Origin of the sequence: Haloactinopolyspora sp. (assembly GCF_027324685.1) — a bacterium.
Classification (GTDB): Bacteria; Actinomycetota; Actinomycetes; order Jiangellales; family Jiangellaceae; genus Haloactinopolyspora.
This window is the reverse complement of record NZ_DAHVSH010000003.1, coordinates 1-57,270: the sequence shown is the minus strand read 5'-3', so window position 1 is coordinate 57,270 and position 57,270 is coordinate 1. Positions and strand designations below refer to the sequence as shown.

At 69.2% G+C, this 57,270-nt stretch carries 56 protein-coding genes and 1 pseudogene (1 of these 57 only partly in view); 41 read left to right on the top strand and 16 right to left on the bottom strand.

Translation table 11 applies throughout. The annotated features are described in order from the left end of the window. Both M6444_RS00700 and M6444_RS00695 read left to right on the top strand, forming a co-directional pair. Positions 1-99 carry the final stretch of a DUF2786 domain-containing protein gene (locus M6444_RS00700; RefSeq protein WP_298321885.1) on the top strand. Its footprint begins 1,299 nt before the window's first position, so 99 of the gene's 1,398 nt are visible here — the last part of the coding sequence; its start codon lies off the left edge, out of view; its stop codon occupies positions 97-99. Between the two features lie 82 nt (positions 100-181). After that, positions 182-907, top strand: a complete 726-nt coding sequence (locus tag M6444_RS00695) for a hypothetical protein (protein ID WP_298321883.1) — start codon at positions 182-184, stop codon at positions 905-907. Positions 908-928: 21 nt separating this feature from the next. Here the strand turns inward: M6444_RS00695 and M6444_RS00690 are convergent, their stop codons facing one another. Then, positions 929-2,557: a metallophosphoesterase gene (locus M6444_RS00690; RefSeq protein WP_298321880.1), complete on the bottom strand. Its 1,629-nt coding sequence runs from the start codon at positions 2,555-2,557 to the stop codon at positions 929-931. 215 nt (positions 2,558-2,772) lie between these two features. Here M6444_RS00690 and M6444_RS00685 point away from each other — a divergent pair, with 215 nt between their 5' ends. Together M6444_RS00685 and M6444_RS00680 are read left to right on the top strand one after the other, a co-directional pair. Further along, positions 2,773-4,980 carry an MMPL family transporter gene (locus tag M6444_RS00685; protein WP_298321877.1) on the top strand — a complete coding sequence of 736 codons (2,208 nt, stop codon included), beginning with the start codon at positions 2,773-2,775 and terminating at the stop codon, positions 4,978-4,980. 175 nt (positions 4,981-5,155) lie between these two features. Further along, complete coding sequence (locus M6444_RS00680) at positions 5,156-5,590, top strand: nuclear transport factor 2 family protein (protein ID WP_298321875.1); 435 nt, start codon at positions 5,156-5,158, stop codon at positions 5,588-5,590. Between the two features lie 85 nt (positions 5,591-5,675). Here the strand turns inward: M6444_RS00680 and M6444_RS00675 are convergent, their stop codons facing one another. From M6444_RS00675 to M6444_RS00655, 5 genes are read right to left on the bottom strand one after another with little or no spacing between them, the layout of a single operon-like run. Then, positions 5,676-6,668, bottom strand: a complete 993-nt coding sequence (locus tag M6444_RS00675; protein WP_298321873.1) for an ABC transporter ATP-binding protein — start codon at positions 6,666-6,668, stop codon at positions 5,676-5,678. After that, entirely contained in the window at positions 6,665-7,675 is a 1,011-nt protein-coding gene (locus M6444_RS00670; protein ID WP_298321871.1) for an ABC transporter ATP-binding protein, read from the bottom strand. Before M6444_RS00670 ends, M6444_RS00675 begins: the two co-directional genes overlap by 4 nt. Further along, positions 7,672-8,589, bottom strand: a complete 918-nt coding sequence (locus M6444_RS00665) for an ABC transporter permease (protein ID WP_298321869.1) — start codon at positions 8,587-8,589, stop codon at positions 7,672-7,674. Before M6444_RS00665 ends, M6444_RS00670 begins: the two co-directional genes overlap by 4 nt. Beyond that, positions 8,586-9,620 carry an ABC transporter permease gene (locus M6444_RS00660; RefSeq protein ID WP_298321867.1) on the bottom strand — a complete coding sequence of 345 codons (1,035 nt, stop codon included), beginning with the start codon at positions 9,618-9,620 and terminating at the stop codon, positions 8,586-8,588. Before M6444_RS00660 ends, M6444_RS00665 begins: the two co-directional genes overlap by 4 nt. A 7-nt stretch (positions 9,621-9,627) precedes the next feature. After that, positions 9,628-11,487 carry an ABC transporter substrate-binding protein gene (locus tag M6444_RS00655; protein ID WP_298321865.1) on the bottom strand — a complete coding sequence of 620 codons (1,860 nt, stop codon included), beginning with the start codon at positions 11,485-11,487 and terminating at the stop codon, positions 9,628-9,630. 453 nt (positions 11,488-11,940) lie between these two features. Between M6444_RS00655 and dxr the strand changes: the two genes are divergently transcribed. The 8 genes from dxr to sthA all read left to right on the top strand — a co-directional run bounded on the left by dxr (position 11,941) and on the right by sthA (position 22,109). Next, positions 11,941-13,140 carry a 1-deoxy-D-xylulose-5-phosphate reductoisomerase gene (dxr, locus tag M6444_RS00650; RefSeq protein WP_298321862.1) on the top strand — a complete coding sequence of 400 codons (1,200 nt, stop codon included), beginning with the start codon at positions 11,941-11,943 and terminating at the stop codon, positions 13,138-13,140. Beyond that, positions 13,141-14,457, top strand: coding sequence for a site-2 protease family protein (locus M6444_RS00645; protein WP_298321860.1), 1,317 nt, complete (start codon positions 13,141-13,143; stop codon positions 14,455-14,457). Positions 14,458-14,477: 20 nt separating this feature from the next. Continuing rightward, on the top strand, positions 14,478-15,629 hold the full coding sequence (gene ispG / locus M6444_RS00640) for a flavodoxin-dependent (E)-4-hydroxy-3-methylbut-2-enyl-diphosphate synthase (RefSeq protein ID WP_298321858.1): 1,152 nt from the start codon (positions 14,478-14,480) through the stop codon (positions 15,627-15,629). Positions 15,630-15,647: 18 nt separating this feature from the next. After that, positions 15,648-16,490 carry a GNAT family N-acetyltransferase gene (locus M6444_RS00635; protein WP_363326189.1) on the top strand — a complete coding sequence of 281 codons (843 nt, stop codon included), beginning with the start codon at positions 15,648-15,650 and terminating at the stop codon, positions 16,488-16,490. A gap of 131 nt (positions 16,491-16,621) precedes the next feature. Continuing rightward, positions 16,622-17,842 (top strand): CapA family protein, encoded by a 1,221-nt coding sequence (locus M6444_RS00630; RefSeq protein ID WP_298321854.1) that lies wholly within the window; start codon positions 16,622-16,624, stop codon positions 17,840-17,842. Positions 17,843-17,960: 118 nt separating this feature from the next. Continuing rightward, complete coding sequence (locus M6444_RS00625) at positions 17,961-19,724, top strand: proline--tRNA ligase (protein WP_363326185.1); 1,764 nt, start codon at positions 17,961-17,963, stop codon at positions 19,722-19,724. After that, the gene (locus M6444_RS00620) at positions 19,725-20,570 is read left to right on the top strand and encodes a helix-turn-helix domain-containing protein (RefSeq protein WP_298321850.1); all 846 of its coding nucleotides are present in this window, start codon (positions 19,725-19,727) and stop codon (positions 20,568-20,570) included. A gap of 126 nt (positions 20,571-20,696) precedes the next feature. Next, positions 20,697-22,109, top strand: a complete 1,413-nt coding sequence (gene sthA, locus M6444_RS00615; RefSeq protein WP_298321848.1) for a Si-specific NAD(P)(+) transhydrogenase — start codon at positions 20,697-20,699, stop codon at positions 22,107-22,109. 18 nt (positions 22,110-22,127) lie between these two features. Here sthA and M6444_RS00610 read toward each other — a convergent pair whose 3' ends face one another. Beyond that, complete coding sequence (locus M6444_RS00610; protein ID WP_298321846.1) at positions 22,128-22,625, bottom strand: ferritin-like domain-containing protein; 498 nt, start codon at positions 22,623-22,625, stop codon at positions 22,128-22,130. Between the two features lie 7 nt (positions 22,626-22,632). After that, on the bottom strand, positions 22,633-23,154 hold the full coding sequence (locus tag M6444_RS00605) for a hypothetical protein (RefSeq protein WP_298321843.1): 522 nt from the start codon (positions 23,152-23,154) through the stop codon (positions 22,633-22,635). A 215-nt stretch (positions 23,155-23,369) separates the two neighbouring features. On the opposite strand from M6444_RS00605, the gene rimP reads away from it, so the two are divergent. The 15 genes and pseudogenes from rimP (at position 23,370) to M6444_RS00530 (ending at position 38,610) form a co-directional block, all read left to right on the top strand. After that, complete coding sequence (rimP, locus tag M6444_RS00600; RefSeq protein ID WP_298321841.1) at positions 23,370-23,849, top strand: ribosome maturation factor RimP; 480 nt, start codon at positions 23,370-23,372, stop codon at positions 23,847-23,849. Between the two features lie 7 nt (positions 23,850-23,856). After that, positions 23,857-24,858: a transcription termination factor NusA gene (gene nusA / locus M6444_RS00595; protein WP_298321839.1), complete on the top strand. Its 1,002-nt coding sequence runs from the start codon at positions 23,857-23,859 to the stop codon at positions 24,856-24,858. A gap of 34 nt (positions 24,859-24,892) precedes the next feature. Further along, positions 24,893-25,240 carry a YlxR family protein gene (locus M6444_RS00590; protein WP_363326184.1) on the top strand — a complete coding sequence of 116 codons (348 nt, stop codon included), beginning with the start codon at positions 24,893-24,895 and terminating at the stop codon, positions 25,238-25,240. Positions 25,241-25,331: 91 nt separating this feature from the next. Continuing rightward, a complete protein-coding gene (gene infB / locus M6444_RS00585; RefSeq protein ID WP_298321837.1) occupies positions 25,332-28,217 on the top strand; it encodes a translation initiation factor IF-2 in 2,886 nt (961 codons plus the stop codon). Between the two features lie 194 nt (positions 28,218-28,411). Then, positions 28,412-28,705: pseudogene (locus M6444_RS00580) on the top strand (DUF503 domain-containing protein); the annotation flags it as partial. 67 nt (positions 28,706-28,772) lie between these two features. After that, a complete protein-coding gene (rbfA, locus tag M6444_RS00575) occupies positions 28,773-29,255 on the top strand; it encodes a 30S ribosome-binding factor RbfA (protein WP_298321833.1) in 483 nt (160 codons plus the stop codon). Then, positions 29,248-30,123 carry a tRNA pseudouridine(55) synthase TruB gene (gene truB, locus M6444_RS00570; RefSeq protein ID WP_298321831.1) on the top strand — a complete coding sequence of 292 codons (876 nt, stop codon included), beginning with the start codon at positions 29,248-29,250 and terminating at the stop codon, positions 30,121-30,123. The genes rbfA and truB overlap by 8 nt, the downstream gene beginning before the upstream one ends. Before the next feature lie 10 nt (positions 30,124-30,133). Further along, positions 30,134-30,589 (top strand): MarR family winged helix-turn-helix transcriptional regulator, encoded by a 456-nt coding sequence (locus M6444_RS00565; RefSeq protein WP_298321829.1) that lies wholly within the window; start codon positions 30,134-30,136, stop codon positions 30,587-30,589. Between the two features lie 117 nt (positions 30,590-30,706). Then, positions 30,707-31,204: a MarR family transcriptional regulator gene (locus M6444_RS00560; RefSeq protein WP_298321827.1), complete on the top strand. Its 498-nt coding sequence runs from the start codon at positions 30,707-30,709 to the stop codon at positions 31,202-31,204. Beyond that, complete coding sequence (locus M6444_RS00555) at positions 31,201-32,802, top strand: MDR family MFS transporter (RefSeq protein ID WP_298321825.1); 1,602 nt, start codon at positions 31,201-31,203, stop codon at positions 32,800-32,802. The genes M6444_RS00560 and M6444_RS00555 overlap by 4 nt, the downstream gene beginning before the upstream one ends. 118 nt (positions 32,803-32,920) lie before the next feature. Then, positions 32,921-33,886: a bifunctional riboflavin kinase/FAD synthetase gene (locus M6444_RS00550; protein ID WP_298321823.1), complete on the top strand. Its 966-nt coding sequence runs from the start codon at positions 32,921-32,923 to the stop codon at positions 33,884-33,886. A gap of 292 nt (positions 33,887-34,178) precedes the next feature. Beyond that, entirely contained in the window at positions 34,179-34,490 is a 312-nt protein-coding gene (gene rpsO, locus M6444_RS00545) for a 30S ribosomal protein S15 (RefSeq protein ID WP_363326188.1), read from the top strand. 226 nt (positions 34,491-34,716) lie between these two features. Next, positions 34,717-36,945 (top strand): polyribonucleotide nucleotidyltransferase, encoded by a 2,229-nt coding sequence (locus tag M6444_RS00540; RefSeq protein WP_298321819.1) that lies wholly within the window; start codon positions 34,717-34,719, stop codon positions 36,943-36,945. Positions 36,946-36,953: 8 nt separating this feature from the next. After that, positions 36,954-38,270 carry a pitrilysin family protein gene (locus M6444_RS00535; protein WP_298321817.1) on the top strand — a complete coding sequence of 439 codons (1,317 nt, stop codon included), beginning with the start codon at positions 36,954-36,956 and terminating at the stop codon, positions 38,268-38,270. A gap of 211 nt (positions 38,271-38,481) precedes the next feature. Continuing rightward, positions 38,482-38,610, top strand: a complete 129-nt coding sequence (locus M6444_RS00530; protein WP_298321815.1) for a hypothetical protein — start codon at positions 38,482-38,484, stop codon at positions 38,608-38,610. A gap of 16 nt (positions 38,611-38,626) precedes the next feature. Here M6444_RS00530 and M6444_RS00525 read toward each other — a convergent pair whose 3' ends face one another. Together M6444_RS00525 and M6444_RS00520 are read right to left on the bottom strand one after the other, a co-directional pair. Continuing rightward, complete coding sequence (locus M6444_RS00525) at positions 38,627-39,088, bottom strand: tRNA (cytidine(34)-2'-O)-methyltransferase (RefSeq protein WP_363326187.1); 462 nt, start codon at positions 39,086-39,088, stop codon at positions 38,627-38,629. A gap of 234 nt (positions 39,089-39,322) precedes the next feature. After that, on the bottom strand, positions 39,323-40,120 hold the full coding sequence (locus M6444_RS00520; protein ID WP_298321811.1) for a hypothetical protein: 798 nt from the start codon (positions 40,118-40,120) through the stop codon (positions 39,323-39,325). Between the two features lie 213 nt (positions 40,121-40,333). Between M6444_RS00520 and M6444_RS00515 the strand changes: the two genes are divergently transcribed. From M6444_RS00515 to ggt, 3 genes are all read left to right on the top strand, one after another. Beyond that, positions 40,334-41,236 (top strand): hypothetical protein, encoded by a 903-nt coding sequence (locus tag M6444_RS00515; protein ID WP_298321809.1) that lies wholly within the window; start codon positions 40,334-40,336, stop codon positions 41,234-41,236. A gap of 166 nt (positions 41,237-41,402) precedes the next feature. Then, entirely contained in the window at positions 41,403-42,143 is a 741-nt protein-coding gene (gene dapB / locus M6444_RS00510) for a 4-hydroxy-tetrahydrodipicolinate reductase (RefSeq protein WP_298321807.1), read from the top strand. Between the two features lie 133 nt (positions 42,144-42,276). Next, positions 42,277-44,112 (top strand): gamma-glutamyltransferase, encoded by a 1,836-nt coding sequence (ggt, locus tag M6444_RS00505; RefSeq protein WP_298321805.1) that lies wholly within the window; start codon positions 42,277-42,279, stop codon positions 44,110-44,112. 17 nt (positions 44,113-44,129) lie between these two features. On the opposite strand, the gene M6444_RS00500 is transcribed toward ggt, so the two are convergent. Both M6444_RS00500 and M6444_RS00495 read right to left on the bottom strand, forming a co-directional pair. After that, positions 44,130-44,435, bottom strand: a complete 306-nt coding sequence (locus tag M6444_RS00500) for an AzlD domain-containing protein (protein ID WP_138977886.1) — start codon at positions 44,433-44,435, stop codon at positions 44,130-44,132. Beyond that, positions 44,432-45,079, bottom strand: a complete 648-nt coding sequence (locus tag M6444_RS00495) for an AzlC family ABC transporter permease (protein WP_298321801.1) — start codon at positions 45,077-45,079, stop codon at positions 44,432-44,434. The genes M6444_RS00500 and M6444_RS00495 overlap by 4 nt, the downstream gene beginning before the upstream one ends. A gap of 153 nt (positions 45,080-45,232) precedes the next feature. Between M6444_RS00495 and M6444_RS00490 the strand changes: the two genes are divergently transcribed. Then, a complete protein-coding gene (locus M6444_RS00490) occupies positions 45,233-45,820 on the top strand; it encodes a hypothetical protein (protein WP_298321799.1) in 588 nt (195 codons plus the stop codon). Positions 45,821-45,830: 10 nt separating this feature from the next. On the opposite strand, the gene M6444_RS00485 is transcribed toward M6444_RS00490, so the two are convergent. Together M6444_RS00485 and M6444_RS00480 are read right to left on the bottom strand one after the other, a co-directional pair. Further along, a complete protein-coding gene (locus M6444_RS00485) occupies positions 45,831-46,466 on the bottom strand; it encodes a DUF2461 domain-containing protein (protein WP_298321797.1) in 636 nt (211 codons plus the stop codon). After that, positions 46,463-47,023, bottom strand: a complete 561-nt coding sequence (locus M6444_RS00480) for a GNAT family N-acetyltransferase (RefSeq protein WP_298321795.1) — start codon at positions 47,021-47,023, stop codon at positions 46,463-46,465. The genes M6444_RS00485 and M6444_RS00480 overlap by 4 nt, the downstream gene beginning before the upstream one ends. A 261-nt stretch (positions 47,024-47,284) precedes the next feature. Between M6444_RS00480 and paaA the strand changes: the two genes are divergently transcribed. The 9 genes from paaA (at position 47,285) to M6444_RS00435 (ending at position 55,474) form a co-directional block, all read left to right on the top strand. Next, entirely contained in the window at positions 47,285-48,250 is a 966-nt protein-coding gene (gene paaA, locus M6444_RS00475; protein ID WP_298321793.1) for a 1,2-phenylacetyl-CoA epoxidase subunit PaaA, read from the top strand. Continuing rightward, entirely contained in the window at positions 48,247-48,531 is a 285-nt protein-coding gene (gene paaB, locus M6444_RS00470) for a 1,2-phenylacetyl-CoA epoxidase subunit PaaB (RefSeq protein WP_298321792.1), read from the top strand. Before paaA ends, paaB begins: the two co-directional genes overlap by 4 nt. A gap of 79 nt (positions 48,532-48,610) precedes the next feature. Continuing rightward, a complete protein-coding gene (gene paaC, locus M6444_RS00465; protein WP_363326186.1) occupies positions 48,611-49,345 on the top strand; it encodes a 1,2-phenylacetyl-CoA epoxidase subunit PaaC in 735 nt (244 codons plus the stop codon). Then, positions 49,339-49,821, top strand: coding sequence for a 1,2-phenylacetyl-CoA epoxidase subunit PaaD (paaD, locus tag M6444_RS00460; protein ID WP_298321789.1), 483 nt, complete (start codon positions 49,339-49,341; stop codon positions 49,819-49,821). Before paaC ends, paaD begins: the two co-directional genes overlap by 7 nt. Further along, complete coding sequence (gene paaE / locus M6444_RS00455) at positions 49,818-50,915, top strand: 1,2-phenylacetyl-CoA epoxidase subunit PaaE (protein WP_298321787.1); 1,098 nt, start codon at positions 49,818-49,820, stop codon at positions 50,913-50,915. Before paaD ends, paaE begins: the two co-directional genes overlap by 4 nt. A gap of 114 nt (positions 50,916-51,029) precedes the next feature. Further along, positions 51,030-51,668 carry an HAD-IA family hydrolase gene (locus M6444_RS00450; RefSeq protein WP_298321889.1) on the top strand — a complete coding sequence of 213 codons (639 nt, stop codon included), beginning with the start codon at positions 51,030-51,032 and terminating at the stop codon, positions 51,666-51,668. After that, positions 51,665-52,798 (top strand): PrsW family intramembrane metalloprotease, encoded by a 1,134-nt coding sequence (locus tag M6444_RS00445; protein ID WP_298321785.1) that lies wholly within the window; start codon positions 51,665-51,667, stop codon positions 52,796-52,798. Before M6444_RS00450 ends, M6444_RS00445 begins: the two co-directional genes overlap by 4 nt. A gap of 58 nt (positions 52,799-52,856) precedes the next feature. Beyond that, positions 52,857-53,789 (top strand): 4-hydroxy-tetrahydrodipicolinate synthase, encoded by a 933-nt coding sequence (gene dapA, locus M6444_RS00440; protein WP_298321783.1) that lies wholly within the window; start codon positions 52,857-52,859, stop codon positions 53,787-53,789. Next, on the top strand, positions 53,786-55,474 hold the full coding sequence (locus M6444_RS00435; protein ID WP_298321781.1) for a ribonuclease J: 1,689 nt from the start codon (positions 53,786-53,788) through the stop codon (positions 55,472-55,474). The genes dapA and M6444_RS00435 overlap by 4 nt, the downstream gene beginning before the upstream one ends. A gap of 9 nt (positions 55,475-55,483) precedes the next feature. Here the strand turns inward: M6444_RS00435 and ligD are convergent, their stop codons facing one another. Both ligD and M6444_RS00425 read right to left on the bottom strand, forming a co-directional pair. After that, positions 55,484-56,452: a non-homologous end-joining DNA ligase gene (gene ligD / locus M6444_RS00430; RefSeq protein ID WP_298321779.1), complete on the bottom strand. Its 969-nt coding sequence runs from the start codon at positions 56,450-56,452 to the stop codon at positions 55,484-55,486. Positions 56,453-56,590: 138 nt separating this feature from the next. Continuing rightward, the gene (locus M6444_RS00425; RefSeq protein ID WP_298321777.1) at positions 56,591-57,004 is read right to left on the bottom strand and encodes a VOC family protein; all 414 of its coding nucleotides are present in this window, start codon (positions 57,002-57,004) and stop codon (positions 56,591-56,593) included. Between the two features lie 85 nt (positions 57,005-57,089). On the opposite strand from M6444_RS00425, the gene M6444_RS00420 reads away from it, so the two are divergent. Then, positions 57,090-57,260, top strand: a complete 171-nt coding sequence (locus tag M6444_RS00420; protein ID WP_298321775.1) for a hypothetical protein — start codon at positions 57,090-57,092, stop codon at positions 57,258-57,260. Positions 57,261-57,270 lie beyond the last annotated feature (10 nt).

The window sequence follows — 57,270 nt, the reverse complement described above, 5'->3', positions numbered from 1 at the left end:
ACCGTCTCCAACGGTGCGGGGTGGGACGCGGGGCGCGCGGCCGCCGACCGCGCTGACCTCGGCGTCGAGCGTCAGCAGATTCGCGGCGGAGGCAGCTGAGAAGCTGGCGCGACTGGTCACCGCGGGCCACCAGTCGCGCTAGCCTGCTCGGATATTCCGATGGTGAGGCAAGGGAGCGACGTTGATCGCGTTCCTGTGGGGGTTGGCGGCCAGCTCGTCGCTGCTGATCGGCGCGCTCCTGGTCTTCGTTCGGCCGTTGTCGCAGCGCGCGGTCGCCTTGGTCATGGCCTTCGGCGCCGGCGTCCTGCTCTCCGCGGTGGCTTACGACCTCGTCGAAGACGCGTTCGAACGCAGCGACGCGACGACGTTGCTCATCGGGTTGGGTGCAGGCGCCGTCACGTTCTATGCCGGCGACCTGCTCATCGACCGGATGGGCGGCGCCGATCGCAAACGGTCCACCGGCGCGCAGGCCACCGGCGGTGGCGCGGCGATCGCTTTCGGAACCGTGCTGGACGGCGTACCGGAGTCAGTCGTGCTCGGGACCACGTTGCTCCACAGTGGTGGCATCAGTGTCGCGATGCTCGCGGCGGTGTTCTTGTCGAACCTGCCGGAGGCCATGGCCGCGACCACGGGTCTGACGTCGTCGGGCCGGAGCAGACTCTCGGTGATGGTGCTCTGGCTGACCACGACGCTGGTCTCGGCGCTGGCCGCGGCGGTCGGGTTCACGGTGCTCGCGGACGCGTCCGGCGGGTCGGTGGCGTTCGTCCAGGCCTTCGCTGCCGGCGCCTTGCTGACGATGCTCACTGACACGATGGTGCCCGAGGCGTACGAGTTCGGCGGCCCGTCGACCGGGCTGGTCACGGTGCTCGGCTTCAGCGTCGCCTTTGGCCTGAGCACGCTGACCTGACGCGCTCGGCCGATGCTGCTGTCACTGCCACCGGCCGGGGACCAACGGGTTGGGGATCTCGATCGCACGAACGACCTCGTTGATCTCGTTGCCCCCGTCCGGCCCAGCGACGCCGAAATCGCGTGCCTGGACGACGACCCGGTCGGGATGGACGTCGAGGACGAGGCCGCGGTTGATGTCCCGGGTCACGACCTCGGAGATATCGTCGGTGTTCTCACCGCGGGCGTCCCACTCGACATGCATGGCGCCGGTGTTCACCGCGACGAATCCGTCCGGGTGACCGCCTGGCACCCGACGGCGTACTGCCCAGTCACCCAGCTCGACCGGGTAATGCGTGTGCCCGGTGAGCACGATCGCATTCGGGTGATCACCCAGAATCGCGGTGAGCTCGTCGTTGCGTTCATGGTGCTCGTGGTACCAGGGGATCCACGACGCCGACACCGTGTCGCCGAGCGGGAAGTGGGTGATGACGATCACCTGCTTGTTCAGTCGAGTCCAGTGATCCAGCCGCTCGTTGAACCACGCCACCTGCTCGTCGGACATGCTCACCTCGGGCGGGCGCGGATACTCCTGGCCGAGGACGAGCACTGGTACCGAACCGCCGGGCCCGTCGACGACGGATTCGCCCCACACCCGCTCGCGTTCGGCGAAGGTGAGGAAACGATCAAGCAGCACGTCCCAACCGTCGTCGGCGTAGCTCTCGTGATTGCCGATGGCGGCGATGACCGGGTCCGGCGTGATCTTCTGCGCGTTGGTCATGACGTCGTGGATGTCGGCCCACTCGCCGGCGGCGCCGCTGTGCACGAGGTCGCCGACCATCAACAGGGCCGAGGCGTCCGGGCGCACGTCGGCGAGATCGGCCAGCCCGTGCGCCAGATCGTGCGGGTGGCCCTGGATGTCGCTGACCGCCCACAACGATGTCGCTTCAGCATCGGCCGCCGGGAGCACAGGGCGTACCGCGACGCTGTCGATGGCCCAGTACCAGGAGTTGCGCGGGGCCGTGAGACGCCAGCGGAACACCGCTTGCCGGACACCGTCGGGGACGTCGAAGGCCAGTTGTTCGGTGCTGTTCGTCCGGGCCGGGTCGTAGCCGCCAGTCGTGTTCGTGTCGTCGTAGCGCAGCAGGGTTGTCTCGTCGCCGCTGTCGTCGAACTCGACGGTGACAGTGGCGACCTGTCCGGTCCACGGGCGTAGGTGGGAGTCGAACGTCAACTCCACCCGGTCGTGGCCCCGGACACGCACGGGCGCCGAGGTGAGCGTGGTGTCGAACTCGTTCGGCACATCGTTGTTGTCGGCGTACTCGTCGGAGTCGGCGACCGCGATGACGCCGTCGGAGCGGCCGAACCGATGGCGCATTTGATCTTCGGCCTCGACCCAGAACTCACGCGTGGTGAACGTCCAGCCGCGCCATGCTTCGACGCCGGCACCCCGCATCGCCGGGTCGATCTCTACGGTCCACCCGGGCGGTGCTTCATGCGTGTAGCCGGAGCCGTCGACGTCGACGCCGTTGAAGCTCTCGCGCCACAGGGCGGCGTGGTCACGGCGCGAAGCGTCGGCGGTCTCAGCGGCCGGATCGGCCACGACCAGCGGGGCGGTGGCGAGTGTCGCGAGGACCATGATCGGTACGGAGCGACGGCGGAGGCGAATCATGATCGGGAATGTACGCCGCGCCGGTGACCAACATGGTCGAATCGGGCAACTGGCCGACCACGGCCACGTGCCGAATTCGTGAACGGTGATGGGCGCGACCACACCGCGCTTCACTACCAGCGATGTGGGGCACGTCTCACCCGGGCGTTTCTCAGCCAGCTCACAGCTGCGCTGTGTTGTTCTCATCGCCTTGCACACAGAACGGGGAGACTCACGTGGCGACCTTTCTCTACCGGCTCGGCCGGTTCTCCTACCGACGCCGCAAGATCGTCGGAGCGATCTGGCTGGCCCTGGTCGTGTTGTTCGGTGTCGGCGCCTCGGCGCTGTCGGGTCCGACGCAGGACTCCTTCGAGATTCCCGGCACGGAATCACAGGAGGCGTTCGACCTGCTCGAGGAGCGCTTCCCTGCGGCGAATGCCGAGGCGACATCGGCACGGGTGGTGTTCGCCGCACCTGAGGGCGAGACCCTGGCCGATCCGGGCCATCAGGCCGCGGTCAGCGACGTCGTGGCCGAACTGTCCGCCGCTCCACAAGTGGCCCAGGTCGCGGACCCGTTCCAGGCCGGCACGGTCTCTGACGACGGGACCATCGCTTACGCCCAGGTCAACTACACCGTCGGATTCGTCGACCTCACCGACGAAGCGCAGCAAGCCCTGTTCGACGCTGCGGACTCCGGGCGTGAGGCCGGGTTGCGGGTCGAGATCGGCGGCGAGGCCGCGACGGACGCCGAATTCGGGGGCGGCACCGAGTTCGTCGGCGTGGCCGTGGCAGCGGTCGTGCTCATCATCACGTTCGGGTCACTCGTCGCCGCAGGTCTTCCGCTCTTGACCGCGATTCTCGGCATCACGATCGGGATTTCCGCGATCACCGCGGCCACCGGATTCATCGACATCGGGTCCGAGACGTCCACCCTGGCGCTGATGATCGGCCTGGCCGTCGGCATCGACTACGCATTGTTCATCGTCTCGCGCTATCGCCACGAACTCAGCGCCGGCCGTGACGGCGAGGAGGCTGCCGGCCGGGCTCTGGGGACCGCGGGGTCAGCTGTGATCTTCGCGGGCTTGACGGTCATGATCGCGATGGCCGGGCTGTCGGTGGTGAACATCCCCATGCTCACTGAGATGGGGCTCGCGGCCGCGCTGACGGTGGGCATGGCGGTCGTCATCGCGTTGAGCCTGCTGCCCGCCCTGCTGGGATTCGCCAAGCACCGCATTCTGGGCGGCAAGATCCCGGGGCTGAAGGTGCGCGATCCCGAAGCCGACGACGGCACCGTGACCATGGGGCGGCGCTGGGCGCGGTTCATCGCCCGTCGCCCGGTGCCCGTGCTGATTCTCGCCGCGCTCGGCATGCTCGTCCTGGCCGCGCCGGTGACCGACCTGCGCCTCGGGCTTCCCGGCGAGGGCAGCCTGTCGCCGGAGACCACCCAGCGCCAGGCCCACGACCTCGTGGTCGAGGGGTTCGGCGAAGGTTTCAACGGGCCGCTCACGGTGGTGGTCGACGGCGCCGGCTCCGCCGACGCCCAAGCTGCGATGGACACGGCCGTGGCGACCCTGCGTTCGATGGACGGTGTCGCGCAAGTCTCGCCGCCCATGGTCAACGAGACCGGCGACACCGCGATCGTGAACGTCGTTCCCGACACCGGACCGGTCAGCTCCGAGACCGAGGACCTCGTGCATCAGATCCGTGAACAGGGCCAGGTGCTGACCGAGCAGACCGGGGCGAGCGTCGCCGTCACCGGGACGACGGCGATCAACATCGACTTCTCGGAGAAGATGAGCGACGCGCTCGTGCCGTATCTGTCGCTGGTCGTGGGCTTGTCGCTGGTGCTGCTGATGGTGGTGTTCCGGTCGTTGCTCGTCCCGGTCAAGGCCGCCCTGGGCTTCCTGTTCACCATGGGCGCCACGTTCGGTGCCATCGTGGCGGTCTTCCAATGGGGTTGGCTGAACGGCCTGCTGGGTATCGAGCAGACCGGACCGATCATCAGCATGCTGCCGATCTTCCTCATCGGCGTGGTGTTCGGCCTGGCGATGGACTACGAGGTGTTCCTCGTCACCCGGATGCGCGAGGAGCACGTGCACGGCAGCGGGCCGACCGAGTCGGTCGTCACCGGGTTCCAACACGGCGCCAGGGTGGTCACCGCCGCGGCGGTGATCATGATCAGCGTCTTCTCCGGCTTCATCTTCAGCGGGGAGGACGTCATCATGCAGATCGGGCTCGCTCTGGCCGCAGCGGTCGCCTTCGACGCCTTCGTGGTGCGCATGACCATCGTTCCGGCGGTGATGGCGTTGGTGGGCAGCCGGGCGTGGTACCTGCCGCGCTGGCTCGACCGCGTGCTGCCGAACGTCGACGTCGAGGGGGAGAAGCTCACACGTTTTCTCGCTGACGAGGCGGAACAGCACGAGCTCGAACCTGTCCGTGGTTGAGCTGACACGGCAGTGACCTGCGAGAGCGGCGGCCGGCCGGACAGGTTCGGCCGCCGCTGTGGTGTGCAGGTGCTCGCGCGTGGACGTCGCCGGTATACGAACTCATCTGATGCAGAATGTGCACGACACGCAACGCTGCGCGCGCAAGCTGTCCCCGATACGGAGTGAGGCCGCGATGAGCGACGACGACCTGGCCACGGCCTACCGAGCGTGGATCGACGAGTTGTGGAACGGTGACCTCGATGCGCTCGACGACGTCGTCGCGCGACTCGTCAGTGACGACTTCGTCGGCAGCTGGCCGGGCGCTGCGGGGATGGTGCGCGGCCGGACGGCGCTGGCCGAGGTCGTGCGGGCCGGACGCCTGCCCTTCGACGGGCTGATCTTCGACATCGAGGTGGGGCCCATCGTCTCCGGCGACTTGGTCGCAGGCCGGTGGGTCGGCCGGGGCGAGTACGCGGGCGGTGCGCACGCGCTGCCGGGAGCTACGGCGCCTGCGGGGACGGCCGTCGAGTTCCGCGGCCACGACATCATGCGGTTCAGCGATGGGGTGTTCGTGGAGTACTGGGTGATCTCCGAGGGAGAGCACCTCATGGCGCAGCTGACGGGTTGAGTGGGCCATCGGCCGCGGCGGAGGTACACCACGAGGCGTTGTGTCGCATCACGAGGCGTGCACGGGTGGTGTGGCAGGGAATTGCCTAGTGAACATGATCATTCAAGGCGAGAGCGTAGTGGCAGGCGGCCTGAGTGTCGGTGCCGCCGGACAGGATGGCCGGGTCGACGCGCCGGCAATGATCGTCGACTCCGGCTGACTCCGCGGCACCGGAGGCCAGGACCTGGCAACGCACGTGAAACCGGCAGCCGGGCGGGATCCGGGTCGGGTCCGGCGGCTCGCCTTGCAACACGATCGGCTCACCGGCGCCGGCCTCCGGCAGGACCGAGAGCAGCGCCTGGGTGTACGGGTGTTCCGGGGCGGTGAGGATCTTCTCGACCGGCCCGGTCTCGACGATCCGGCCGAGATACATCACCGCAACCCGATCGGCGATGTTCCACGCCAGCCCGAGGTCGTGCGTCACGACCAGCGCTGCCAGCCCCAGCTCGTCGCGGAGTCTCAGCAACAGAGCGAGGATCTCGCCGCGCACGGAGGCGTCGAGAGAGGCCACCGGCTCGTCGGCGATGATGACTTTCGGATTGAGCACGAGCGCGCCGGCGATCACCACCCGCTGGCGTTGCCCGCCGGACAACTCGTGCGGATAGCGCAGGAAGAACCGCTCCGGCGGGCGCAGGCCGGCGCGTGCCAACGCCTGGGCCACTCGGTCGCGTTCGTCGACGACGTCGCCGTGCACGCGTAGCCCTTCGGCGACGGCCTCGTAGACCGTGTGCCGTGGGTTCAGCGAGCCGCTCGGGTCTTGCAGCACGAGCTGCACCAGGCGCCGGTACGCCTTGAGGGCGCGGGAGGTGTAGCTCAGCGGCACGCCGTGGTGGCTGATCGTTCCCGCGGTCGGGCGCTCCAGGCCGAGCAGGGTGCGAGCGAGCGTGGTCTTGCCACACCCCGACTCGCCCACGAGCGCGACGATCTCGCCCTCACCGATGTCGATGTTCACGCCGTCCACCGCGCGGGCACGATCCGGGCCGCGCCGGGCTTGGAACTCCACCCGCAGGTCGCTGGCCGACAGGATCGCGTTGTTCACACCGTCTCCTTCGTACTCGCGGCCAGGGACCGACCCTGATCGGGCAACGTCAGTACGCACGCCGCACGCGTGTCGTTGCCGACCGGCCACAGCTGCGGATCGACACTCGAGCAATGCGTGAGCCGGGAGGGACAGCGCGGATGGAACGTACAGCCGCTCGGCAACTCCGACGGATCGGGCGGATCGCCGGCCAGGCCTTGCGGGTTCCGCCGCGACGACGGGTCGCCGATCTTCGGGAACGCTGTGGACAACGCTGTGCTGTAGGGATGGCTCGGCGAACCGAACACCCGAGCGGCCGGCCCGTGCTCCACGATGCGTCCGGCGTACATGATCGCCAGCCGATCGCAGGTCTCGGCCAGGACGGACAGATCGTGACTGATCATCATCAAGGCGATGCCGTGCTCGGCGACCAATGACTCGATCAGCTTCAGGATCTGGGCCTGGATCATCACGTCCAAAGCGGTGGTCGGCTCATCGGCGATGATCAGCGCCGGGTTGCACGCCAGCGCCATGGCGATCATGACGCGCTGGCGCTGGCCGCCGGAGAGCTCGTGCGGGAACGCGTTCGCCCGCCGAGCCGGCAGCCCCACCTGCTCCATCAGCCCCGAGACCCGGGCTTCGGCCTCGCGTTCGCTGAGCCGCTCGTGCAGGTACATCGGCTCGGCGATCTGCGCGCCGATACGTTGCACGGCGTTGAGCGAATGCATGGCTCCCTGGAACACGATCGAGGCGCCTGCCCAGCGCACGGCGCGGAGCTTGCCCCACCGCATGGTGAGGACGTCCTCGCCGTCGAACAGGACCCGACCGGTCATCCGGGCGGACTTGGGCAACAGGCGCAGCATCGCCAAGGCCATGGTCGACTTGCCGCAGCCGGACTCGCCGGCCAGGCCGAGCTTCTGTCCGGCCCCGAGTTCGAAGCTGACGCCTCGCACGGCGGGAACCGGTCCGCTCGCGGTGTGGTAGGTGATGGCGAGGTCGTCGACCTCGAGCACGGGGGTCGCGGTCACGAACGCTCCCTCAACTTCGGGTTCAGCACGCCTTCGATGGCTCGCCCGCACAGCGTGAAAGCCAACACGACCAGCACGATGGCGAAACCCGGGGGCAGGATGTACCACCACATGCGCGCACTGACCGCGCCGACGTCGCGCGCCGCCTGGATGGTGGCGCCCCACGACGCCGTCGTCGGATCGCCGAGACCGAGGAAGGCGAACGTCGACTCGGTCAGAATCGCCGTACCGACCATCAACGTGGTCTGCGCGAGGACGATCGGCATCACGTTCGGGACGACATGGCGGCTCATGACGTGCCAATGCCCGCCGCCGAGCGCCCTGGCCCGTTCGATGTACGGGCGCGCCTCGACAGCGAGGGTCTGGGCACGCACGAGGCGGGCCGTGGTGGGCCAGGCCGTCACGCCGATCGCGATGATGATGGTCGTCAGGCTACGACCGAGCACCGCGGCCAGCGCAACCCCCAGCACGAGTGAAGGCATGACGAGGAACCAGTCGGTGATGCGCATGATCACCGTGGAGATCCAGCCGTGGAAATGCCCGGCCGCCACCCCCAGCAGCGTCCCGAACGCGATGGAGATGAAGGTGGCCCAGAACCCGACCGTCAGCGACACCCGCGAGCCCCAGATGACGAGGTCGAGCACGGATCGACCGGAACTGTCCGTGCCGAGCGGATAGGCCCCGGTGGGGCCTTCCAAGGGTGTGCCCGGCGCGTTCGTGAGGCTCAGCGCGTTGTCCGGCGTCAGGATCGGCGCGGCCAACGCGGTCGCGACGAACAACAGCAGGATGACCAGGCCGAACACGCCGGCGCGGTTCTGCCGATACAGCCGCCAGAAGTCGGCGACGGCACGGCGTCGCCGGGCCCAGGTCAGCGCGCGGGGGCCGGCGGCCTTCGGCTCCGTCGGGGCGCTCACGGCCGCACCCTCGGATCGATGATCGGATACAACAGATCAGCCAGCAGGTTCATCAAGATCACCGCCGCGGAGAAGAAGATGAACAGCCCCTGCACCAGCGGCAGATCGGGGACGTCGAGCCCGGAGTAGAACAGCTGTCCCAGGCCCGGCCACGAGAAGATCGTCTCGACCAGGACCGAGCCGAACACGATGAAGCCCAGGTTCACGAAGATGAGCGTGACCGTCGGCAACAACGCATTGGGCACCGCGTGCTTGCGGCGCACGAGGGCGTCGCGCAGCCCCTTGGCCCGCGCGGTGACGATGTAGTCCGACCCCATCTCGTCCAGCAACGACGAGCGCATGATCATCAGATACTGCGCGTAGATGACGGCTACGAGGGTGGCCACGGGCAACACCATGTGATGGGCGACGTCGGGGACGGCCTCCCAACCGGACACTCCGGCACTCTGCATGCCGCTGGTGGGGAACCACCCGGCGGTGGAGGAGAAGATGACGATGAGGATCAGGCCGAGCCAGAAACTCGGCACCGACCACAACGTGAGCGCGACACCGGTGTTGACGCGGTCACTGGTGCTCCCGTGCTTCCACGCGCCGTTGATGCCCAGCGTCAATCCGATCAGCGCCGAGATCACCACCGCGGTGCCCACCAGCAGGAGCGTGGGCCAGATGCGTTCGGCGATGAGGTCGGTGACCGGCCGGCTGAACTGGAACGAGTCGCCGAAGTCCAGGCGCAGCACGCCCCACAGGTAGTCCACGAACTGCTGGGCCAGGGGATCGTTGAGACCGAAGTCCTCGCGCAGTTGTTCCTTCTGCTCCGCGCTGACCGGCCGCCCGTGCGTCATCTTGTTCACCGGGTCGCCGGGAATGATGCGGAACAGGAAAAAGCTCGTGACGATCACCGCGACCAGCGACACCATGCTCCCCGCGATCCGGGAGCCCAGGTAGTTGAGGGTCTTGTGCAGTCCGGAGAGGTCCCGCACCTCCCCGGGGGGAGCGTGCGGGACCAGGTCCGTGTCGACCGGGCCTGCCATCCGGCCCCTACTCGCGATCCTCGGCCGTGGCGGAGCGGCGCCGCGCGAGGAAGAAGACGGCGCCGATCACCACTGCCGCGGCCACGATGATGCCGATCACCAGGGCGGTGTTGCTGCCGTCATCGCTGTCCGATGCCGCCGATGCGTCGCCACCGCCGCCTTCGCCGGAACCCTCGGCACCGGCGGGCACCGCCGACCACCAGCTCCAGTAGCCGTCCTGGCCGTAGTAGTTGCCGCCCGGGTCCGGCTGCGGGGTCATCTCGGCGATGACGTCGCTGCGGTAGGCCTCGAGGGCGTCGGCGTAACCCCAGACGACGAACACGTTGGTCTCGTACAGGATCTCCTGCATCTGCTTGACCAGCTCGGCCCGGGCGTCGACGTCGAGCTCGGCGAGCTGCTGCTGGTACAGCTGGTCGTACTCGTCGTTGCAGAAGTACGCGTCGGACAGGTACGGACCGCCGACCTCGGTCGGCAGGCCGGAGCACAGGTTGATCGACAGCACGTAGTTCGGGTCCGGGTTGACGCTCCACCCGGTGGTGAGGATGTCGTACGTGCCGTCGTCGAGCAGGGAACCGACCTCGGAGACCGGCTCGACCTTGAGCTCCATGCCGGCGTCGGAGGCCCATTCGGCCATCATCTGGGCGGCCTGGACGTACTGCGGGTTGTCGGCGTGGACGTTGAACCGGAACGACAGCGGGCGCCCGTCGGGGGAGACGCGGATGCCGTCGTCACCCATCGTGTACCCGGCGTCGTCGAGAAGCTGGTTGGCCGCGTCGATGTCGAACTCTTCGGAGACCGGCCTCTCGGGCTCCCAGTGGTAGATGTCGTATCGCGAGGGGATGTAGCCGGCGTTGGGCTCGCCGAATCCGCCGTAGGCGACTTCGTAGATCGCTTCGCGGTCGATGGTGCGCACCAGGGCCTCGCGGACCACGGGGTCTTGCAGCGCCGGGTGACCGTCGCCGAAGGGGGTGCCGTCTTGCAGCGTGGCGCCCGGGTTGAGGGTCATGCCCTGGAACCGCTTGCCGTCGGCCTGGTTGAGCTCGATGTTCTCTTCACCCTCGAGGGAGCGGAACTGGGCCGGTGTCAGCCCCTGCACGAAGTCGACCTCGCCGGCCCGCAACGCCTCGACCTGGGCGTCGGCGTCGTTGATGGTCCGCAGGACGAGCTCGTCGAACTGCGGCGCGCCGCGCCAGTAGTCCTCGTTGGGCTCGAACGTGATCGTCTGGTTGGGCTGGTAGTCGGTCAGGATCCACGGACCGTTGCTGACGATCGGGAACTCTTCGTCGTTGTTGAACGCGCCGTAGTCCTCGATGCCGGACCAGATGTGTTCAGGCAGGATCGGCACGTCCAGCGCCAGCATCGTCACCTGCGGCTGGGAGAGCTGGATCTCGACGGTGTACTCGTCGGTGGCGGTGACGGTCTCGAAGTTCTCGACGAAGTTCCCGTTGGCCTCGGCGGCAGCAGGGTCGGTCATCATCGTGTTGAACGTCCAGGCGACGTCCTCGGCGGTGACCGGCTCGCCGTCGGTCCAGGTGGCGTCCTGGCGGATGTGGTAGGTCCAGGTCAGCCCGTCCTCGGAGGTCTCCCACGACTCCGCGAGAGCGGGGATGGTCTCACCGGTCTCGGGGTCGTAGTTGGTCAGGAAGTCGTACATCCACCGGTGCAGGCTGGTGGTGATGACGCGCACGGCTTGGAACGGGCTGAGGCTGTCGACCTCTTGGGAGACCGCGATGGTGATCGAGGTCTTCTCGTCGCTGTCGGCCTGGGCGGGTGGCGCGCCGACGGCCACGCCGACCAGCCCTGCCGCGAGCGCGGCTGCGCCCGCGGCGAGCCTGCCCGGGCGGGTACGGGTCACAGATATCGCCATGATGATGCGGGTACCTCGCAATCGCGTCACGCGTGGTGCCTATGAGGGGACGTCGTCGGCGCCGCGGGGCGCTCGGGTGTCGTGGTCGGGGGACCGCACTGTGTGGTTGTCGGCGCCGGTGGTTCGCAGGGGTGGCCTCGTTCCACAGCCGGCTGAACGGTAGACCTGTTGGGCGGTTGGTCTATCACCGGCAGCACCCTACGTCAATGGTCTGGACCTGTGCGCCGGGGGAACTCCCTGTGGGCTATGCACGATCGAAACCGAACTGGAGATCTTCTCGTGACCTTGGCTGAGTGGAGGACGAACAGGTGAGCTTCCCGAGTTTGGCGCGTGGTTTTCCGGGATTCGGTCGAAGTGGTCCGCATACCGGCCGATGGCCGTCGCAGCGTCGCCCGCGCCGGCGACGCTCGGCCCGCCCCGGGGCGGGCGCGGACCGAGCGGAACAATAGGGCCATGGCCAGTCCCCGTGAGGTCGTCATCCTCGGTTCCACCGGATCGATCGGCGTCCAGGCGATCGATGTCGCGAAACGTAACCCCGACCGGCTCCGGGTGGTGGGCCTGGCTGCCGGCGGCTCCGATCCGGAGACCCTGGCCGCACAAGCGCTCGATCTCGGTGTGTCCGCGGTCGCGGTGGCCCGCGCCAGCGCGTCGTCGGACCTGCAGCTCGCGTTCTACGCCGAGGCGCAGCGGCGCGATTACCCGTCCGGCGGCTTCCGGGTGCCGAAGATCCTCGCCGGCCCCGATGCGGCCGCCGAACTGGCCGCCAGCGAATGCGACGTCGTCCTCAACGGCATCACCGGCTCGATCGGCCTCGGCCCCACGCTGGCCGCGCTCGGCGCGGGGCGGCAGCTCGCGTTGGCGAACAAGGAGTCGCTGATCGCCGGCGGACAGCTGGTCAAAGCCGCCGCACAGCCGGGCCAGATCGTGCCCGTCGACAGCGAGCACAGCGCGCTGGCCCAGGCCCTGCGCGGGGGCAGCGCCGACGAGGTCCGCCGCCTCGTGCTCACCGCGAGCGGCGGGCCGTTCCGCGGCCGCCGCCGCGACGAGCTCACCGCGGTCACCCCCGAGCAGGCACTGGCGCACCCGACGTGGTCCATGGGGCCGGTGGTCACCATCAACTCGGCCACTTTGGTCAACAAGGGCCTGGAGCTCATCGAGGCGCACCTGCTGTTCGACATGCCGTTCGACGCCATCGAGGTCGTCGTGCACCCGCAATCGATCGTGCATTCCATGGTCGAGTTCGTCGACGGCTCCACGCTGGCTCAGGCCAGTCCGCCGGACATGCGCATTCCCATCGCGATGGCACTGACCTGGCCGGACCGAGTACCCGACGCCGCGCCGGCCTGCGACTGGAGTACCGCGTCGACGTGGGAGTTCATGCCGCTCGACCACGAGGCGTTCCCAGCCGTGCAGCTCGCCCGCGCCGCCGGTGAGCGCGGCGGGCTCGCGCCTGCGGTGTACAACGCGGCCAACGAGCAGTGCCTGGCCGCGTTCATCGAGGGGCGGCTGCCGTTTCTCGGCATCGTCGACACCGTCGCTCGTATCCTTGACGAGTACCGTGACGGCGACGCGACGAGTGTCGACGACGTCGTCGCCGCCGAGGACTGGGCGCGGGCCCGCGCCCGCGAGATCGTCACACCGGAGGACCGCTGAATGGATCTGCTCGCCGTCGCAGGCATTCTGCTGTTCCTCGTGGGGTTGATGCTCTCCATCGCCCTGCACGAGATCGGCCACCTGGTGCCGGCGAAGTTGTTCGGCGTGAAGGTCACGCAGTACATGGTCGGCTTCGGGCGCACGATCTTCTCGCGCCGCCGAGGTGAGACCGAGTACGGCATCAAGGCGGTCCCGCTCGGCGGATACGTGCGCATGATCGGGATGTTCCCGCCCGAGCCCGGCAGCGAAGACGGCCAGCTGCGCCAGTCCAGCACCGGGCTGTTCCAGACCATGGCCCGGGACGCGCGCACCGCCGCGCGCGAAGAGATCGGGCCCGGCGACGAAGACCGCGTGTTCTACCGCCAGGCGTGGTGGAAGAAGCTCATCGTCATGCTCGGCGGCCCGGCCATGAACGTCGTACTGGCCATCGTCCTGGCCGGTGGAGTGCTGATGACCTTCGGCAATCCGGACAAGCCGGTCCATTCCACCGTCGTCAGCTCGGTCAGTGAGTGCGTCAAGTCGCAAGAGCAGGCCGATCGCCCCTGCACCCCGGGCGATCCGGAGGCGCCGGCGAACGAGGCTGGGTTCCAGCCGGGCGACAAGGTGATCGCGGTCGGCGGCACCGAAGTGTCGTCGTGGCCGGCCACCTCCGCGGCCATCGCGGAGGCCGGCCCGGGACCCATCGACGTCGTGGTCGAGCGTGACGGCGAGCAGCTGACCCTGACCCCAGAGCTCATCGTCACCGAGCGGCCCGACCCCGACGGCGAGATCGGCGACGTTCGCGAGACGAGCTTCCTGGGCATCGCGCCGACCTTCCAGCACTACCAACGCGAGGACGTCGGCGGAGCGTTGGTGTGGACCGGCGACTTCGTCAGCCGCACGGCCGAGGCGATGTCGCGGGTTCCGCAACGGATGGTCGACGTCTGGGACGCCGCGTTCGGCGGCGGCGAGCGTGGTCATGACACGCCGGTCAGCATCGTCGGCGCGGGCCGGATCGGCGGCGAGATCGCCTCGGCCGACGAGTTCACCGCCGGACAGCGCATCGCGACGTTCGTCATGCTCCTGGCCTCGTTCAACATGGCCATCGCATTGCTCAACCTGGTGCCGCTGCTGCCACTGGACGGCGGGCACGCGGCCGGCGCCATCTGGGAGGCGCTCAAGCGCGCGTTCTGCCGGGTCTTCCGGCGACCCGAGCCGCAACCGGTCGACGTCGCCAAAGCCCTGCCGATCGCCTATGGCGTCGCTGTCGTCCTGGTCTGCATGAGCGCCCTGCTGATCTACGCCGACTTCGTGAACCCGGTTCGATTGTTCGGCTGATTCGACGGAGAATGGAAACCATGAGTGTCGCCCTGGGAATGCCCGCGCTTCCGCCGCCGGTGCTTGCGCCGCGCCGCAAGTCCCGCAAGGTCAGCGTCGGCAAGGTCGACGTCGGCGGTGACGCGCCGGTCAGCGTCCAGTCGATGACGACCACCCCCACCACCGACATCAACGCCACCCTCCAGCAGATCGCCGAGCTCACTGCGGCCGGCTGCGACATCGTCCGGGTCGCCGTGCCCAGCGCCGACGACGCCGAGGCGCTGCCGGCCATCGCGAAGAAGTCGCAGATCCCGGTCATCGCCGACATCCACTTCCAGCCGAAGTACGTCTTCGCCGCCATCGACGCCGGCTGCGCCGCCGTACGGGTCAACCCCGGCAACATCAAGAAGTTCGACGACAAGGTCGGCGAGATCGCCAAGGCGGCTGCCGACGCCGGTGTGTCGCTGCGTATCGGTGTCAACGCCGGCTCGCTGGACAAGCGCCTGCTGGACAAGCACGGCAAGCCGACGGCCGAGGCCCTGGTCGAATCCGCGGTCTGGGAGGCGTCTCTGTTCGAGGAGCACGACTTCCACGACTTCAAGATCTCGGTCAAGCACCACGATCCCGTCGTCATGGTCCAGGCCTACGAGATGCTCGCTGAACGCGGCGACTGGCCGCTGCATCTGGGGGTCACCGAGGCCGGCCCGGCGTTTCAGGGCACCATCAAGTCGTCGGTCGCCTTCGGCTCGCTGTTGTCGCGCGGCATCGGCGACACCATCCGGGTGTCGCTGTCGGCGCCGCCGGTCGAGGAAGTCAAGGTCGGCCTGCAGATCCTGCAGTCGCTCAACCTGCGCGAGCGAAAGCTCGAAATCGTGTCCTGCCCATCGTGCGGACGGGCTCAGGTCGACGTCTACACCTTGGCCGACAAGGTCACCGCCGGGCTCGAGGGCATGGAGGTGCCGCTGCGCGTCGCGGTCATGGGATGCGTCGTCAACGGCCCCGGCGAGGCTCGCGAGGCAGACCTCGGAGTGGCCTCGGGCAACGGCAAGGGGCAGATCTTCGTCAAGGGCGAGGTCATCAAGACCGTGCCGGAATCGGAGATCGTCGAGACCCTCATCGAGGAGGCCATGCGGATCGCTGACTCGATGGCCGACACCGCCGAGCCAGGGCAGCCCAACGTGACGGTCGGTTAGGTTCAGGGAGTCGCGGTGCTGGGGACGTCGCCCGCCGTACGGACGCTGGGTCCGCAAGATCTGGGTGACGTGCTGCGTGTGCTCGACCGTACCCCGTACCTCGACGTCTTCGTGGCCTCGCGCGTGCACGCCTCCGGCCTGGTGCCCTCGCGGCTGGGCGGTGAGCTCTGGGGCTACTACGAATCCGACCAGTTGCGCTCGCTGTGCTACTCCGGCGCAAACCTGGTGCCCGTGGCCGCGGACGGCCTGGCGACGAAACTGTTCGCCGACCTCGCCGGCCGACGTGGACGTCGGTGCTCGTCGATCGTCGGGGCCGCCGACGCGGTCCTGGCGATGTGGGACCTGCTGCGTCCCGAGTGGGGCCCGGCCCGCGAGGTCCGGTCGTGCCAGCCGGTCATGCAACTGACCGGCGGGCCGATCGTCCCGCCGGACCCGAAAGTGCGGCGGGTCCGCCCGGGCGAGATCGACATCCTCATGCCGGCGGCGGTGGCGATGTTCACCGAAGAGGTCGGTATCGCGCCCACCGGCAACGACGGCGGCGCCTACTACCGGGCGCGCATGGTCGAGCTCGTCCGGTCGGGACGGGCCTTCGCCCGGTTCGACGACGGCGCCATCGTGTTCAAAGCCGAGGTGGGCGCCGTGACTCCGCGGGCCTGCCAGGTGCAAGGGGTGTGGGTGCATCCGAACCGCCGCGGCGAGGGCCTGTCGATCGGCGGGATGGCTGCCGTCGCCGCGTTCGCGTTGCGCGACATCGCCCCGACGGTGTCGTTGTACGTCAACGACTTCAACGTGGTCGCCCGCGAGACCTATCGGCGCGTAGGGTTCACCGAGGTCGGCCGCTTCGCCACCGTCATGTTCTAACCCCCGCGCTGTCTGAAATGATCATGTTCACTTGGCGATTCCCTGCCACACCACCCGTGCACGCCTGTTGGTGCAGCAGAACTCCGCGTGGTGCACCCGGCCGATAGCGCATGGATGCGATGATCTCTCCTGTGCGCCTCCCGGTCTTGGTCTCCGGTTCCGTTGCGCTGGTACTCCTCGCAGTGGGCTGTTCCGGCAGCGGCACCGACGACGACAGCGCCGGTTCGTCGCCGAGCCCACCGCCGGCATCGGCCAGCTCGCCGCCGGCGGCCACCCCATCGGCATCCCCGACGCCTACGCCGCAGCCCCGGACTTTCACACTGGCTGCGACCGGCGACGTGCTCTTGCACGAACGGCTGTGGGTGCAGGCGCGCAAGGACGCCGCAGCCGGCACGACGATGGACTTCGCCCCTCAGCTGGCCAGCATCAAGCCGGTCATCAGCGCCGCCGACCTCGCGATCTGCCACCTCGAGGTGCCCCTGGCCCCCGCCGACGGCCCCTACGAGGGCTATCCGACGTTCTCCGGCCCCCCGCAGGTCGTCACCGGGCTCGCCGCGACCGGCTACGACGCCTGCACCACCGCCTCGAACCACACGTTCGACCAAGGCGCCGCCGGCGTGGACCGGACGCTCGAGATGCTGGACCAGGCCGGTCTGGCCCACGCCGGTTCCGCCCGGTCGCCGCAGGAAGCACAGCGCACGAGCATCCTCCAGGTCGACACGGACGGCGCACCGGTCACGGTGGCCCTGCTGTCGTACACGTTCGGCTTCAACGGCATCCCGTATCCGGACGGCGAGACGTGGCGGAGCAACGAGATCGTCGAAGCGGACATCGTCGCCGACGCGGCGACTGCGCGGGCTGACGGCGCGGACGTCGTCGTCGCGGCGCTGCACTGGGGCGACGAGTACGTCCACGAGCCGAACGAGCTCCAGCGCGACCTCGCTCCGCAGCTGATCCGTTCCCCGGACATCGACCTGCTGCTCGGGCATCACGCCCACGTCGTCCAGCCGGTGCAGAACGTCGACGGTGAGTGGATCGTGTACGGCATGGGCAACCTGATGGCCAACCACGCCGAACCACAAGGCCCCAAGTCCGAGGGGTTGCTGACGAGGTTCACCTTCACCGAGAACCTCGACGACGGTGGCTTCGACGTCAGCGCCGCGGAGTACCTGCCGCTGTACCAGACCTACGAGCCGCCGGTCGAAGTGTTGGACGTCGTGACGGCCCTGCGTACCGGCGACGTCGGCACCGCGGGGAAAGCCCGTCTCGAGCAGGCGCTGGCGCGTACCACGCAGGTCGTCGAAAGCCTCGGCGGCGCCGACGACGGACTGCGGATGCTCGCGTCGAGCTGAAGCGGGCACCGTCTGGTCGGCCCGGAGCCGAGAATCCGGTTCGTTGCCGGCATGGCGACGGATATCCTCGACGAAAGTCTTGCACCGTGTCCGCACTCACACCGTTACAGGAGTACTCGTGGTCCTGCGCATGTCGACACTGTTCCTGCGAACCCTGCGCGAGGATCCGGTGGACGCCGACGTTCCCAGCCACAAGCTCCTGGTGCGCGCCGGCTACATCCGCCGCGCCGCCCCCGGTATCTACTCCTGGCTACCGCTGGGCTACATGGTGCTGCGCAACATCGAAACGATCGTGCGCGAAGAGATGAACGCGATCGGCGCGCAGGAAGTGCACTTCCCGGCGCTGTTGCCGCGCGAGCCCTACGAGGCGACCAATCGCTGGGAGGAGTACGGCGACAGCCTGTTCCGGGTCAAGGACCGCAAGGGCGGCGACTACCTGCTCGGGCCCACGCACGAAGAGATGTTCACCTTGCTGGTCAAGGACCTCTACTCGTCGTACAAGGACCTGCCGCTGTCGCTGTACCAGATCCAGACGAAGTACCGCGACGAGCAGCGCCCGCGGGCCGGCATCCTGCGCGGCCGGGAGTTCGTGATGAAGGACTCCTACTCCTTCGACGTCTCCGACGAGGCATTCATGCGCTCGTACCAGGCGCATCGCGAGGCCTACATCAAGATCTTCGACCGGCTCGGTCTCGACTACGTCATCGTCGCGGCGATGTCCGGCGCCATGGGCGGCTCGGCCAGCGAGGAGTTCCTGGCCATAGCCGACAACGGTGAAGACACCTACGTCCGCTCTCCGGGCGGCTACGCGGCCAACGTCGAGGCCGTCCGGACACCGGTTCCCGCGCCGGTGCCCTACGACGACGTCCCGGCCGCCCACGTGGAGGACACCCCGGACACGCCGACCATCGACACTCTCGTCGATCACCTCAACGGGCACTTCCCGCGTTCGGACCGCCCGTGGGGCGCCGCCGACACGTTGAAGAACGTGCTGGTGGTCCTGCGCCATCCGGACGGGACGAGGGAACCGCTGGCCATCGGCGTGCCGGGCGACCGCGAGGTGGACGAGAAGCGGCTGGCCGCGCAGGTCGAGCCGGCCGAGGTCCAGCCGTTCACCGACGAGGACTTCGCCGCGCATCCGACGCTGGCGAAGGGCTACATCGGCCCTGGCGTGCTGGGGGAGAAGAACGCGTCGGGAATCCGCTACCTCGTCGACCCGCGAGTCGTGGAGGGCACCCGCTGGGTGACTGGTGCGGACCAGCACGGCAAGCACGTCATCGATCTGGTCGCCGGCCGAGACTTCACGCCCGACGGCACCATCGAGGCCGCCGAGGTGCGTGACGGTGACCCGGCCCCGGACGGGTCCGGGCCGCTCGAGACCGCGCGCGGCATCGAGATGGGGCACATCTTCCAACTCGGCCGGAAATACTCCGAGGCGCTGGGTCTGCGCGTGCTCGACGAGAACGGCAAACTCGTCACCGTCACCATGGGCTCCTACGGCGTGGGGGTGTCGCGGGCGGTCGCGGCGATCGTGGAGAACTCCCACGACGAGGCCGGCATCATCTGGCCGCGCGAGGTCGCGCCGGCGGACGTGCACCTGGTGGCGACAGGCAAGGACGACGCCGTGTTCGACGCCGCCGAGCGCCTGGCCGGCGAGCTGGACGCAGCCGGCGTGCGGGTCCTCTACGACGATCGCCGCGGCGTCAGCCCGGGGGTGAAGTTCAAGGATTCCGAACTGGTGGGTGTGCCCACCATCGTGGTGGTGGGCCGCGGGCTCGCCGACGGTGTCATCGAGGTGAAGGACCGCCGCAGCGGCGAGCGTCGTGAGGTGGCTCTCGACGCCGCGGTGACCGAACTCGTCGATCTGTGTAGAGCGGGGTAGATGCAGCTCACGCGGCACGACGGTGACACCGGGTGGTGGGAGATGGCTCGCTGCCTGCCACACCCGGCGTTGCGCCGCGACGTCCTCGGTTACACCGGATACACCGAGCACACGCTGCAACCGGTGCGCCGCCGTGAGCTGCCGGGCCCGCGGGTCTCGGTGATCATCAGCTTCGGACCCAGCATCGACGTGCTGAGCTCCGGCGATGGACTGCTCGGCCGGCTGACCTCGTTCGTGGCCGGCTGCGCGGATCGCCACGCGGTGACCGAGTACGTGGGCGGTCAGCAGGGCCTGCAGATCGAGTTCACCGCGCTCGGGGCGTTCCGGCTGCTGGGGCTGACCGGTGACGAGATCCGCGACGGCGTGCTGGACCTGGCGGACCTCTTCGGTCACCGCCGGGTGCAGGAACTGACCGACCGGCTGGTCAGCGCGCCGGACTGGCCGGTGCGGTGCTCGATCATGGATCATCACGTCCTCGAACTGGCCGAGGACGCTCGTGCTGTGGACGACGCGATCGGCTGGGCTTGGCAACGCCTGGTCGACTCCCGCGGGCAAACGGCCGTCGGTGGGTTGGCCGCCGACATGGGCTGGAGCCGCCGCCATTTCATCCAACGCTTCCAGCGCCAGGCCGGGCTCAGTCCGAAGACGGCCGCGCGGGTGATCCGGTTCGACCACGCGGCTCGCCAGCTTGCCCGGCGTCAGCGGATCAGCGACGTCGCAGCCGCTACCGGGTACGCCGACCACAGCCACCTGGTCCGCGACTTCCGGGCGATGGCCGGCTGTACGCCGTCACAGCTGCTCGCCGAATGGGGGCTCGACGACGCCATCCCGCCCGGTCAGTTGTGATCGGTGATCGTTGCCGAATTCTGGTGGCCAGGGCAGCCACAACGCGCCAACGATCACCCCCTGAGTGGCACGGTTCTGCCGGGAGCGTCAAGCTTGGAACTACCGACGCCGGCGGAGGAGCGAACTGTGGACGAACCGGAGTACGACTACGACCTGCTTGTCATCGGCTCCGGGCCAGGCGGGCAGAAGGCGGCGATCGCCGCAGCGAAACTGGGTCACCGGGTCTGCATCATCGATCGGCGCGACATGGTCGGCGGTGTCTGCGTGAACACCGGGACGATTCCGTCGAAGACCCTGCGTGAGGCGGTCATCTACCTCACCGGATTGTCCATGCGGGAGTTGTACGGGCAGTCGTACCGCGTCAAGCGCGACATCACCGTACAAGACCTGCTCGCCCGGACCCATCACGTCATCGGCCGTGAGATCGAGGTCGTCCGGTCGCAGCTGTTCCGCAATCACGTCGACCTCGTCATCGGCACCGCCCGGTTCACCAGCGCCCACAGCGTGGTCGTCGAGGGCTCGGGGGAGCGCCGGAACATCAGCGCGGCCAACATCATCGTCGCGACGGGGACCCGCCCGGCCCGGCCGGAGCACGTGGAGTTCGACGAAGGACGAGTGGTCGACTCCGACGGCATCTTGTCGCTGGAGCGCATCCCCGAGTCGATGGTCGTGGTGGGGGCCGGGGTCATCGGCATCGAGTACGCCTCGATGTTCGCCGCCCTGGGGACCAGGGTCACCGTCGTCGAGCGGCGCGAGCGGATGCTCGAGTTCTGCGACCCCGAGGTCGTGGAGTCGCTGAAGTTCCACCTGCGTGACCTCTCCGTGGCCTTCCGGTTCGGAGAAGAGGTCGAGAAAGTACAAATCGGGCAGCGCGGTACGGTGACGACGCTGGCCAGCGGCAAGCGGATACCGGCGGAGACCGTCATGTACTCGGCGGGACGCCAAGGCGAGACCGACCAGCTCGATCTGCCGGCAGCCGGGCTCGAAGCCGATGCCCGCGGGCGTATCCAGGTCGACGACGCCTATCGCACGGCGGTCCCGCACATCTTCGCCGTCGGCGACGTCATCGGCTTCCCCGCGCTGGCGGCCACCAGCATGGATCAGGGCCGGCTGGCGGCGTTGCACGCCTTCGGCGAGCCGGTCAGTCAGATGCGCGACATCCAGCCCATCGGCATCTACACCATCCCGGAGATCTCCTACTGCGGGCGGACGGAGGTCGAGCTGACCGAGGAGTCGGTGCCGTACGAGGTGGGCATCGCGCGCTACCGCGAGCTGGCCCGTGGGCAGATCGTCGGTGATTCGTACGGCATGCTCAAACTGCTGGTCGCACCGTCCACGCGCCACGTGCTCGGGGTCCACGTGTTCGGCACCGGCGCCGCCGATCTCGTGCACATCGGGCAGGCGGTCATGGGCTGCGGTGGCACGGTCGACTACCTCGTGGACACTGTGTTCAACTATCCGACGCTGTCCGAGGCGTACAAGGTCGCCGCGCTGGATGTGACGAACAAGCTGCGCGCGCTCGACCGGTTCGACCTGTAGTCCGCGCCGGGTTGCCGCTCACTGCGGCGATTCGGGTGTTTCGGTATCGCTGGGCGTCTGCGGTGTCGGGGACGCCTGCGTACCAGGGGTGCCTGGGCGGCCGCTCAGCCCCGGGAAGGCGACCGGCTCGCCGCCCCAGCGACCACGCGCGACGGAGGCAGCGACCAACGCCTGCGCGGCGAACTCGCGGAGCTCGCCCGATTGCGCCGCACCGACCAGATCGGCGTACAGCGCCACGAGCCGGGTTTCCATGAGCACGGCGAGCTTGCTGGCGCTCGCGGCGTCGGTGACCGGTTGCGGCAGTTCGTACGTCGGCGCCGACGCTTCGGGCTCGCCCCCGCCCGCGCGGATCAGCGCCGCGAGATCGTCGCGGCGGTCCCGGTGGGCCTGCAGGGCCCGAGCAGCCGTTTCAGCGTCGTCAGACAGGTGTGCGCCGACGACGCCGTAGCCGTAGACGCAGGCGTGTTCGCCGGCCAGTGCGGCCTGGGCGGCGGTGAGTTCGTCTTCGGCGTTCATCGCGATCTCACGCCGATTCCAGGGTGGCGGCATGGGCGGCTTCGCATGCGGCCACCGAGGCCAAGACGGCGGCGAAGCGTGAGCCGCTGGCGGCGAGGCAGTCGGCGACACGGGCCTCAGCGGCGGCGCTCTCGGCTTCGGCGACGGCGGCGAGCGCCGCGGCGGCATCGGCGGGTACGTCGGCCGATCCCGGCGAGGGCGGCTCCAGGGGATCGGATGCGCTGAACGGCAACGGTCCACCCTCCACGAGGACGTCCAGGTGCTCGGTGTGCCGCGCGGTGAACGGCGCCAGCGTGTCGGACAGCCCCGGGTGGGCGGTCAGTGTCGCGGCGTACAGGCCCAACAGCGCGCGCTCGGCCTCGACGGCTCGCCACCGCACTTTCACGTCCATGTCGACGTCGAGGCGGTGACCGGGTGCGGACTTCGGCACGGCGTCGTCGGCACAAGCCGCCAGGGCCGTACCGAGCATCGGGAGGCCGGCCAGGCAGATGAGCAAGCGCCGCCTGCGGACGTCCACCGTGTTGGTCACGCCGGTCACCATAGTCGTAGGCTCCGGGGCGGGTCGGAGCCGACCGCGCCGGCCGGTGGTGGCCGGGAACACGCGGTCACCGCGGGACGCCGTGTCTGCGCACGTGTTCGGCTATTGTTGATGAACCGGCGCAGGTCGCGCCGGACGGCTGAGGGTGTGCTGCGCGCGTCGCGCGTACGCCGGTGGATGACAATTCGACAGCGAGGAGGGCACGGATGAGTTCCGCCAGTCGTGACCTTCTTCAACAGGTGATCGCCCCTGTTGTCGCGGCGGAGGGCCTCGACCTCGAGGAACTCGATCTCGCCCAGGCGGGTAAACGAAGCCGCCTGCGCATCATCGTCGACGCCGACGGCGGCGTCGATCTCGACCGATGCGCCGAGACCTCCCGGCTCATCTCGCGTGCGCTCGACGACAGCGATGCCATGGGCGACATGCCCTACACCCTCGAGGTCAGTTCCCCGGGGGTTTCGCGCCCGCTGCGGCTGCCTCGGCATTGGGCGCGGGCCGTGGGCCGGCTGGTCCGAGTCCGGTTGCACGACGGCACCGATTTCACCGGCCGGGTGGTTCGCGCCGACGACACGCAGGCCGTTCTCGATCTCGACGGCGCTGTACGTGAGGTCGCGTTCGTCGACGTCCGCAAGGCCAAGGTCCAGGTCGAATTCCGTCGCGATGACGACGACGGCACCGAGGAGTGAGGGCGACGTGGACATCGACTTGTCGTTGCTGAGGGCGCTGGAGCGCGAGAAGGACATTTCATTCGACCTCGTGGTCGAGGCGCTCGAGCGTGCCTTGCTCCTGGCTTATCAGCGATCGGAGAAGTCGCAACCCAAGGCGCGCGTCGAGCTCGACCGCAACACCGGCCACGTCACGGTGTGGGCCCAAGAGGTCGACGAGGACGGCAATGTCGTGCGCGAGTGGGACGACACCCCCGAAGGCTTCGGGCGAATCGCGGCGACCACGGCCAAGCAGGAGATTCTGCAGCGTCTGCGTGACGCCGAGGACGAGATCACCTTCGGCGACTTCCTCGACCGTGAGGGCGACATCGTCTCGGGCACCATCCAGCAAGGCCACGACCCGCGCAACGTGATGGTCAATCTCGGCAAGGTCGAGGCGGTGCTGCCCGCGGCCGAGCAGGTGCCGGGTGAGCGCTACGAGCACGGCAGCCGGATCCGCTGCTACGTGCTGCAGGTCCGCAAGGGCGCGCACGGCCCCATCGTCACGGTGTCGCGTTCGCACCCCAACTTGGTGAAAAAGCTGTTCATGTTCGAGGTGCCCGAGATCGCCGACGGCACGGTCGAGATCGCCGGCATCGCACGCGAAGCAGGACACCGCACCAAGATCGCAGTGCGAGCCACGGTGCCTGGCGTCAATGCCAAGGGCGCCTGCATCGGTCCGATGGGGTCGCGGGTCCGCGCGGTGATGACTGAGCTGAACGGTGAGAAGATCGACATCGTCGACTGGTCCGAAGACCCCGCCGAGCTGGTGGCCCACGCGCTGTCGCCGGCCCGAGTCCAGCGCGTCGACATCGTCGACGCCGAAGCGCGGTCGGCTCGCGTCATCGTTCCCGACTTCCAGTTGTCGCTGGCCATCGGCCGCGAAGGGCAGAACGCCCGGCTGGCGGCCCGGCTCACCGGCTGGCGCATCGACATCCGGTCTGACACCGACCCCGAGGCGATCGTTCAGCGCGCTGACGCACCTGCGTGACGGATTCGCGTCCATGAGACGCTAGACTGTCCGCGTGGAAGACCGCGCGGACGGCCGGCCGCCTGTGCGCACGTGTATAGGTTGTCGGTCTCGTGCGGTGAAGTCCGACCTGCTCCGTGTCGTCGCGGGCGGTGCCGGCTCATCTGGAAAACCGGGTGAACTGGTCCCCGACCTCGACGGCCGGCGTCCGGGACGTGGGGCGTACCTGCATCCACGTCCCGAGTGCCTCGACCTTGCCGAGCGACGTCGAGCGTTCTCACGCGCATTGCGCCGCGAGGGCCCGCTCGACGTCACAGAACTGCGTCGATGGTTCGCTGAGCAGGCGGATCGATCCGGTCGACCCCGACGGTCGGCTGGCCAGAACGAAGGAGACACGACGTGACGCTCACGAGCGCTCGATGAGCACGCAGCGATGAGCACGCGCAACACCTAGCCGGTCCGAGCCGTACGCGCCCGGGCCGAGAAGGAGAGCAGTGGCAAAGGTCCGGGTACACGAGCTCGCCAAAGAGCTCGGCGTAACGAGCAAGGACGTCCTCGGCAAGCTGGGCGACCTCGGCGAGTACGTCAAATCGGCGTCCTCGACCGTAGAGGCTCCCGTCGTCCGCAGGTTGCGAGAAGCGTTCGAGAACGATCAGTCAGCAGCCCCGAACAAGTCGGCCGGTAAGTCGGCCAAGGGCACCAAGACCGCGGCTGCGGAGGCGCCGGCCACCGGCGCACCGCAGGCTCCGGCGGCGACCAAGCCTGCACCGCCCGAGGCGCCAGCGGCGCCGACACCGGAGTCGGGCAGTGAGGCCGCCGCGGCTGCCGGGTCCGCGGCGCCGGCTGAGCCGGCGGCACCGGTCGCACCGCAAGAGCCGGCCGCGCCGTCCAAGCCAGCGCCCAAGCCGGGCCCGCCGGCGCCTCGCCAGGACCGGTCGGCGCGCGATGTTCCCGCGCCCGAGCGTCCGGCCGCCAAGGGCCGCACACCCTCGCCGGGCGATCTGCCCCCGAAGCCGGGTGGGTCCGCCCGTCCGAAGCCCAGTGCCCCCAAGCCGGGGCCGAGCGCCCCGCGCCCGGCCGGCCCGCGCCCGGGCAACAACCCGTTCGGTGGCGAGAGCACCGGCATGGGACGCCGCCAGGGCGGCGGTCCACGTCCGGGCAACAACCCGTTCTCGTCCGGCGGCTCCACTGGCATGCAGCGGCCGTCGTCGCGCCGTGACGGCGGCGGGGCCGGAACCGGCGCGCCCAAGCCTTCGCCCGGCTCGATGCCCGAGCGTCCGGCGGCCGGCAGCGGTGGTCCCCGTCCCAACCCAGGCATGATGCCCACCCGCCCGTCCAACCGTCCTGGCGGTGGCGGCGGTGGCCGTCCCGGCGGTGGCGGCGGGTTCGGCGGACCCGGTGGTGGCCGTCCTGGCGGCGGCTTCGGTGGTCGTCCCGGTGGCGGTGGCCGTGGCCGTGGTGGCACGGCCGGTGCCTTCGGTCGTCCCGGCGGGAAGCCGGCGAAGAGCCGCAAGAGCAAGCGCCAGAAGCGGCAGGAATACGACAACATGCAGGCGCCGAGCATCGGCGGCGTGCGTCTGCCTCGCGGCAACGGGCAGGTCGTCCGGCTACCGCGTGGTGCTTCCCTGGCCGACTTCGCCGAGCGCATCGACGTCGACCCGGCGCAGCTGGTCCAGGTGCTGTTCGGCCTGGGCGAGATGGTCACGGCCACGCAGTCGGTGGACGAGGACACCTTCCAGCTTCTCGGCGGCGAGCTCGGCTACGACGTGCAGATGGTCTCGCCGGAGGACGAGGACCGGGAGCTGCTGGAGTCTTTCGACATCGACTTCGCCGAGGACGGCGGCGACGGCGAGTTGTTGCCGCGGCCGCCGGTCGTCACCGTCATGGGCCACGTCGATCACGGAAAGACCAAGCTGCTCGACGCGATCCGCAACGAGGACGTCGCGCAGGGCGAGGCCGGTGGCATCACGCAGCACATCGGTGCCTACCAGGTGCACGTCGAGCACGAGGGCCAGGATCGCGCTCTGACCTTCATCGACACCCCGGGTCACGAGGCGTTCACCGCCATGCGTGCTCGTGGTGCGCAGGTCACCGACATCGCGATCCTGGTGGTCGCCGCAGACGACGGCGTCATGCCGCAGACGATCGAGGCGCTCAACCACGCGCAGTCTGCCGGTGTGCCCATCGTCGTGGCGGTCAACAAGATCGACGTCGAGGGCGCGAACCCGGACAAGATCCGCCAGCAGCTGACCGAGTACAACCTGGTGGCCGAGGAGTACGGTGGCGACACGATGTTCGTCGACGTCGCGGCCAAGCCGGGAATCAACATCGACAAGCTGCTCGAGGCGGTCCTCCTGACCGCTGACGCCACGCTCGACCTGCGGGCCAACCGTGACATGCCGGCCCGTGGTGTGGCTATCGAGGGACACCTCGACAAGGGCCGCGGCCCGGTGGCGACGGTGCTGGTCCAGCGCGGCACGCTGCGCCCCGGCGATGCGATCGTGACCGGCCAGTCGTACGGGCGCGTGCGGGCCATGCTCGACGAGTCCGGCCAGCAGATCGAGGAGGCCGAGCCGTCCAGGCCCGTGCTGGTCCTGGGTCTGACCGCGGTGCCCGGCGCCGGCGACAAGTTCCTGGTCGCCGACGACGACCGTACGGCTCGCCAGATCGCCGAGAAGCGCGAGGCGATGGAGCGCAACGCCGCGTTGGCCAAGGCGCGCAAGCGGGTCACGCTCGAGAGCTTCATGGCCGAGAGCAAGGTCGAGACACTGAACCTGATCCTCAAGGGTGACGTGTCCGGTTCGGTGGAGGCCCTGGAGGGCGCCCTGGCCAAGATCGACGTCGGCGACGAGGTGAATCTGCAGATCATTCACCGAGGCGTCGGTGCCATCACGGCCAACGACGTCAACCTCGCCTCGATCGACCGCGGCATCATCATCGGATTCAACGTCCGTACGCAGAGCCGCACGGTCGATGAGCTGGCCGAGCGCGAAGGCGTCGAGATCCGGTACTACTCGGTCATCTACGCCGCCATCGAGGAGATCGAAGCCGCGCTCAAGGGCATGCTCAAGCCGGAGTACGAGGAGAGCACGCTCGGGACCGCCGAGGTCCGCGAAGTGTTCCGCTCCTCGCGGGTCGGCAACATCGCCGGGTGCATGGTGACCAGTGGTGTCATGCGGCGCAACGCCTCGGCCCGGTTGATCCGGGACGGGGTCGTGGTGGCCGAGAACCTCAACGTCGCGTCGCTGCGCCGGGTCAAGGATGACGTCACCGAGGTCCGCGAAGGATTCGAGTGCGGTATCAGCCTCGGTAACCACAACGACATCCAGATCGGCGACATCATCGAGACGTACGAGATGAAGGAGAAGCCGCGCGGCTGATCCTGGTCGCTGCTGGTCGCTTGGTGGCTTCGTTGGCGGTGGTGCCGGGTTTCCTCGTGGGCTGCTCGCAGGCTCGCTTGACGCCCGCTCCGGAAATCCCGGCCCCACCGCTGCGTGCGGCCCTGCGACGGTCACCTGCGTGGTTCCGTAGCCACGCGGGCTCCTGTCATCTGTAGGTCGGTGGGGAGCGATAGGTGTTCGTGGGGACGCTGAGGTTCGACCTCCTGCTCGGTGACGTTCGGTCGCTGAAGCAGAAGCGCGGCGTGATCCGACCGGTGATCGCCGAGCTGCGCCGGCGCTTCGACGTGGCCGTGGCCGAGGTCGGTCAGCTGGATCTGTACCGCCGATCCGAGATCGGCGTGGTGGTCGTGGCCGCCGACATACGCCGCTGCGTGGAAGTGCTCGACCTCGTGGAGCGACACGTCGCCGAACGCCCGGAGATCGAACTGTTGTCGGCACGGCGTAGGTTTCACTCTGACGAGGACGACCCGCACGTCTTCCCCGAGGCCATCGGGGGTACGGACGACGGTGGCACGAGAGAACGAGGAGGGACCCATGGCTGATCCAGCGCGCGCCCGCAAGTTGGCCGACCGGATCCGCGAGATCGCGGCGGAGACTCTGGAGCGCAGGGTCAAGGATCCGCGGCTGGGGTTCGTGACCATCACCGACGCCAAGATCACCGGCGACCTGCGCGATGCGACTGTCTTCTACACCGTCTACGGCGACGAGAACGAGCGCACGGCCACCGCCGCCGCCCTCGACAGTGTGAAGGGGCTGGTCCGGTCCGAGGTCGGGCGTCGCACCGGGGTGCGGTACACGCCGACCTTGCAGTTCGTGGCCGACGCCATCCCGGACAACGCCGCGCACCTCGACGACCTGTTGCGTACCGCCCGCGAGGCGGACGAGCAGGTGGCCCGGGTGGCTGCCGATGCTCAGTACGCGGGGGAGCGTGATCCGTACCGGCGAGCCGATGACGACGCGGGCGCGGACGATCTCGGCGACGACTCGACGGAAGGCGTCGACGACGACCGTGCCTGAGCACAACGGGCTCGTCATCGTCGACAAGCCGGCCGGCTGGACCTCGCACGACGTCGTCGCCCGGTTGCGTCGGCTGGCCGGCACCCGCCGCGTCGGCCATGCCGGCACCCTGGATCCGATGGCCACCGGTGTTCTGGTGGTAGGCGTCGGCCGCGCGACCCGCCTGCTGGGTCATCTCGCGTTGACGGACAAGACCTACGAGGCGACCATCCGGCTCGGGGCGACGACGGTGACCGACGACGCCGAGGGCGAGGTCACCGGAGGCAGCAGCGCAGCAGCGGTCACCGACGAGCAGATCGCCGCCGGCGTGGACGCGTTGACCGGCGAGATCCAGCAGGTCCCCAGCGCCGTGTCGGCGATCAAGATCGACGGTGTGCGCTCGTACAAGCGGGTGCGCTCTGGCGAGGACGTCGAGTTGGCGCCGCGACCGGTCGTGGTGCACCGTTTCGAGGTGTCCGACGTGCGCCGTGTCGGCCCGTTCGTCGACGTCGACGCGCACGTCGTGTGCTCGTCGGGCACCTACGTCCGGGCCCTGGCCCGCGACCTGGGCGCCGCACTGGGCGTGGGCGGACACTTGACGGCGCTGCGGCGCAGCGCGGTCGGGCCGTACGGGCTCGACGACGCGCGCACTCTCGACGAGCTGGCCGAGCGCTTCGAGGTGATGCCGCTGGCCACCGCTGCAGCTGCGGCTTTCCCGCGGTTGGACGTGGACCACGAGACGGCGGTGCGGGTAGCGCACGGGGCGCCGTTGGAACCGATGGGCCTCGGTCCAGGTCCGGTGGCGATCTTCGGCCCGGACGGTACGCTGCTCTCCCTGGCCGAGGACCGCGGCTCTCGCGCCAAGCACATCGCCGTGTTCGCAGGATGAGGCGCAGACCATGACCAGGGCCGATCGTCAGCAGGTGCACGAGCAACTCGAGTCCGAGCTCACCGTGTTGTGGCGCCGGGTCAGGCGGCTGTCGATCGCCTTGGCGCGCCAGGTCGACGCCGGCATCGACGTGGCCGCCTACGGATTGTTGAGTGCGCTGAACGACGCCGGCGACGTGCGCGCGGGTGATCTGGCCGATCGGTTCGGTCTGGACAAGTCCACGGTGAGTCGCCAGATCGCGCAGATGGAATCGTTGGGCTTCATCGAGCGGGTGCCGGATCCGCTCGACGGGCGAGCGCGCCTGATTCGCACCACCGAGGTCGGCCGGGCTCGGGTGCGCCAGTTGCGCGGAGCGCGGGGGGAGTGGTTCGGCTCGGCCCTGCAGCATTGGGACGCCGCTGACGTCGACCAGTTGGTCGAGCTGCTGGGCCGGTTGAACGAGGCGCTGGAGTCCCGCGACCCGTGAGGTGAGCGGCCCGCCTGCTGCCGGGTCCAGGCACCACACAAACAAGTTGCGTGCAGCAACCAATGAGGTTATAGTTGCATGCGTCAACCAAACGTATAACTCACGCGGAGCTCATGAATGAGCGACGACGTCTGGGGCGAGGTCGTCGAACAGGCGCGGCTGCTGATGCGGTCGACCAAGCACCTCGCGCAGCGGCATCTGGAGATCTACGAAGGCATCGGGCCCACTCTCGCCGGGATGCTCGGCCTGCTGGCCAAGGAAGGGCCGATGCGTCTGACCGAGCTGTCCGGCCGGTTGCACGTCGACCCCTCGGTCGCCAGCCGGCAAGCTGCCGAGTTGGTCGATCGGGGCCTGATCGCCCGGCGTCCTGACCCCGCTGACGGGCGAGCCGGCCTGTTCGAGGCCAGCCCGGCCGGCAGCGCGATCCTCGAGCGGGCCCACCGCCGGCGTACGGCCGTCCTGACCGCCGCGCTCGGCGACTGGAGCGAGGACGAGGCCCGGCACCTGGTCGCGTTGATGTCCCGGCTCAATGCCGACTTCCGCCATGCGCTGTGCCGCGATGCGGAAGCGGCGAGCGCCGATACGAGGGTTCCCGAACCCGAGAGGATCTCATGACGAAGCCGACCGGCACCCACGACACCTCGCTGGCCGCCAGCGACGTCGAAATGACGCATCGTCAAGTGCTCGAGGCGCTGTCCGGGCTGCTGACCGCCATGTTCGTCGCGATGCTGTCCGGCACCATCGTCGCCAACGCCTTGCCGCGCATCATCGGCGACCTGGGTGGCAACCAGAGCCAGTACACCTGGGTGGTGACGGCGACGCTGCTCGCGGCCACGGCCACGACGCCGATCTGGGGGAAACTCTCGGACCGGATGAGCAAGAAGCTGCTGGTCCAGCTGTCCATCTGCGTCTTCGTCCTCGGCTCGGTGCTGGCGGGGTTCTCACAGAACACCGAGATGCTCATCGGGTTCCGTGTCCTGCAGGGCCTGGGCATGGGCGGGCTGCAGGCGCTGGTCCAGATCGTGCTCGGGTCGATGGTCAGTCCCCGCCAGCGCGGGCGTTACATGGGCTACTTCGGCGCCGTCATGGCCGTGGCCACCGTCGGCGGACCGCTGCTCGGCGGCGTGATCGTCGATTCTCCGCTGGGCTGGCGGTGGTGCTTCTGGGTGGGCGCGCCCGTGGCCGTCGTCGCGCTGATCTTGCTGCAGAAGACGCTGCACCTGCCCGTCCTGACCGCCGACACGCCCATCGACTGGAAGGGCGCGCTGCTCATCCCGGGCGGTATCAGCGTCCTGCTGGTGTGGGTGAGCCTGGCCGGCGGCGACTTCGCGTGGGTCTCGTGGCCGAGTGCCGCCTTCGTCTTCGGAGCGCTGGCGCTCATCGTGGCTGCCGTCGTGGTGGAGCGGCGGGTACCCGACCCGGTCGTACCGCCGCGGCTGATGCGGCAACCCACCATGGTCTACGCGATCGTGGCCAGCGTGGCAGTCGGCACCGCGATGTTCGGATCGTCGGTGTTCCTCGGGCAGTACTTCCAGATCGCGCGCGGACACAGCCCGACCGAGGCCGGGCTGCTGATGCTGCCGATGATCGCCGGGCTGATGTTGGCCACCACCATCACCGGGCAACTGGTGACGCGGACCGGGAAGTGGAAGCGGTTCCTCGTCGGTGGCACGTTCTTCGTGGTGGCCGGTCTGGCGATGCTGGGCACCATCGACCACGCGACGCCGCTGTGGCGGGTCGGCATCTTCATGGCCGTCATGGGCATCGGAGTCGGCTCCACCATGCAGAATCTGATTCTCGCGGTGCAGAACGGTCTGGACTACCGCGATCTCGGCGCGGGAACGTCGACGGTGACGTTCTTCCGCACCCTCGGCGGTGCCGCGGGCGTATCGGTGCTCGGCGCCGTGGTGGCCGCGCGGGTGTCCGCGCTGATCGCCGAGGGCCTGGCCGGGACACCCGGGGCCAGCGAGGCGACCCAGAGCGGTGGTTCCACGTCGCTGGATGTGGCGTCGATGCCGCCGCAGGTCCGTACCGTCGTCGAGCATGCCTATGGCGACGCCACGGCCTTGGTCTTCCTGATCTCGGCGGCCCTGGCCGTCATCGGCTTCGTCGCCGTGCTGTTCATGCGTGAGACGTCGCTGCGCACGACCATCGGGTTCACCGCGTCGTCGCCGGATGCCCAGGCGCCGGATGAACAGCCGGTGCGCACGTAGGGTTGCCCGACGTCGAAGGCCGACGGAACCGCCTGGCTTGCCGCCGGGGTTGTCGGGAAGAATGACAAGCGGTCGCGCGAAACTCGCGCGGCGCTGAGGCCGTCGACCGGGAGAGCACGTGCATCGTTGGACCGATCTCGCCCAGGTGCCGCGCGACTTCGGCCCCTCGGTCGTGACCATCGGCAACTTCGATGGCGTCCACCGCGGCCACCGCAGCGTGCTGACCCGCATGGTCGCCGACGCCCGCGCAGCCGGGGCCAAGGCCGTCGTCGTGACATTCGACCCGCACCCGCGGATGTTGCACAACCCCGACGACGCCCCGGAGCTGATCTGCGGCATCGAAGACCGCTTGGAGCTGCTGGCCGAGACCGGGCTTGATGCCGTCCTCGTGCAGCCGTACACATGGGAGTTCGCTCGGCAGTCGCCTGAGGAGTTCGTCCGCCGGTTCCTCGTCGACGGGCTGCGAGCCGCCACCGTCGTCGTCGGGCGTGACGTCCGGTTCGGCTGGCGCAACGAGGGCGACCTGTCCACGATGCTCGCCCTGGGCGAGCGCTACGGCTTCTCCGTCGAGGTCATCGACGACGTCCGTCCCTCATCGGAAAAGGCCCACCGGCGGTGGTCGTCGACCTGGGTCCGTGAACTGCTGGCCGAAGGACGAGTCGCCGAAGCGGCGGAGATCCTGGGGCGTCCGCACCGGGTGCGAGGGGTCGTCGTCCGCGGCGATGCGCGCGGGCGTGACCTGGGATTTCCCACGGCGAACCTGTCGCCGGACAGCGTCGGCATGATTCCCGCCGACGGCGTCTACGCAGGCTGGCTACGCCGCACGTCAGCAGCCGATGCGGCCGAGCCGGAGCCGCGGATGCCCGCGGCGATCTCGGTGGGGACGAACCCGACCTTCAACGGCACGACGCGCAGGGTCGAGGCTTATGTCCTGGACCGCACCGATCTGGACCTCTACGACGACGAGGTCCTGCTCGAGTTCGTCGACGCCATCCGCCCGACACTGCGCTTCGGCTCGGTGGACGAACTGGTCGCGACCATGACCGACGACGTCGCCAAGGCCCGGGCCATCCTCGGCGTCTAGGGAGCGGTCGCTCCGCTGCGCTGGTGAAAGTCGTGGGCGGCCGGCGCACCCCGAGGTGTGTGGCCGTAGCCCGGGTACGCTGGTGTTGCGGCCGCGCGCGCCGGTGACCTGGAGCGCTTTGTCGATGAAGTGCATCGGGCCTGGTTCGGCGACGCGAAGTTCGCTGCCGGCATTGCGCCTGGCCGCGGGGGAGCGGACGAACACGCAGGTGGCGATTCGTTCTCGGCCCCGGTGCGCTGGTATCCTTGGCGCCGCCGTCAGAACGGCCGCGGATTTCAGTGCCCCGGTGGACATGCCCGGACGCGCCGCGCAACGATCAAAGACAAGGAGTTCCGTGCCGACCGACACCGCCACGAAGCAGAAGATCATCGCCGAACACGCACGTGCCGAGGGCGACACGGGCTCGCCCGAGGTCCAGGTCGCGCTGCTCACGCACCGCATCAACCACCTCACGGAGCACCTGAAGACGCACAAGCAGGACCACCACAGCCGTCGTGGGCTGCTGCTGCTGGTCGGCCAGCGCCGTCGGCTGCTCAAGTACCTGCAGAAGGCGGACATCACGCGTTACCGCGCACTGATCGAGAAGCTCGGTCTGCGCCGTTAGCCGTCGCCGAGGGAGCGGTCTCCCGCCGTGGGAACCGCTCCCTTCGCCGTAGCAGTTACTTTCACAACTGAACATCCGAACTCGAACAGGGCGGGCAGCCTCGATCGATGCAGGGCCGGTCCTCGGTAGTGGCTCTCGGGGATTCATCCGCGGGCTTCCATCGAAGACCGGCACATACCAGATCACCTTCGTGGCGCCCTCCCGTGATTCATCAGGAGGACGACCCATGACGGGTCCGCAGATCCACAGCGCCGAAGCCGTGATCGACAACGGTCGCTTCGGCAAGCACACCATGCGGTTCGAGACCGGTCAGCTGGCCCAGCAGGCCGCCGGCTCGGCAACCGTGTTCTTCGACGACGAAACGATGTTGCTGTCGGCCACCACGGTGTCCAAGCAGCCGAAGGAGCACCTCGACTTCTTCCCACTGACCGTGGACGTCGAGGAGCGGATGTATGCCGCGGGCCGCATACCCGGCTCGTTCTTCCGGCGCGAAGGCCGGCCCAGCGAAGAAGCCATCCTGACCTGCCGCCTCACCGACCGTCCGCTGCGCCCGTCGTTCGCGAAGGGCCTGCGTAACGAGGTCCAGGTGGTCATGACGGTCATGTCGTTGCACCCCGACCACCTGTACGACGTCATCGCCATCAACGCCGCCTCCGCATCCACGCAGTTGTCGGGGCTGCCGTTCTCGGGCCCGATCGGTGCCGTGCGCGTCGCGTTGATCGAGGACCAGTGGGTGGCCTTCCCGAACCACTCGCAGCTCGCCGAGGCCGTGTTCGACATGGTGGTGGCCGGACGGGTACTGCCCGACGGCGACGTGGCCATCATGATGGTCGAGGCCGAGTCCACGGCCGAAACGTGGAACCTCGTGCAGGCCGGGCGCACGGCCCCCACCGAAGAGATCGTCGCGGCGGGCCTCGAGGCGTCCAAGCCGTTCATCACCGAGATGGCGAACGCGCAGCGCCGTCTGGCCGACGCCGCGGCGAAGGAAACCCAGGAGTTCCCGCTCTTCCTCGACTACACCGACGAGATCTACGCCGCCGTCGAAGCTGCCGCCCGCGACGAGCTGGCCAAGGCGCTGACCATTGCCGGCAAGACCGAGCGCGAAGACCGTCTCGACGAGATCAAGACCGACGTCAAGGCGCAGCTGGCCGAGCAGTTCGAGGGCGCGGAAAAGGAGGTCAGCGCGGCCTTCCGGGCGCTGACGAAGAGCGTGGTGCGCGAGCGGGTGTTGCGCGATCAGGTACGTATCGACGGACGTGGCGTCACCGACATCCGTACGTTGTCCGCGGAGGTCGGCCCGATCCCGCGCGCGCACGGATCGGCGCTGTTCGAGCGGGGAGAGACCCAGATCCTCGGCGTGACCACGTTGAACATGCTCAGCATGGAGCAGAAGCTGGACACCCTCTCTCCCGAGACGTCCAAGCGCTACATGCACAACTACAACTTCCCGCCGTACTCGACCGGTGAGACCGGCCGCGTCGGCAGCCCGAAGCGGCGCGAGATCGGCCACGGTGCGTTGGCCGAGCGCGCGTTGCTGCCGGTCCTGCCGTCGCGCGAAGAGTTCCCGTACGCCATCCGGCAGGTCTCCGAAGCCCTCGGCTCGAACGGGTCGACGTCCATGGGTTCGGTCTGCGCGTCGACGATGTCGCTGCTCAACGCCGGCGTGCCGCTGCGCGCCCCGGTCGCGGGCATCGCCATGGGCCTCATCTCCGGAGAGGTCCAGAACGAGTCCGGTGAGACCGAGCGTCGCTACGTCACGCTGACCGACATCCTCGGTGCCGAAGACGCCTTCGGCGACATGGACTTCAAGGTCGCCGGCACTCGAGAGTTCGTCACTGCGTTGCAACTGGACACCAAGCTCGACGGCATCCCGGCCTCGGTGCTGGCAGCGGCGCTGCAGCAGGCTCGCGACGCGCGGCTGACCATCCTCGACGTCATGGCCGAGGCCATCTCCGAACCCGACGAGATGAGCCCCTACGCCCCGCGCGTCATCTCCATCACGATCCCGGTCGACCAGATCGGCGCGGTGATCGGGCCCAAGGGCAAGATCATCAACCAGATCCAGGACGACACCGGCGCCGAGATCGGCATCGAGGACGACGGCACGATCTTCATCGGCGCCACCGACGGCCCGGCCGCCGAAGCGGCTCGTACCGCGATCAACGCCATCGCCAACCCGACGATGCCTGAGGTCGGCGAGCGCTACCTCGGCACTGTGGTCAAGACGACCAGCTTCGGCGCGTTCGTGTCCCTGCTGCCCGGCAAGGACGGCCTGGTGCACATCTCCAAGCTGCGGGTCCTGGCCGGTGGCAAGCGGGTCGAGAACGTCGACGACGTCGTTGTGGTCGGACAGAAGATCCAGGTGGAGATCACCGAGATCGACGACCGCGGCAAGCTGGCGTTGACGCCGGTGACCGACGAAGAGTCGGAGACCGCGGAAACCGCCGGCGTCTGACACCCCACGTGAGCGCCTTCACGCGCACGCTGCTGGGAGAGGACGATGGCGGCCTGGTTCGCCGCAGCGTCCTTCCCAGCGGTCTGCGCATCGTGACCGAAGCCGTGCCGACGGTGCGGTCGGTGTCGATCGGTATGTGGGTCGGCGTGGGCTCGGTCGACGAGTCACCGTCGGAGGCCGGCGCCACCCACTACCTCGAGCATCTGCTGTTCAAGGGCACGGCGAAACGCAGCGTGCTGGACATCTCCTCGGCCATCGAGTCTGTGGGCGGTGAGCTCAACGCGTTCACCGCGAAAGAGTTCACCTGCTATTACGCCCGGGTGCTCGACACCGACCTGTCGCTGGCTGTCGACGTCGTCGCCGACATGGTGACCTCGTCACTGATCCAGCCGGACGACGTCGAGAGCGAGCGCGACGTCGTGCTCGAAGAGATCGCCATGCGCGACGACGACCCGTCCGATGCCGTCCACGACCTGGTTTCCGGGCAGATGTGGGGCGACAGCCCGCTGGGCCGCTCGATTCTCGGCACGGTCGCCAGCATCACCACGATGACACGAGACACCGTCCACGCCTATTACCGCAAGCACTACCTGCCGCGGAACATCGTGGTCGCTGCCGCTGGCAACCTCTCGCACGACGAAGTCGTCGCCCTGGTGGAGCGAGCTTTCGCCGACGCGGGCTTCGGCGTCGAGGACGACGAGCCGGCGCGGCCGAGAATCGGAGGATCAGCGCCGGTCAACGCCAGCGGGGCGACTGTGCTGAACCGGCCGACCGAACAGGCCAACGTGGTGCTCGCGGTGCCGGGACTGGCCCGTAACGACGAGCGCCGGTTCGCCCTGGGGGTGCTGAACGCCGCGCTGGGCGGAGGCATGTCGTCGCGGCTGTTCCAGGAGATCCGCGAACGGCGCGGCTTGGCCTACTCGGTGTATTCCTACGCCGCCCAGCATGCGTCGACCGGCATGTTCGGGGTCTACGTCGGCTGTCAGCCGAAGAAGATCGACCAGGTGCTCGACCTGTGCCGGTCGATCCTGAACGACGTCGTCACCTCCGGCATCACCAAGGAAGAGCTGGATCGAGGCAAGGGGCAAGCGCGCGGCGGGCTGGTGCTCGGTTTGGAGGACACCAGCGCCCGGATGAGTCGCCTGGCGAAATCGGAGCTGGTGTACGACGAACTGCCCAGCGTGGACGAACTGCTCGCTCGCGTCGACGCGGTGACCATGGACCACGTTCGCGAGCTGGCCGAGTCCATCCTGTCGGCTTCGCCGGCCCTGGCCGTCGTCGGGCCGTTCGACGAGCCCGCGAGGTTCGACACCGTCCTCACCTGACGCCGGTTCGAATGATCATGTTCACTTGGTAATTGCCTGCCCCACCACCCATGCACGCCTCGTGATGCGACACAAGTCCTCGTGGTGTGCGGTCTTGCGACAAGGCCCGATCAGCTCATCAGGGGCGTCCGGCTCACTGCGTGCGTTGAGCGTCGGGCGTCGGGCGGGGTCGTGTCACACGCCGTCCTCGCCAGGAAACGTGAGACGTGTCGTGAAGATCGTCGTGCCTGAATGTGCGCCCTATGGCGGCTGTTTCGGGCACGACGATCTTCACGACAGCGAAATCAGCCGCGCGCGATCCGGCCGCACCGCCGACACGACGTCCGCCCGGGAGGTCTAGCAGGTCAGCCGGACGTTCATGCGCCCGGGTAACCGTGCTGGCGCCACGCCTCGTAGGCGGCTACGGCCGCAGAGTTGGACAGGTTCAGCGATCGCCGTCCCGGCCGCATCGGGATGCGGACGCACTCGGTGACGACCGGATCGGTCAAGACCTCATCGGGCAGCCCGTCCGGTTCTGAACCGAACAGCAGGACGTCGCCGGCCTGGTAGGCGATGTCGCTGTGTCGCGTGGACGCCGTCGTGGCGAAGGCGAACACGCGCGTGGGCTCGATGGCCTTCCACGTCGAGTCCAGATCAGCGTGGACGGAGACGTCGGCGAGGTCGTGATAGTCCAACCCCGCTCGGCGGAGTTTGGCGTCGTCGAGATCGAAGCCCAGCGGCTCCACGAGGTGCAGGTGAGCGCCGGTCGCTGCGACGAGGCGGATCGCATTGCCGGTGTTCGGCGGGATCCGCGGCTCGAAGAAGACGACGTGGAACACCGGCGGCTCCGTTCGCTGCTCGCTGGACACGGGTCGGGACACGCAGCAGCTTATGCCGGTGGCGTCCGTGGCGCGTAGCGGAGGCTTCGGTGTCGACGACAGTGACGGGGTCGACGACGGTGACGGGGTCGACGACGGTGACGGGGCCGACGACGGCGACGACACCACGAGGTCTTGTGTCGCACCACGAGGCATGCACGGGTGGTGGGGGAGGCAATTACCAAGTGAACATGATCATTCGACCCGGGTCGGGGGCGGAGAGTCGGCGCGCACAGCGGCGGCGATCTTGCGTACGGCACGGCTGCAGCGCTGCCGCGCGGCCGCCCAACTGAGGCCGTGCAGCTGAGCTGCGGCGCTGCCGCCGCGGCAGCCCGGACCGGGTGCGTAGACGTCCAGGACCAGCGTCGCGTCTTGAGCAGTGACCGTGCCGGTGTCGACAGCCCACGCGAGGAGCTCGACGAGCTCGAGGTCCGGCGGCACGTCGCGGTGCGGTGCGTCGACGCGGTGCAGATCGTCCGGCGTGGTGGGGGTCTCATGGCGCTGGTGGGCATGGTCGGCGACGGTGAGGTGCAGCGTCTCCATGGCGATGTTGGCTGCGACCTTCGATGTGCGCCGATCGACGGGATAGGTGGCGATCACGGTCCACAGCGCGGTGATCGCGGCCTCTTCCAACGCCGCAGGGACGTCCCGCCCGGCGTGCGAGGACGCGATGCGGATCGCCTTGCCGAGCATGAGCTGAAGCACCGTCCGGCTCGCGAGCTCGTCGCCGCGGCGGCCGAGACGAAGCAGGGCGAGCAGGATGTCGTCGGCTTGTGCACGGCCCGCTCGAGCGACCCGCCGCTCCAGCGCCGGTAGGTCCGCGCACCCGGCCAGCGCCGGGTGCGCGCCGGCCCACGCGCGCACAGCCGCACCCGTGGTGGGATCGGCGCACAGGTGGGCCCACTCGGCGTTGAGGCGCCCGGCGAGCCCGGTCTCACGGCGGCGAGGTGTAGGTGCGGGGGGTGCGGACGGGACGGCGAGGGTGGCGGTCACGGTGGCTCCTTCCGGATGAACCGATGCCGCCAGGCAACACACCCGCTCTTGCCGAGAGACTTGCCCAGCCGCTGGGCCGGGCGGCAACCGTTCTTGCCCGCCTCAGCCGCCACCCGGGCAAGGCTTGTCCACAACCGCGTGACCAGCGCGGAGTTGTCCACAGATCGGGTCTGCGCCGTTGTGCCGAGGAAACCGCGCGGACAGGCTCGGGGCATGGTCAAATCACGCTTCAGTCAGCGCCGCACCAAGCGGCGAGCCAACGATCCCCGTTCCGGTGAGCAGATCCTGTCGGTCTCGATGGCCGAGTTCGAGCTGATGCTGACCGACGCCGACCTACGGTTGCTCGACGAGGCCGCCAGGGCAGAACAGTGTGGCGATCTTCGCCACGCGTTGGCGTGCCTGCAACACACACCTCGACCCATCGGCAACCCGTGGGAACGCGACCTGACCGAGATGATCGAGCTCGGGCCGGACGCCGAGCCGTGGCAGTGGGCCCGATTCACCGTCAGCGCGGCGAGTCGCTGGGTGCGCAGCCTGCACGTCCCGTTGGTCGCTCGCATCCTTCGCGAGGTCAGTATCGCCGCCGACGGTGCACCAGGCCCGTCCTGTCCGCAGTGCCCCGGCTGGGTCGCTGGCCAGGCTGCCGTGCACACGGCCATCGGGGGAACCCTGCTCTTCGACGAGCTCCTCCTGGAGGTCTTCCTCGTCCAAGTCGCCCCCGTCCTGGCTGAACGCGGTGGCGGTGGCCGGACGTGGGCACAGACGCGGGCCAAGGTGTACGAACTGATCGACGTGCAGGGCATCGAACTGCAGGTCCGCGACCACGCCGAGCACACCATCCGCACCGTCCGTCACCTCGGCGAGCTCGTCGGTCTCAGCCGCCACGACCTCGTCTACGGCCACGTCATCGACGTACCGGGCGAGCCGGATTCGATGTTCGCCATGCCGCCGATCGTGGTGGACGAGATCGTGGCGCAGCGCCTCGAACGCATGCACACACCCGACTTGGGCGACATCGACCAGCGGTGCGAGGTGCTCGGCGCAGCCGTGCGATCCGGACCGCCTCGGCTGGTGCGGCTTGCCGAGGCGAGCCAAGGCTACGAGGACGCGTCATGACCGCCCAGCGCGTTGCGGTCCGGGCCTTCCGGAATCACCCCAGGGTGGGGTGTGGACGCCGACGCACGGACAGGTCGGCCGGCACGAGCTCACGGATGCGAATCGCGTGGGCGACACGACCTCGGGGGAGGGCTCGCCCACCATGATCGTGCGCGAGTATGGGGGCATGAGCGTGCGTGTAGCGGTGATCGGCGCGGCCGGTCGGATGGGACAGCAGGTGTGCGCGGCCGTGGAGTCGGCCGGCGATCTCGAGCTCGTGGGTCGATTCGACGCCGATGACGAGTTGGCCGACCTCGCCGGTGCCGACGTCGCAGTCGACTTCACCGTGCCGGACGCCACCCTGGGCAACGTGCTGCACTGCATCGAGCGTGGCGTCCATGCCGTCGTCGGCACCACCGGCTGGACCGATGATCGCTTGGACGAGGTTCGTCGTGCGTTGGCTGCACGTCCGGACGTGGGCGTGCTCGTCGCGGCGAACTTCGCCATCGGCGCGGTGCTCACGATGAAGTTCGCCGCCGAAGCGGCTCGGTTCTACGAGTCGGTGGAGGTCGTCGAGCTGCACCATCCCGACAAGGTCGACGCTCCCAGCGGGACGGCGGTGCGTACGGCGCAACTCATCGCGGCCGCCCGCGCCGAGGCGGGTGTGCCGCCAGCGCCCGACGCGACGTCGAAGGAGTTGGCCGGAGCTCGCGGCGCCGACGTCGACGGCGTACCGGTGCACGCGGTACGGCTGCGCGGCATGGTCGCCCACGAGGAGGTGCTCATGGGTGCACCCGGCGAGACGCTGACCATCCGGCACGACTCGTATGACCGGGCGTCGTTCATGCCGGGCGTGCTCACCGGCGTGCGGCAGGTGGCCCGACGCCCGGGGCTCACCGTCGGGCTCGAGTACTACCTCGACCTCTAGGACGCCCGAACGGGGCCACGCGAGGTATCGTCCGGATCTTTCGTCCGGGTCTTTGCGTCGGGGTCTTTCCATCCGGCCCGGGAACCGCCAGGGTTGGAGATCCAACGCCCCGGAACGGCCGAGGAGGAACGTCATGGCGTTCGGACGGACCAGTCGGCTCAGCGCCGTCATCGCAGCAGCGACCCTGGCCGGCACGGCCTTGCTCAGCCCAGCTGGCGAGGCCGACGCCGCCGGGACAGGCAGCGGCAAGGACGCCCAGCGCAAGGACGCGGTGGCCACCGGCTTCGGCGGCGCGGTCACCACCGTTGATGCCGACGCCACGGCGGCGGGGCTGGAGATGCTGCGCCGGGGAGGCACGGCGGCTGACGCCGCTGTCGCCGCGGCGGCGGCGCTCGGTGTGACCGAACCGTTCTCCGCCGGGATCGGCGGCGGCGGGTTCTTCGTCCACTACGACGCCAGCAGCGGCGACGTGTCCACCATCGACGGGCGGGAGTCCGCACCTGCGGCTGCGACGCCGGAGCTGTTCGTCGACCCCGAGACCGGCCAACCGTTGCCTTTCGACGAAGCCAGGGTGAGCGGGCTGTCCGTCGGCGTCCCGGGCACGTTGGCGACCTGGGACGAGGCGCTCGGGCGGTGGGGCCGTTACTCGTTACGCCACACGCTGCGTCCGGCGATCCGGTTGGCCTCGCGCGGATTCGTGGTGGACGAGACGTTCCGATCGCAGGTCGAAGGAAACCAGGACATCTTCGCCGACTTCCCGGCCTCGGCAGAGCTCTTCCTCCCGGGCGGTGAGCTTCCCGAAGTCGGGTCCAGGCTGCGCAACCGTGATCTGGCGCGCACCTACCGGCAGATCGCTCGGCAGGGCACCGGCGCGTTCTACGGCGGCGACATCGGGGCCGATGTGGCCGCCACCGTCCAGGAGCCGCCGGTCGCCGACGACGCTGACCGCGTCGTCCGGGCGGGATCCATGACCGAGGCCGATCTCGCGGGCTACGAGGCGATCGAACGGGAGCCGACCCAGACGCAGTACCACGGCCTCGAGGTCTTCGGGATGGGCCCGCCGTCGTCAGGCGGCTCGACGGTAGGCGAGGCGCTCAACATCCTCGAGAACGCCGACCTGTCCGCAGCCGACGAAGCCAGCTCGTTGCATCACTTCCTCGAGGCCAGTGCCCTGGCGTTCGCCGACCGCAACCGCTATGTAGGCGACTCGGACTTCGTCGACGTGCCGCTGGCCGAATTGTTGTCGCAAGGCTTTGCCGACGAGCGCTTCTGTCAGATCGACCCGGAGCAGGCCGCGCCGAAGCCCGTCGGCCCGGGCGACCCGGACGGCGACTACGCCCCGTGCGGCGACGTGGCTGCCGTCGGTGGTGCCGGCGAGGAAGGGATGTCGACGACCCACCTCACCACGGCGGACCGGTGGGGCAACGTCGTGGCATACACGCTGACCATCGAACAGACCGGTGGCAGCGGGATCACCGTTCCCGGGCGTGGATTCCTGCTCAACAACGAGCTCACTGACTTCAACTTCGCGCCCACGCAGGGTGAGGCGCCCGATCCGAACCTGCCGGGCCCGAACAAGCGGCCTCGCTCGTCGATCTCGCCCACCATCGTGCTCGACGACGGTGAGCCGTTCCTCGCGCTCGGCAGCCCGGGCGGTTCGACCATCATCACGACGGTCTTGCAGACGCTGCTGAACCGGCTCGATCTCGGCATGGACCTGCCGGAAGCGGTCGCCGCGCCACGGGCATCGCAGCGCAACACCCCGGCGGTCACCGCCGAACCGGCGTTCATCGACTCATCGGCCGGCGCCGAACTCGAGGCGATGGGTCACGACTTCGAGGCCATGCCCGACATCGGAGCCGTCACCGGCCTGGAGTTTCTCGGACACGGTCTCGTGCAGGCTGTCGCCGAGCCGCAGCGTCGTGGTGGGGGTAGCGCCGCGGTGCTCGTCCCGGTGGGGCGCCGATAGGGCCAGAGCCGGTCGTTTCAGGTGAGAGCGCGCAGGAGGGCGGTGGTCGCGGCAGCGACGAGGATCACCACGAGGAACGACTGGCGCAGCAACAGAGCGACCACCGCAGCTGCCATACCGGCGAGCAGCCGATAGTCGACGGCGAGCCGCCCGCCTGCGTCGAACAGGCCCGTCGCGACGAGCGCGGCAAGCATCGCCACCGGCAGGAACAGGGCCACCCGACGCACCGCGTGGTGTTCGAGCCAGGCTGCGGGAACGGAGACGCCGGCGAGTTTGAGCAGGTAACAGCCGAGTGAGGCGGTGACGACGGCGAGCCAGATCATGACGACTCCTCGTGTCGGCGACGCGGTAACAGGCCGGCCACCACCGCGATAGGCGCCGCTGCGAGTACCGGCAGCCCCGCCGGGACGAGCGGGACGAGCAGCGTGGCGACGAGCGCGCCGCCCGCGGCGACCCACCGCGCGGTGGCCACCCGCAATCGCGGCCACAACAGAGCCAGGAACGCTGCAGGAGCCATGGCGTCGAGCCCCAACGCGCCCACGTCGCCGACTCTGGAACTGGCCAGCGCGCCCACGAGCGAGCCGATGTTCCACAGCGAGAACAGCATCGTGCCGGTGGCCCAGAAGGCGTATCGCTGTTCGTCGGGTTCGTCGCGGGCGATGGCCATGGCCGTGGTCTCGTCGATCACGAGGTGGGCGGCGACCAGGCGCCGGGGCCCGCGCAGCCCGGCGCGGCCGAGGATCCGGGTGATCGGCACGCCGTAGAAGGCGTTGCGGGCCCCGAGCAGCAGCGCTGTCGGGATTGCCGCCAGCCCGCCGCCGCCACCGCCGATGACGCCGACCAGGGCGAACTGAGACGCCCCACTGAACATGACCAAGCTCAGCACCATGGTCTGGGCGATGTCGAGGCCAGAGGCGATGGAGACCGCTCCGAACGAGGCGCCGAATGCGCCTGCGTAGGCGGCCATGGCGAGAGCGTCACGGCGAATCTTCGTGCGGTTGTCTGAGCTCACCGCGACGACAGTAGTCAACATGCCCGACACCGCGGAACCGCGGTCACCCGCCTGCGCGGAACAATCGGTCGCAGCCCGGCCCGCCCGCGGTCGGCTACAGTCACGAACGTGCTGTTCGCGAAGCGTTTCTGGCCTGGTATCGCGGACGGGTCGGTGACGCTGACCTTCCGTCGATGGAAGCAGCGTCAGGCCGTGCCCGGACGGGCCTACCGGACGGCGGCCGGCATCATCGACGTGAACGCGGTGACCGTGGTCGACCCGAGCGAGATCACCGATGACGAAGCACGCGCCGCGGGTTACCCGGATGCGGCCGCCTTGGTCGCCGATCTGCGCGGCGAACCCGGCCTACCGGTCTTCCGCATCGGGTTCGCGTTGGCCGCACGGCCGGATCCGCGCACTGAACTCGCCAATGACGCACATCTGAGCAGCGACGACGTCACCGCCATCACCCGACGGCTCGACCGCCTCGATGCGGCGTCGCCCTGGGGCGCGTGGACGCGGAGCACACTCGAGCTGATCGCGACGTACCCGGAACGCCGCGCCGGTGATCTGGCCGAGATGGCCGGGCGCGAGCGCGCGCCGTTCAAACTCGACGTCCGGAAGTTGAAGAATCTCGGGCTGACCGAGAGCCTGCCGGTCGGTTACCGGCTGTCGCCGCGCGGGCGTGCTTACCTGGACGCGGTCCGGCCGCACTGAGCCCCGGGCGTCACTTCGGTGGTGTCTGCGCGGGGCCGACGTGGTCGTCGAGCCACTGGCTCACTGGTGCGAGCTCGCGCCAGGCCGTGGCCACCCGCTCGGCGGCCTCGGCCGAGTGCAGCCACGGCGGCGAGCCGTAGTCGGCATAGCCGACCAGTGATTTCAGCCGCAACAGCTCGAGCCGCTGGTGGTCGGCAGGGTAGCCGCGGGGCCGGGTCTTCAGCGCTTCACCATCGACGACGTACCCCTTGGCTCGCACGGCCTCGACGCGTTCGGCCAGGTCGATGCCGCTGTGCTCGACGTCGACGGCGGTACGGAAGCGCTCGATCTGGTCCGGCGACATCCGGTAGTAGCCGCTGGCCACGAACAGGCCGGCTGCGCTGATGTGCAGGTAGTTCCCGCCGATCGTGACGCCCTGCTGGGTCTTGTACGGGGATTTGTCCTTGGCGAAGCGGACGTCGCGGTACGGGCGGAAGAAGTGCGCCGGTCCGAACTCGGCGGCCAGGGCGTCGGCGAGGGCCCGGAGCGGGTCGCGCACCGAGTTCTCGTACACGGACTTGTTCTTGGCCCAGAACGATTTCGTGTTGTCCGCTTCGAGATCTTCGTAGAAGTCCAGCGCCTCGACCGGGATGCCGTTGAACGTCATGCCGCGTCCTCGCGCAAGTCGGTGTGCAGGCGTACCTGGCGCAGCGTGGCGTGGGCGTCGTCGGTGAGATCGAGCGTGCGGTGGGCGGTGTCGGCGGCCCAGCCGGCGGGTTCGAGAAAGCCGCGCAGAGCGTCGTCGCCCACGACGAGCCAGATGCGACCCCGCGTGAAGCCGTCGGCGCGCAGCGTGTCAGCCGCGGCGGCGAGCAGCCGGGAGCCGTGGCCTTCGCCGAGCTCGTCGGGGTCGATGTGGAACGCCACGATCTCACCGTCGGTCGGCTGGGCGTCGGGGTCGTCGGACGGTGCGGTGGCAGCGAATCCGACGACTCGGCCGGCTTCGAGAGCGACCAGGACACGGTGCTTCGCCGTGGGTGGACGGATGACCGCCTGGCTCCAGGCGGCGGCGAACTCCGCGTCGTCGATGTCGTCGATCAGTTCCTGGGGGAGGAGGTCGGCGTAGGAGTGCTTCCACGCGCGGGCTTGGAGACGACCGATCGCGTCGGTGTCGGCCGCCCACGCCAGACGGACGCTGCGATCGGCGACGGGCTGTTCGGACACGCCGTCCACTCTACGACCAGGTGCCACCGGCCCGGGTCGGCCCACCACGCAACAGGCGCGGCCCCGGGTGGGTGGCACGTTGAACTGCTCCACGAAACGGGCGAAACGGGCGCGATCACTCGCATTCAGCGTGCCAGGTGGTCACATTCAGCGTGCCAGGCGCCGGGGAGAGGCGGCCGGGGCTCGGGGGCGGCGAAGGGTATTACACCATCACGGCACATATGCTGGACAGGTGTCACATGCGCCGCATAGCCTGGCCCCATGGACGGCAGCGACGAGCAGGAAGCGGCGTTCTACGCGATCATCGACGCCGACGGCCGAATCGAGCCTCGCGACGACATGCCCGAGGCGTATCGTCGCTCGCTGGTCCGCCAGATCGCCCAGCACGCGCACTCCGAGATCATCGGCATGCAGCCGGAAGGCAACTGGATCAGCCGGGCGCCCAGCTTGCGGCGCAAGGCGATCCTGCTGGCCAAGGTGCAGGACGAAGCCGGGCACGGCCTGTATCTCTACGCCGCGGCCGAAACTCTCGGCGTCTCCCGCGACGAGCTGCTCGACAAGCTGCACACCCGGCGCCAGAAGTACTCGTCGATCTTCAACTACCCCACGCTGACCTGGGCGGACGTAGGTGCGATCGGCTGGCTGGTGGACGGGGCGGCCATCACCAACCAGATCCCGCTGACGCGCTGCTCCTATGGCCCCTACGCCCGGGCCATGGTGCGCATCTGCAAGGAGGAGTCGTTCCACCAGCGGCAGGGGTTCGAGGCGCTGCTGGCGCTCACGCGCGGCACGCCCGAGCAGAAGGCGATGGCACAAGACGCGCTGAACCGCTGGTGGTACCCGAGCCTGGCGATGTTCGGCCCGCCCGACACCGAAGGCGGCGGCGCGAAGCGAAGCACGCACACCGAGCAGTCCATGCGGTGGGGCATCAAGCGGTTCAGCAACGACGAGCTGCGGCAGCGTTTCGTCGACATGACGGTCCCGCAGGCCGATGTCCTCGGGCTCCGGATGCCCGACCCTGACCTGCGGTGGAACGATGAGCGCGGGCACTACGACTTCACCCCGCCGGACTGGGACGAGCTGTTCGCGGTGATCAACGGCGACGGTCCGTGCAACGCCCAGCGCATCGAGCACCGGGTGTCCGCCCACCACGAAGGCCAGTGGGTCCGCGACGCCGCGTCGGCCTACGCCGCGAAGCGTCAGCGTCATCTGGAGGGGGTCGCATGAGTGGAATGTGGCCGCTGTGGGAGGTGTTCATCCGTGCGCGCCGGGGCATGTCGCACATCCACGTGGGCAGCCTGCACGCGCCGGATGCCGAGATGGCGCTGCGCCATGCGCGCGACGTGTACACCCGGCGTGGCGAAGGGGTGTCGATCTGGGTCGTGCCTTCGAGCCAGATCACGGCCAGCAGTCCGGACGAGAAGGACGCCTTCTTCGATCCCGCGGCCGACAAGATCTACCGGCACCCGACGTTCTACGACGTGCCGGCTGACGCGCCGCACCTGTGAGGAGAGGCACGTGCGATCTGGCAACGCGAACAGCGGGACGAGGTGGGCTGACGCCGAGCTCACGGCGCGGGCGCAGCCGCTGGTCGAATACACCCTCCGGCTGGCCGACGACGCCCTCGTGTTGTCCCAGCGGCTGGGGGAGTGGATCACCCGCGCTCCCGAGCTCGAGGAGGACGTCGCGCTGGCGAACATCGCACTCGACCTGCTCGGGCAGGCCCGCGCGCTGCTGACGTACGCCGGGCAGACCGAAGGCGCCGGTCGGGACGAGGACGCGCTGGCCTACCTGCGCGACGATCGTGAGTTCCGCAACGTCTTGTTGGTCGAGCAGCCGAACGGCGATTTCGCCGTCACGATGGCGCGGCAGTTGGTCTTCGCCGCGTACCAGTACGAGCTCTACGACCGGCTGCGGGCCAGCGCCGACCAGACCCTGGCCGCGGTCGCTGCGAAAGCGGTGAAAGAGGTCGCCTATCACCGCGAGCACGCCGCGCTCTGGGTGCGCCGGCTCGGTGACGGCACCGACGAGAGTCGATTGCGGATGGTGGCCGGGCTGGACGCGATCCGCCCGTTCGTCGACGAGCTTTTCGACACCGACGACCTGATCTCCCAGCTCGGTGCCGTCGCGGTCGATCCTGCAGACCTGCGCGAGCCGTGGGCGGCCTACGTCGACGCGGTCCTCATCGACGTGGGTCTGGAGCTGCCCGATCCGGACCACACGGCGCGCGGCGGGCGGCTCGGGCTGCACGGCGAGGCTCTGGGTTATCTCCTGGCCGAGATGCAGCACCTGCACCGATCTCATCCGGGGGCGTCATGGTGACCTCCACCGCGCACGTGCGCCGCATCGCCGCCGAGGTCCCCGACCCCGAGATGCCGATGATCGGCATCGGCGACCTCGGAGTCCTGCGCGACGTCGTCGTCGAGGACGATGGCCGCGTCGTCGTCAACCTCACGCCCACCTACTCCGGCTGCCCGGCGATGGAGGCGATCCGCGCCGACGTGCTCGCCCGGCTGGCCGAGCACGGCGTGCACGACGCCGAAGTCCGCCTCGTGCTCGCCCCGGCGTGGAGCACCGACCGCATCACGCCGGCCGGGCGCGCGGCACTGCGCCGTCACGGGATCGCCCCACCAGGCCCGGCCGGCTCCGGGCCGGTGCCGATGCAGCTGACCGTGCGGTGCCCGCAATGCGGCTCGCCGGACACCAGGGAGCTGTCCCGGTTCGGTTCCACGGCATGCAAGGCGCTGTGGACGTGCTCGGCCTGCCACGAGCCGTTCGACCACGTGAAGGCGCTATGACCACGAGCGCTGCCCCCAGCCAGACACGACGCTCGGTCGTGCACCGCTTGAAGGTGGCCGACGTTCAGCCGTTGACCGACGACGCGATCGCCGTCACCTTCGACGTCCCGCCCGAACTCGCCGACGAGTACCGCTTCGCCGCCGGGCAGCACGTGAACGTCGCCGTGCCGGGCGGCGACGGCATCCGCCGCAGCTACTCGATCTGTTCCCCGGCTGGCAGCGGGCAGGTGCGTATCGCGGTCAAGCGCATCTCCGGTGGCTGGTTCTCCGCGTATGCCCTGGATGCGCTGGCCCCGGGCGACGAACTGGACGTCATGACTCCGGCCGGACGCTTCACCCCGGCGCTGGATCCCGCCCAGGCTCGCCACCACGCGGCCGTGGCCGCGGGCAGCGGCATCACACCGGTGCTGTCGATCGTCGCGACGGTGTTGGAGGAGGAGCCGCTCAGCAGGGTCACGCTGGTGTACGCCAATCGGACGGCGTCGTCGGTGATGTTCCTCGACGAGCTCAGCGACCTGAAAGACCAGCACCCGGACCGCTTCCACCTGGTGCACGTCCTGTCGCGGGAGCCGGGGTCTTCGGCGTTGCTGTCCGGACGCCTGGACGCCGAGCGGTTGGAGCGGCTGTTCGGCACCGTCGTGGCCGCGGACACCGTCGACGAGTGGTACCTGTGCGGACCGCTGTCGTTGACCGAGACCGCGGCCGAGCTGCTCGAGCGTCGCGGTGTCGATCGGAGCCGGGTGCACCGGGAGCTGTATCACGTCGGCGACGAGCCACCCGCTCCGCGACCACCCGAGCAGCGCCCGGCGGCACAGGTGTGCGAGATCGTCGCCGTCCTGGACGGCCGGCGGAGCGAAGCCGTACTCGACGACCCCGACGACGTGGTGCTCGACGCCGTGCTGGCGGTGCGCAACGACGCCCCGTTCGCCTGCAAGGGCGGGGTGTGCGGAACGTGCCGTGCGAAGGTGCTCGACGGCGCGGTGAGCATGGAACGCACCTACGCGCTCGAAGACGACGAGATCGAAGCCGGCTACGTGCTCACGTGCCAGTCGCATCCCACCACGCCGTCCCTCGTCGTCGACTACGACGCGTGAAATGATCATGTTCACTAGGTGTTCGCCTCCCGGACCACCCATGCACGCCTCGTGATGCGACAGCACGCCTCGTGGTGTCAGCCCCGAGGCGGTCCCGGTTAGGGTCGAGGCGTGATGCTGACCGCTGACGCCTTGCTGCTCGACCTCGACGGCACCCTGGTCGACTCCAGCGAGTCGATCGTGCGCAGCTGGCTGCGGTGGGCTGCGGAGTTCGACGTCGACCCGGCCCGCCTCGCCGACTCGCACGGCCGTACGTCGGCGGACATCGTCGCCGACCTGGTCCCTGACACCGAGGTCGAGCACGCGCTGGCGCGTATCGACGAACTGGAGATCGACGACGCCGGCACGGTCCGGGCGATGCCCGGCGCCGCGGAGTTCCTCGCCGCACTGCCGCCGTCGCGGTGGGCGATCGTCACCTCCGGCAACGCCCGTCTGGCCCGGGCACGCATCGAGGCCGCCGCGCTGCCGGGGCCGAAGGTCCTGGTGACCGCCGACGACGTCACCCGCGGCAAGCCCGACCCCGAGCCGTTCCTGCTCGGCGCCACCCGCCTCGACGTCGACCCGCGCGGATGCGTGGTGGTCGAAGACGCGCCCAGCGGGATCGCGGCCGCACGGGCCGCCGGAATGGACGTGATCGCGGTGACATCGACCTACCCACGCGAGCGTCTGGACGCCGACCTGCACGTCTCGTCGCCGGCCGGCCTGGAGGTCGACGGCCCCGGGCCGGTGCGCCTGCGCCGTACCCGGCCATGACCACCGGACCGGTGGCCACGCACACCGCGCCGCACCGGCCGTGGAGCCACCAGCAGCGCCGGAACGTGTTCTGGCCGGTGGCCGGGCTCGTGGCCGCGACGATGTGCGCGCTGGTCGTCGTGGGGCTCGGCACCGGTGACCTGCCGACGAGCACCGTGGCAACCGCCACTGTGCTCGCCATGATCCCGGTCGTCCTCGTCGTCGGGGTCTTCCTGTGGCTGGACCGGTGGGAGCCGGAGCCCGGGCGCATGCTGCTGGCCGCGTTCGTCTGGGGGGCGGGCGTCGCGACGCTCGGCTCGGTGGTCGTGAACTCCGTGGTCGCGAGGGCCTACGACGATTTCACCTCCGCGGTGGTGTCGGCTCCGATCACCGAGGAGGCGCTCAAGGGCGCGTTCGTCGTCGGTGTGCTGTGGCGGTCCCGGCGTGAGCTCGACGGCACGGTCGACGGCATCGTGTACGCGGGCCTCGTGGCGGCCGGGTTCGCCTTCGTGGAGAACATCCTGTACCTCGGCCGGGCGTTCGACATCGACACGATGGACGGCTACGCGGTGTTCGTCGTGCGTGGACTGGTGACCCCGTTCGCGCACCCGCTGTTCACGGTCTTCATCGGCGTGGCTGTCGGGGTCGCCGCCAACCGCGGCCGCACGGCTCGGCTGCTGCTTCCCGTCCTGGGCTACCTGGTCGCCGTCGCCTTGCACGCGCTGTGGAACGCCTCGGCCCTGTGGGGGGACGGAGACGACTTCGTCGCGCTCTACCTGCTGTTCATGGTGCCGGTGTTCGCCGGGATGGCGGGGCTGGCCCTGTGGCAGCGACATCGGGAACGACGCATCATCACAGCCCAACTGGCACGAATGGTGCAGGCCGGCTGGCTCACGTGGTACGAGGCGGAGCTGCTGGCGACCCTGCGGGGACGACGGCGCTGGGTGAAGTCGGTGCGCGCTGCGCACGGCCGGCAGGCCGCCCGGGCCGTACGTTCCTACCAGGTGGCGCTCACCGAACTGGCGTTCTTCTTGCACCGCTACGACGGCGAGCCGGCAGGTGCTCGGGCACTCGAGTGGTGGGGTGAACTCGCCGAATCGGTCTCGCGGGCCCGCGCGGGCGTCGCGGCGTCCACTGGGGCGAGCCCCTGAGGCCGTCGTCGCCTACGGCGGATCGGGGTTCCCCCGATCCGCACGGTAATCTTCACTCATGCCCGACGAGTTGTTCACTCTCGCCGCGGCGACGTCCGGCGCTCCGGCGTCGGCGCCGTTCGGCCGCGTCTTGACCGCCATGGTCACCCCGTTCCACGAGGACGGCGGAGTCGATCTCGACGGTGCGGCGGCACTGGCCCAGAAGCTGGTCGACGAGGGCTGCGACGGACTCGCGGTCAGCGGCACCACGGGCGAGAGTCCCACCACCACCGATGCTGAGAAGACCGCCGTGCTGCGCGCGGTGATCGAAGCCGTGGGGTCGAGGGCGTACGTCCTCGCCGGGGTCGGCACGAACGACACCCGCCACACCAGCGAGCTGGCTCAGCAGGCGGAGAAGGCCGGCGCACACGGACTGCTGGTCGTCACGCCCTACTACAGCAAGCCGCCGCAGGAGGGGCTCTACCAGCACTTCACCGCCGTCGCCACCGCCACCGACCTGCCGGTCATGTTGTACGACATCCCGGGCCGCACCGGGGTGCCCATCGCCAGCGAGACGCTGATCCGGCTGGCCGAACACGACCGGATCGTCGCGGTCAAGGACGCCAAGGGCGAGCTGTACGCGTCGTCGGAGGTGATGGCCAGGACGAACTTGGCCTACTACTCCGGTGACGACACCCTCAACCTCGCGCTGCTCACCCATGGCGCCGTCGGGATGGTCAGTGTCGTGGCACACGTGGCCGCCAAGCAGTACGCCCAGATGATCCGTGCCGTCGACTCGGGCGATCTGGCCCGGGCGCTCGGTCTGCACCGCCAGCTGATCCCGGCGGTGCGCGGCATCATGACCCGAACGCAAGGAGCCATCATGGCCAAAGCGGCAGTCCAGTTACTCGGCGTCACCGAGAGCCGGGCCGTGCGCTCGCCGCTCATCCCCGCCACCGACGAGCAGGTCGCGCAGCTGCGCGCCGACCTCGCCGAGGCGGGCATCGTATGAGTCATCCGCATCCAGAACTGCCCGAACCTCCACCGCTGGCCACCGACGCCCTGCGAGTCGTCCCGCTCGGTGGCCTCGGTGAGGTCGGACGCAACATGACCGTGTTCGAGAACCGCGGGCGCCTGCTCGTGGTCGACTGCGGCGTGCTCTTCCCCGAGGATCATCAACCCGGCGTCGACCTGATCCTGCCCGACTTCGAGTACATCCGCGATCGTCTCGACGACGTCGAGGCCATCGTGCTGACGCACGGGCACGAGGACCACATCGGCGGCGTGCCGTTCCTGCTGCGTGAGAAGCCGGACATCCCCGTCGTCGGGTCGCGGCTGACCTTGGCCATCCTCGAGGCGAAACTGCGTGAACACCGCATCGACGCCTACCAGCTCCAGGTCAAGGAGGGCCAGACCGAGCAGTTCGGGCCGTTCGCGGTCGAGTTCCTCGCCGTCAACCACTCCATCCCCGACGGTCTCGCCCTGGCGATTCGCACGTCGGCCGGCGTGGTCCTGCACACCGGCGACTTCAAGATGGACCAGCTCCCGCTGGACGGGCGGCTGACCGACCTGAACGGGTTCGCCCGCCTGGGTGACGCCGGTGTCGACTTGTTCATGGTCGACTCGACCAACGCCGAGGTTCCGGGGTTCACCCCGCACGAACGCGACATCTCCGCGGTCTTGGAGCGGATCTTCGCGCAGGCGCCGCGGCGGATCGTCGTGGCCTCGTTCGCCAGTCATGTCCACCGCGTCCAGCAGGTGCTCGACGTCGCGGTGGCGCATGGGCGCAAAGTGGCTTTCGTCGGCAGGTCCATGGTGCGCAACATGGGCATCGCCCGCGACCTCGGCTACCTCGACGTGCCCGCCGGCACCCTGGTGGACCTCAAGAGCATCGACTCTCTGCCGCCGGATGAGATCGTGTTGATGTCCACCGGCTCGCAAGGTGAGCCGATGGCGGCCCTGTCCCGTATCGCCAACCGCGATCATCCGGCGATCCGGGTCGAGGAGGGTGACGTCGTCGTCCTGGCCTCGTCGCTGATCCCGGGCAACGAGAACGCCGTTTCCCGGGTGATCAACGGGCTGACCCGCGAGGGCGCCAAGGTCGTGCACAAGGGCAACGCCCAGGTCCACACTTCCGGGCATGCCGCCGCGGGCGAACTGCTCTACACCTACAACCTGGTCAAGCCGCGCAACGTCATGCCGATCCACGGCGAGACGCGCCACCTGTACGCCAACGCCGAGGTCGCGATCAGTTCGGGCGTGCCGCGCGATCGTGTGGCCCTGGCCGAGGACGGCGTCGTGGTCGATCTCGCCGACGGCAAGGCCCAGGTCGTGGGCGCGGTGCCGTGTGGATACGTCTACGTGGACGGATCGAACGTCGGTGGTGTCGCCGAAGCGTCGTTGAAGGACCGCCGGATTCTCGGCGAAGAGGGGTTCATCTCCGTCGTCGTCGTGGTCGACTCCGTGACCGGCAAGGTGACCGGTGGCCCGGAGATCCACGCGCGCGGTTTCGCCGAGGACGACAGCGTCTTCGACGACATCCGGCCCGAGTTGGTGGCCGCGGTCGAGAAAGCCGCCGAGGGCGGCAACGCCGACACCTACCAGCTGCAGCAGACCATCCGGCGCACCATCGGGCGCTGGGTGGGCGGCCGGCTGCGTCGCCGGCCGATGATCATCCCGGTGGTCGTGGAGTCCTGAGAGCCGAGATCAGGACTCGGGGGCGTCCTGCGCGGCTCGTCGGGCCTGGGCTCGGCGCTTGCCTTCGTGCATGGCCTGCACGCGGGGCACCGGGATCGTGTGACCTTCGGCGATGAGCTCGGCGTCGATGTGTTGCGGCGCGGGCATCGTCTGCGCCCACGGGTCGGCGCCGTCGAGCAGGTCGAGCGCGGTGTGGACGGTGAAATCACCCGGCGTGACCGAGTCCAGGTCGTTCCATGACACCGGGAAGGACACCGGCGTGCCCGGGCGCGCCCGCGGGCTGTAGGCAGCCACGACGGTCGCCGACCCGACCCGGGTGGGGTCGACGAAGACCTTGTCGCCGCGCTCGTCGCGGATGAAGGCCGTGGTGGCGATCGACGGGTCGAGGCTGGCGGCGCGGGCGGCCAGCGCTCGGGTGGCCGCAGCGGCATCGTCGGCGGAGACCTCCGGGACGATCGGGACGAAGATGTGCACGCCTTTCGCCCCGCTGGTCTTGACCACACCGGCCAGCCCCGCGTCGGCCAGCGCCTGGCGGACCAGTCGCGCGGTCTGGACGACGTGGTCAAACGCGTCGGGAACAGGCGGGTCGAGGTCGAGCACGATGTGGGTGGGACGGTCCAAGCGTTCGGCGCGGACCAGGCTCGGGTGGTATTCCACCGCGCGCTGGTTGGCGAACCACAGCAACGTACGGCGGTCGTTGCACAAGGCATAGGCGACCTCGCGCTTCGACGACTGCGCCCACACACGCACGGTGTCCAGCCAGGGCGGTGCGTACTTCGGCACGTTCTTCTGCATGAACGGGCGTTGCCCGCGCAGCACCCGCACGACCGACAGCGGGCGGTCGCGCACGTGGGGGAGGAGCCGGTCGTGGACGGCGTCGAGATAGTCCACGAGCTGGCGCTTGGTCGCGCCGGCGCCGTCGAACAGGGGTTGGTCGAGGTTCGTCAGCGCCACGCCGTCGCGTTCGTCGTCGCTCACGGCCGGCCCTGCGGGCGGGTTCGGTGCATGGTGGTCAGTATGGCCGCGCGACTTCTGGCGGGTTTTCCACCCTTCCCGCCGTCAGGAAGGGTGGAAAACCCTCCAGAAGACGATGCGAGCGGGACCCGCACGCCTCGCTCAGACGCTCGAACCGGCGATGTTGACCATCCACTGCACACCGAAGCGGTCGGTGCACATGCCGAACTCGTCGCCCCACATCTGCTTCTCCAGCGGCACCGCCACGGAGCCGCCGGCGGACAATTTGTCCCAGTAGCGGTGCAGCTCCTCGGCGGCGTCGCCACTCAGGCTCACCGCGATCGTGTTGCCCGGGTCGTGATCCGTGCCGGGCGGCGTGTCGGCGCCCATGAGGACGAGGCCGTTGTCGGCCTCGAGCTGGCCGTGCATGATCTTGTCGGCCTCGGGCGCATCCGGCGGGCCGAACTCGCTGAAGGTGTTCAAGGTCAGATTCCCGCCGAAGACTTCAGCGTAGAACTGCATGGCCTCGCGGGCGTCGCCGGCGAAGCTGATGTACGGATTGAGGCGAGTGACCATGGTGCGCTCCCAGGTCGGCCAAGATCTGATGCTACGAACACTAGACCGCGCGGGAACCGTTGCACAGACGTACGACGACGTTTGATTGTCAGTCGGGCTCGTCAAGCATCTCGCCAGCGGCGAGTTCGGGTATCTGGGCGATTGCGTGGGCCGTCCAGCGCCGGTCCGGTTGCCGTGGGTCGAGGACGAGTCCATCTGGGACAGCGCCGACATCGTGCGGGAGTTCATCGACCGGGCGCGCGGGCGCCGATCATGACGACATCGGC

What these genes read in the sequence shown, in the direction of transcription:
- M6444_RS00690 (WP_298321880.1), bottom strand. Translation starts at nt 2,557, where the DNA reads ATGATTCGCCTCCGCCGTCGCTCCGTACCGATCATGGTCCTCGCGACA.
- M6444_RS00680 (WP_298321875.1), top strand. Translation starts at nt 5,156, where the DNA reads ATGAGCGACGACGACCTGGCCACGGCCTACCGAGCGTGGATCGACGAG.
- M6444_RS00660 (WP_298321867.1), bottom strand. Translation starts at nt 9,620, where the DNA reads ATGGCAGGCCCGGTCGACACGGACCTGGTCCCGCACGCTCCCCCCGGG.
- M6444_RS00655 (WP_298321865.1), bottom strand. Translation starts at nt 11,487, where the DNA reads ATGGCGATATCTGTGACCCGTACCCGCCCGGGCAGGCTCGCCGCGGGC.
- dxr (WP_298321862.1), top strand. Translation starts at nt 11,941, where the DNA reads ATGGCCAGTCCCCGTGAGGTCGTCATCCTCGGTTCCACCGGATCGATC.
- M6444_RS00645 (WP_298321860.1), top strand. Translation starts at nt 13,141, where the DNA reads ATGGATCTGCTCGCCGTCGCAGGCATTCTGCTGTTCCTCGTGGGGTTG.
- ispG (WP_298321858.1), top strand. Translation starts at nt 14,478, where the DNA reads ATGAGTGTCGCCCTGGGAATGCCCGCGCTTCCGCCGCCGGTGCTTGCG.
- M6444_RS00620 (WP_298321850.1), top strand. Translation starts at nt 19,725, where the DNA reads ATGCAGCTCACGCGGCACGACGGTGACACCGGGTGGTGGGAGATGGCT.
- M6444_RS00610 (WP_298321846.1), bottom strand. Translation starts at nt 22,625, where the DNA reads ATGAACGCCGAAGACGAACTCACCGCCGCCCAGGCCGCACTGGCCGGC.
- rimP (WP_298321841.1), top strand. Translation starts at nt 23,370, where the DNA reads ATGAGTTCCGCCAGTCGTGACCTTCTTCAACAGGTGATCGCCCCTGTT.
- rbfA (WP_298321833.1), top strand. Translation starts at nt 28,773, where the DNA reads ATGGCTGATCCAGCGCGCGCCCGCAAGTTGGCCGACCGGATCCGCGAG.
- M6444_RS00565 (WP_298321829.1), top strand. Translation starts at nt 30,134, where the DNA reads ATGACCAGGGCCGATCGTCAGCAGGTGCACGAGCAACTCGAGTCCGAG.
- M6444_RS00560 (WP_298321827.1), top strand. Translation starts at nt 30,707, where the DNA reads ATGAGCGACGACGTCTGGGGCGAGGTCGTCGAACAGGCGCGGCTGCTG.
- M6444_RS00555 (WP_298321825.1), top strand. Translation starts at nt 31,201, where the DNA reads ATGACGAAGCCGACCGGCACCCACGACACCTCGCTGGCCGCCAGCGAC.
- rpsO (WP_363326188.1), top strand. Translation starts at nt 34,179, where the DNA reads ATGCCCGGACGCGCCGCGCAACGATCAAAGACAAGGAGTTCCGTGCCG.
- M6444_RS00540 (WP_298321819.1), top strand. Translation starts at nt 34,717, where the DNA reads ATGACGGGTCCGCAGATCCACAGCGCCGAAGCCGTGATCGACAACGGT.
- M6444_RS00515 (WP_298321809.1), top strand. Translation starts at nt 40,334, where the DNA reads ATGGTCAAATCACGCTTCAGTCAGCGCCGCACCAAGCGGCGAGCCAAC.
- dapB (WP_298321807.1), top strand. Translation starts at nt 41,403, where the DNA reads ATGAGCGTGCGTGTAGCGGTGATCGGCGCGGCCGGTCGGATGGGACAG.
- ggt (WP_298321805.1), top strand. Translation starts at nt 42,277, where the DNA reads ATGGCGTTCGGACGGACCAGTCGGCTCAGCGCCGTCATCGCAGCAGCG.
- M6444_RS00500 (WP_138977886.1), bottom strand. Translation starts at nt 44,435, where the DNA reads ATGATCTGGCTCGCCGTCGTCACCGCCTCACTCGGCTGTTACCTGCTC.
- M6444_RS00495 (WP_298321801.1), bottom strand. Translation starts at nt 45,079, where the DNA reads ATGGCCGCCTACGCAGGCGCATTCGGCGCCTCGTTCGGAGCGGTCTCC.
- M6444_RS00485 (WP_298321797.1), bottom strand. Translation starts at nt 46,466, where the DNA reads ATGACGTTCAACGGCATCCCGGTCGAGGCGCTGGACTTCTACGAAGAT.
- paaA (WP_298321793.1), top strand. Translation starts at nt 47,285, where the DNA reads ATGGACGGCAGCGACGAGCAGGAAGCGGCGTTCTACGCGATCATCGAC.
- paaB (WP_298321792.1), top strand. Translation starts at nt 48,247, where the DNA reads ATGAGTGGAATGTGGCCGCTGTGGGAGGTGTTCATCCGTGCGCGCCGG.
- paaD (WP_298321789.1), top strand. Translation starts at nt 49,339, where the DNA reads ATGGTGACCTCCACCGCGCACGTGCGCCGCATCGCCGCCGAGGTCCCC.
- paaE (WP_298321787.1), top strand. Translation starts at nt 49,818, where the DNA reads ATGACCACGAGCGCTGCCCCCAGCCAGACACGACGCTCGGTCGTGCAC.
- M6444_RS00450 (WP_298321889.1), top strand. Translation starts at nt 51,030, where the DNA reads ATGCTGACCGCTGACGCCTTGCTGCTCGACCTCGACGGCACCCTGGTC.
- M6444_RS00445 (WP_298321785.1), top strand. Translation starts at nt 51,665, where the DNA reads ATGACCACCGGACCGGTGGCCACGCACACCGCGCCGCACCGGCCGTGG.
- dapA (WP_298321783.1), top strand. Translation starts at nt 52,857, where the DNA reads ATGCCCGACGAGTTGTTCACTCTCGCCGCGGCGACGTCCGGCGCTCCG.
- M6444_RS00435 (WP_298321781.1), top strand. Translation starts at nt 53,786, where the DNA reads ATGAGTCATCCGCATCCAGAACTGCCCGAACCTCCACCGCTGGCCACC.
- M6444_RS00425 (WP_298321777.1), bottom strand. Translation starts at nt 57,004, where the DNA reads ATGGTCACTCGCCTCAATCCGTACATCAGCTTCGCCGGCGACGCCCGC.